Here is a 57671-nt window from a genome sequence, read left to right as displayed (position 1 = left end):
CGCGGTGCTTCGGTGACTTCCGGAATGATCACGTCATCGGCGGAAGCGGCGTCTCCCTGACGCGGCTGGTTGCCCACGGCAATGGGCTCGAAGGAGCGCTGGGGCACATTGAACACACCGGTCAGGGTCTCGGAGAGTACCTTGTACTTGCCTTCGTTCACCGACGATACCGAATACATCACCACAAAAAACGCGAACAACAGGGTGATGAAATCGGCGTAAGAGATCAGCCAACGCTCTTTGTTGTGGAGATCTTCCTCGGTCTGCCTGCGTCGCCGCATACGGTTACCCCACCCTCACTGCAGGAAACCCCGCAAACGCAGCTCTATGGATTTGGGGTTTTCACCCTCGGCGATGGCAATGATGCCGTCGATCATCATGTCTTCGTAACGAGTGCGCTCACGGACTATGCCACGCATCTTGTTCGCCACCGGAAAGAACAGCAGGTTGGCCAGCGCCACCCCGTAAATGGTCGCCACAAAGGCGGTCGCGATACCGCTGCCCAGGGACTGGGGATCCTCAAGGTTGGTCATGACCTGAATCAGGCCCATCACCGCGCCAATGATGCCAATGGTGGGCGAGTAGCCGCCCATGGCCTCAAACACTTTGGCAGACTCCAGATCCCGCTGCTCGCGGCAATCCAGATCCACTTCCATGATGCTGCGGATGGTTTCGGTTTCAGCACCATCCACCAGTAACTGCAACCCCTTGCGGGCGAAGCGTTCCGGCTCTTTTTCCGCCAGCCCTTCAAGACCCAGAAGGCCCTGTTTACGGGCCTTCACGCTCCAGTCGATCACCTTGCCAATGCCATCTTCGAGACTGACGTAGGGCGGCACAAACACCCAGCGCACCTGAACAAAGGCGCGTTTCAGCAGGGGCCAGGACGTTTGCAGGATGGTGGCCGCCAGGGTGCCGCCGATAACGATCAGCGCCGCCGGGCCGTTGAACAGGGAACTGATGGCTCCGCCCTCGAGCAGATTGCCGCCCAGAATGGCCGCGAAAGCCAGAATGATGCCGAGCAGGCTGAGAATATCCATCAGCTCACCCCCTCTATCAGCCGCGGGCCGATGTCGTTGAGCGGAAGCACCTCGTCGCTCAGGCCGGCCTTGGCGACGGCCATGGGCATGCCGTAGATTACCGAGGTTTTTTCATCCTGGGACCAGATCAGCGAGCCGCTCTGCTTCATCAACCGACAACCTTCCTTGCCATCGGCTCCCATGCCGGTGAGGATGACCCCGAGGGTCTTGCCGGGGAAGCTCCGGGCCAGGGATCCGAAGGTCACATCCACGCAGGGCTTGTAATTAAGGCGGTCGTCTCCGGGCAGGATACGCACCCGCGCCTGGCCGTTGCGGTTCTCGATCATCATCTGTTTACCGCCGGGGGCAAGCAGCGCCAGCCCCGGGCGCAGGATGTCGCCGTCTTCCGCCTGGCGGACCTCGATCTGACACAGTTTATTGAGACGTTCGGCAAACGCCGGCGTGAAACTGGCGGGCATGTGTTGCACCAGCACGATGGGGGCAGGGAAATTCCCGGGCAACGCCGTCAGCACCCGCTGCAGCGCCACCGGGCCACCCGTGGAGGTACCGATCGCCACGACCGCGAAGTGCCGCGCTGGCCCGCGCCGGGGCGGCCGTTGCGCAGTCTGCGGCTGCGGCGCCGGAGGAGGCACCCGGGTTGTCGACGCAGAGCGCTCAGTGCGGGCACGGTTAGCCGGAGTTTCTCGCGTAGCGGGAGCGGGAGCGGGAGCCGGCGCCGGCCTGGGCAAGGGCGAGGCTTTGCCGCCGGGCCGGCTGCCGGCCACATCCAGCACCCGGTCAATGAGGATTCTCTGCAACTGGCTGGAATCCCGGGCGATGTCCTCAAAATTCTTGGGCAGGAAATCAACCGCCCCGGCCTCAAGGGCGTCCAGTGTGACCCGGGCACCCTCATGAGTCAGTGAGGAGAACATCAGCACCGGCGCCGGGTGCTTTTTCATGATCTCCCGCACCGCCGAAATGCCGTCCAGAATCGGCATCTCATAGTCCATGGTGATGACGTCAGGGCGCAGCTTCTCTGCCAGTTCCACACCTTCGCGGCCGTTGGTGGCTACCCCCACCACCTTGATCTGACCGGATGCGGTCAGGATTTCCGTCAGGCGCTTGCGGAAAAATCCTGAGTCATCAACAACCAGGACAGAAACTGTCATCCATTTCTCCTAAACCTTGTCCACTCCCTGCGCCTCAACCGTAGTGCTGCAGCAGGCTGGGAACATCAATAATCAGGGCAATGCGACCATCGCCGGTAATGGTGGCACCAGACATGCCCGGCGTGCCCTGCAGGGCCCGGCCCAGAGGTTTGATCACCACCTCTTCCTGACCCACCAGCTGGTCCACCACGAACCCGACCTGCCGTGTTCCCATGGCTACAATCACCACATGGGCGTTTTCTGGCTCCTGTTGTGCCCGCGCGCCTTTCACCAGCCAGCGCTTGATATGAAACAGCGGGAACACCTTGTCACGGACCACAATACACTCACGGCCGTCCACCACGTTGGTCTTACTCAGATTCAGGTGGAAAATCTCCACCACATTCACCAGCGGCAGGGCAAAAGACTGATCCCCCAGGTTGATCATCAACGTGGGCATGATCGCAAGCGTCAGGGGCACCTTGATCACGATGCGTGAGCCTTTGCCAAGTTCCGACTCCACGCCGAGCTGGCCGTTCAGCTGGCTGATCTTGGTCTTGACCACGTCCATGCCGACACCGCGGCCGGACACATCCGAAATCTGATCCTTGGTGGAAAAGCCGGCGGCAAAAATCAGGTTATAGCATTCGGTGTTGGTCAGCCGATCTGCCGCATCCTGATCGTAAAGCCCCTTTTCCACGGCCTTTCGACGCAGCACATCCGGGTTCATGCCAGCACCGTCGTCCTCAATGGACAACAGAATATGGTCACCCTCCTGCTCCGCGTTCAGCGTGACAGTGCCGACCCGGGGCTTGCCGGCCTTCTCGCGGACGTCGGGCGCTTCAATGCCGTGGTCCACGGAGTTGCGGACCAGGTGAACCAGCGGGTCCGACAGGGCCTCAACCAGGTTCTTGTCGAGATCGGTCTCCTCGCCGTGCATCACCAGGTTCACTTCTTTTTTGAGGCTGCGGGCCAGATCCCGCACCACCCGTGGGAAACGACCGAAGACTTTCTTGATGGGCTGCATGCGGGTCTGCATCACGGCCGCTTGCAGGTCGGTGGTGACCACATCGAGATTGGAGACCGCCTTGTGCATATGCTCGTCTTCGCTCTCGGCACCGAGGCGCTGAAGGCGATTACGCACCAGCACCAGCTCGCCCACCATATTCATGATGTCGTCGAGACGCTTGGTGTCGACCCGCACGGTGGTTTCAGCCACCGGTGCGTTATCCTTGGCGGGCGTGGCAGCCGGAGCCTTGACCTCGGCCCGGGCGGGCGCAGGCGGCGGTTTGCTGGCCTCGGCGGGCGCCGCGGCAGCAGCGCCGGCAGATTTGTCCGCTGCATCCGCGGTCGGACTTCCACCCTTGCCGTGAAGCTGATCCAGCAGGTTCTCGAACTCGTCGTCGGAAATCAGATCATCGCCACTGGCCGCCGCTGCCGGCGCAGGTACTTCTTCATCCGCCGGCGCGCCGGCGAACTGCCCTTTGCCGTGGAGCTGGTCCAGTAAAGCCTCGAATTCGTCGTCGGTGATGTCGTCGCCACCGTTGCTGCCGTGGTCACCGCCATCCGAAGCCGGTCCGGCCTCGGCGGCGGCTGCCTGATCCGGCGAGGCCTGGGCAGGATCATCGCTCAACGCGTCCAGCAGCTGTTCGAACTCGTCATCGGTGATGTCGCCGTGGTCGTCGCCTGCCGGCTCAGCAGCGGCTGGCGCGGCGGCAGCGGTGGTCGCCGGTTCAGCAAAGGCGTCCAGTCGGGCTATCAGAGCCGTCGGGGCCGGGGTCAGCTCCTCATGATTGCGGACCTGCTCGAACATAGCGTTAACGTTGTCCAGCGCTTCCAGCACTACGTCCATCAGTTCCGAATCCACTTTACGCTTGTGGTTGCGGAGAATATCGAACACGTTTTCTGCGGAGTGGCAGCAATTGACCAGGGCGTCCAGCTGGAGGAACCCGGCACCGCCCTTTACGGTGTGGAAACCGCGGAAGATGGCGTTGAGGAGATCGCTGTCGTCGGGATTCTGCTCCAGATCGACCAACTGCTCGGACAGTTTCTCGAGTATCTCGCCAGCTTCAACCAGGAAGTCCTGCAGGATCTCTTCATCGGCATCAAACGCCATGGGTTACCCTCTTGATTCAGAATCCGAGACTGGACAGTAGGTCATCAACATCATCCTGACCCGATACCACATCTTCGCGTTCCTCGGCTTTCATCTGCGGGCCAACGCCCTGCTCTGCCGATACTTCCTTTGACTCGATCTCGTGCACCGTGCCCGTCAGCTGGTCCACATGGCTGGCCATGACCACCAGGCTCAACAGGTGTTCTTCCACTTCCTTGACCAGGGCAGTGACTTTCTGGATCACCTGTCCGGTGAGATCCTGGAAATCTTGGGCCAGCAGAATTTCGGACAGATTGCCGTAAATCGTGTCGGCATCCCGGTTCAGGGTGATGAAAAAGGTGTCTATCCGGCCATACAGATCGCGGAACTCCGCCGGCTGCATCTCCCGCCGCCGCAAGCGTTGCCATTCATCCCGCAGACGGGCCGCTTCATCTCGCATGGCGTGCGCCTTTGGCATAGCGTCTTCCACCAGGTCCATGGTGCGGTTGGCGGCCTGGCCGGTCATTTTGACCACGTATTCCAGGCGGTCGGATGCGTCGGTCATTTTCGACAGCGCTTCCTGCTGCTCGGCGTTACGAGGGTCAATCTGGAAATTACGAATGGCCTCGTGGAGGCTGCGCGTCAGTCGCCCCACCTCCCGATACAGACTCTGATCCCGAACCTCGCTGAGGTCATTGATCAGGGTCATGGCACCGGCATAATTACCGGCGTTCACCTGTTCCGCCAGGGCGTTGGCCTGCTCGCGGAGCTTTTCAGTTACCTCCGGGTCGAGGTCCTGCGGATTCTTTTTGCTATCGCTCATGAGAGCCCATCCGACCTCTGGTTACTGGATTCGTTCGAAGATTTTCTCAATCTTCTCCTTGAGAACCGCAGCCGTGAACGGTTTGACCACATAGCCGTTTACCCCGGCCTGCGCCGCCGCCACGATCTGATCCCGCTTCGCTTCGGCGGTTACCATCAACACCGGCAGGGTCTTGAGGTTGTCGTCCGCCCTGACCGCTTTGAGCAGATCAAACCCGGACATACCCGGCATATTCCAGTCGGTGACCAAAAAATCGTATTTACCGCTGCGCAGCATGGGCAACGCGGTGTTGCCGTCGTCCGCTTCGTCGGTGTTGGTAAAGCCAAGATCGCGCAGGAGATTCTTGATGATCCGTCGCATTGTAGAAAAATCATCCACAATGAGGATTTTCATGTTCTTGTCCAAAGGGACCTCCAGTTTGTGACACCCGGAATGCATTTTATCGTTCTGCCGGTGTTTCGGCAGGCCAGCGGATTAGCCGCTTATTGTGTGGTGTTTGGCCCGGTTGTAAAGCAGCCGGTTACCAAAAGCTACAGAGCGCCACTCTCCTGCTGCCAGCCTGACAGACGCCCTTTCAGTCGCAGGGCAGCCTGGCTGTGAATCTGGCTGACCCGACTTTCACTGACCCCGAGAACCGCACCGATTTCCTTGAGGTTCAACTCCTCCTGGTAATACAGGCTGAGTACCAGTTTTTCGCGTTCCGGCAATTCCTCAATGGCCTCTGCCAGACTCCTCCGGAAGGCATCGGAGGTGATGCCGTCCAGCGGGTTATCACTGGCGTCTACTTCTTCTATCGGCAGCTCGCCGGATTCATTGAGCTCATCGAGACTAAAAAGACGACCACTGTTGGCATCGCTCAGGCTGGAATGGTACTCCTGCAGGCTGACGCCCAGCTCTTCCGCCACTTCCTGATCCTGGGCTTCCCGACCACGACGGTCCTCCACGGCCTTGATGGCCTGGGAAATCCGGCGGGCATTACGGTGAACAGAACGGGGAACCCAGTCGCCTTTGCGGATCTCATCCACCATGGCCCCGCGAATGCGGATGCCGGCGTAGGTTTCGAAGGTAGCGCCCTTGGTGGAACTGTATCGTTGGGCCGCTTCCAGCAGGCCGATCATGCCGGCCTGCATGAGGTCGTCGAGTTGAACCGATGCCGGCAAACGAGCCATCAGGTGCAACGCGATCTTCTTGACCAGTGGGGCGTGTTCCTCCACCAGTCGGGAGCCGCTGCTTTCAACGGCTTTTTGGTACATTCCCAGGTTTTTCGCCAATGCCATGTATCCAGCTTCTTGGTGACAGGATCAATTTCAGACTTCGACGAGCCGCTCCACGAAAAACTCCAGATGGCCACGGGGAGACGACGGCAATGGCCAGCTGTCGACTTTTTCAGCCAGCGCCTTGATGGCCAGCGATGCCTTCGCTCGCGGGTAGGCTTCCAGCACGGCTTTCTGCCTCTGCACCGCTTTCTTGACGGCCTCGTCGTAAGGCACCATCCCTACATATTGTAGTGCCACATCGAGAAACCGCTCGGTCACACGGGTGAGTTTTTCAAAAAGATGCCGACCTTCCTGCTCGTTGCGCACCTGATTGGCCAGAATCCGGAACCGGTTGGTTCCGTAATCACGGTTCATCAGTTTGATCAGCGCGTAGCAGTCGGTAATGGAAGTGGGCTCGTCACACACCACCAGCAGGAGCTCCTGGGAGGCGCGCAGAAAACTGACCACGGATTCGGAAATGCCGGCTGCGGTATCGACGATGAGCACGTCAATCTGGTCGCCCAGTTCGCTGAACGCGTTGATCAGGCCGGCGTGCTCCATGGCGCTGAGCTGCGTCATGCGCTGGGTGCCCGACGAGGCGGGCACGATGCGGATGCCACCGGGGCCGTTTACCAGAATATCCCGCAGGTCGCAGTCGCCGGCGAGCACATCCGCCATGTTGCGGTTAGCGGTGATGCCCAGCAGCACATCAATGTTCGCCAGGCCGAGATCTGCATCCAGCAGCACGACCCGACGGCCCTTCTGCGCCAGGGCAATACCGAGGTTAACCGAAACGTTGCTCTTGCCAACGCCGCCTTTGCCGCCGGACACCGCAATCACCTGTACCGGATGTGGTTTGCTCATACTTGGTTCGTCTCTCGCCACGTTTGACCGAAGGCTCTGTTGTTGTTCAACGGCGCGGTCTGCGCGCCGGATCGTTCGTCATCCGGTACGGCAGGGTTTTGTTCAGGCCCCCTCTGCCACCGCCTGCTGTTGCTGGAGTGCTCTCAGCCGCTCCACCGCCAGGCGGACCAGTGGAACCGCCTCGGCGTGATGCAGGTCTTCCGGAATCTTCTGGCCATCGGTGTAATAGGCCACTGGCAAACCGGACTCCATGACAAACCCCAATGACTCACCCAGTGTAAGGGCTTCGTCAATTTTGGTCATGACGCAACCTGCAAGATTTGCCATCTTATAGCAATGCAACACGGATTTCATAATGCGCGGCTGGCTGGTGGCTGAAACCACCAGATGGGTACGGATGCGGTGGTGGCTGCGGGCGAGTTCAGACAGCTGCTGCTGGTACCCTTTATCGGAGCTGGTCAGGCCGGCAGTGTCGATCAACACCAGGTGGCGATCTGAAAGCTCGTCGAGAATATCGTCCAGGGAATGGCTTTCATCCACCACCCGCACCGGCACGTTGAGAATACGACCGAACACGAACAGTTGCTCGTGGGCCGCAACACGGTAACGGTCAGTGGTCACCAGCGCCAGGGAATCGGCGCCGTGCCGCAGCACATGCCGGGCCGCCAGTTTACCGATGGTGGTGGTTTTGCCAGAGCCGGTCGGTCCGACCAGCGCGTACACACCGCCCTCGTCCAACCATTCCTGACGGGCAGTTTTAACACCGGTGGCCAGCATCTTCAGCGACTGCTTCCAGCCATCCTCGAGGCGGCCACCCTTATGACGACGTGACAGTGAGTTGGCAAGCTCCAGTCCGAGACCAAATTCCTGCAAGCGCTCGGACAACCGTTGCTGCACCGCGTTGGAGGCGGGGCTCGCGGGCTCCACCTTCGGATTCTGGGCGCCCATCAGGTCACGCAGGGAGCTGATCTCGGCGCGCATCTGTGCCAGTTCATCGGAATAGCGGCCACTGGCCTGTGCCGCCGCAGTGGCAGGCGCGGCAGATGCAGCGGCTTCGGGCTCGAGTTCCAGAGTGGCCTCATCAAGAAGACCGGCGGCGCCGGCGTAGCCTGACCCGAGACTTGCACGTTTTTCCCGCACCTCGCGAATGCGATCTCGGGAACGACCCAGCTCCTGTTCCAGCCGGCGATGTTGTTCCGCCTGCATCTCCGCCAGTTTCGATCCGTTGGTGGCTTCGCGGGCCCGATCACCGAGACGCTGACGCGCCATGTTTTCGTCGTAATCCAACGCCGTCACAATCTCGACGCCACCGTCCACCCGGCGATTGGAGAGAATCACGGCGTCCGGGCCCATCTGTTCCCGCACCTGCTTTAAAGCTTCGGCCATGCTCTGAGCAAAAAAACGTTTTACTTTCATGATGCCTCATCCTCCACCGGCAACGCCGTGCCTGCGTTGTCCGCTTTGCCGTCCGCGGCCGTTACTGGCCGACGGAAGCCACAATGGTGATCTGTTTGTTGTCCGGAATTTCCTGGTAGGAAAGCACGTGCAGCCTTTCCACCCCGTAACTGGCGAACTTCGCCAGCACCGGCCTGAGCGGGCCCGACACCAGCAGGATTGCCGGTTTGCCAAGCATCTCCTGGCGCTGAACACTCTCCTGCAATGAACGCTGCAGCTTCTCGACCATGTTCGGCTCCAGTACCAGCCCGATGTCTTCCTGACCGCCGGATTGTTGACTCTGTTGCATAGACTTCAGCAATAACTGTTCCAAGTCCGGATCAAGGGTGATCACCGGTATTTCCTGCTCGTTACCGCAGATGCTTTGCACAATCATCCGGCGCAGCGACTGACGGGCTACCGTCGTGAGCAGCTTGGGGTCCTGACTTCTGGGGTGAACATTGACAATGGCCTCGGCGATGGAGCGCATGTCGCGAATCGGCACCTCTTCCTTGAGCAGATTCTGCAGCACCTTCAGCAACAGGCTGATGGACACGGTGGTGGGTACCAGCTCTTCCGCCAGTTTGGGAGACACTTTTTCCAGCTGGTCCAGCCACTTCTGGGTTTCTTCGTGACCGAGCAGCTCGTGGGCGTGTTTCTGCAGCACCTGGTTCAAGTGTGTGGCTACCACTGTACTGGCATCCACCACGGTGTACCCCAGCGTCTGGGCCTGGTCTTTCTTTTCCGGTTCAATCCAGCAGGCATCCAGACCAAAGGCCGGGTCTTTGCCCTCAATACCTTCAATTTTGCCAAAAACCTGGCCCGGGTCGATCGCCAGCTCCCGATCCGGATGAATGTCCGCCTCGGCCAGCGTGACCCCCATCAGGGTGATGCGATACACGTTGGGCATCAGGTCGAGGTTGTCGCGAATGTGCACCGAGGGCATCAGAAAACCCAGATCCTGGGACAGCTTTTTGCGCACGCCCTTGATGCGACTCAGCAGTTGCCCGCCCTGGGACTTGTCCACCAACGGAATCAGCCGGTAGCCCACTTCCAGCCCTACAATGTCGACGGTTGCCACATCATCCCAGCCCAGTTCCCGGGTTTCCCCGGGTGCCGGCAGAGCCTGCCCGTGATCGCCGCCATCGGCACCCGGAACCAGATCGCGGCCTGCAGGCCGGGCACCGCCACCCCGCACCGGAAAGGCTTGCTCTTCCTCGATGGTCTGCTGCTCCCGCTTCCAAATAAAGTAGGCAGCAGCCGCGGCGATACTGCCGAGACCCAGGAACGCCACGTGGGGCATACCGGGGATCAGACCAAGGATGATCAGGATCGCGGCAGCAATGCCCAGCGCTTTGGGGGCGTTGAACATCTGATGAAGAATCTGCCCGCCCATGTCCTGACTGGAGGTCACACGGGTGACCATGATGGCGGCGGACGTGGACAGCAGCAGCGACGGAATCTGGGCCACCAGACCATCACCGATGGTCAGCAGTGCGTAATTCTGCATCGCCGTGCCGAAATCCAGACCATGCTGCACCATACCAATGGCGACACCACCGATGATGTTGATCGCCAGAATCAGCAGGCCGGCAACGGCATCGCCTTTGACGAATTTGCTGGCACCGTCCATGGAGCCGTAGAAATCCGCCTCCTGGGCGATTTCTGCGCGCCGGAATTTCGCTTCGTCCTGATTGATCAGGCCGGCGTTGAGGTCAGCGTCAATGGCCATCTGCTTGCCCGGCATGGCGTCCAGGGTAAAACGCGCACTGACCTCGGACACCCGGCCGGCGCCCTTGGTGACCACCAGGAAGTTGATGATCATCAGAATGGCAAACACCACCAGGCCGACGGCGTAATTGCCGCCAATCAGCACCGCGCCGAAGGATTCGATGACCTTACCGGCGGCATCCCCGCCTTCGTGCCCCTCGAGCAGAACAATGCGGGTAGACGCCACGTTCAGCGCCAGACGCAACAATGTGGCCACCAGCAGCACGGTGGGAAAAGACGCAAACTCCATCGGCCGCAGCGCATAGACACACACCAGCAGGATCACGATGGAAAGAGTGATGTTGAACGTGAAGAACACGTCCAGCATGAACGCCGGCATGGGCAGAATCATCATGCCCAGCAAACCCATCAGCATGAGGGGCACGCCCAGGTTTCCCCGCGTCAGGGATTTGACGTTATTCAGGACTAAAGCTCTGTCCATACCTGGAAACTCTCCGCGTGGCCGTGCCTGCCGGCATTCAAGGGGTCGGATTTCTGACGCTGATGCGCCGTTTGAAAAGGTGATCGCAAGATCCGTACCAGCCCTTGCGGGTTTTCCTTTTTCAGTGCCTGACGCGACCTGTCAGATACGGTATCCTTGCGCCATTTACTCCGACACAGCCGGCTTATACCCGGTCTCAGACCCAGAGGTGACGACATGCCAATCCACGAGGTTAAACACCCACTGATCCGCCACAAACTCGGCCTGATGCGCCGCGCGGACATCAGCACCAAGAATTTTCGTGAACTGGCACAAGAAGTGGGTGCGCTACTGACCTACGAAGCCACCAAGGACTTCTCCCTACAGGAAAAAACCATCCAGGGCTGGGCCGGGCCGGTTAAGATCGAGCAGATCCAGGGCAAGAAAGTCACCATCGTTCCCATCCTGCGCGCCGGCATGGGCATGCTGGATGGCGTATTGAGTCTGATCCCGGGCGCACGGGTCAGCGTGGTTGGCCAGATCCGTAACGAGGAAACGCTGGAAGCCAGCACCTACCTGGAAAAGCTGGTGGGCGAGCTTGATCAGCGCATGGCGATGATCATCGACCCCATGCTCGCCACCGGCGGCTCACTGATTTCCACCATCGATCTCCTCAAAAAGGCCGGCAGCACCGAAATCCGCGCGCTGATTCTGGTGGCGGCCCCGGAAGGCGTAGAGAAGGTGCTGGAGAAACACCCGGACGTGTCGATTTATACGGCCTCAATTGACGAGCGCCTGAACGAAAAAGGCTATATCCTTCCCGGACTTGGTGACGCCGGCGACAAAATTTTCGGCACCAAGCAGAAGGACGTCTGATCATGCAGGACCACACCAACGACCCGACCTGGAAGCAGGCCGTCGCAGGCTCACAAATGCTGCTGGTGGCGTTTGGCGCACTGGTGCTTATGCCGCTGATAACCGGCCTCGATCCCAATGTGGCCCTGTTCACCGCTGGCCTGGGCACGCTGATTTTCCACATTGTGACCGGTGGTCAGATTCCGATTTTCCTGGCGTCTTCCTTTGCCTTCATCGCTCCGGTTATTGCTGCCAAGAGCAAGTTCGGCCTGGAAGAGACCCTCGGCGGCCTGATGGCCGCGGGCGTGCTGTACATCATTCTCAGTGGCGCCGTGAAACTGCGCGGCACAGGATTCATTACCCGCCTGCTGCCACCGGTCGTGATCGGCCCGGTGATCATGGTGATTGGTCTGGGGCTGGCGCCGGTGGCCGTGCACATGGCCTCGGGCCGCGCCGGTGACGGATCCGCGCAGCTGGTGCCTTACGACACCGCGATCTGGATTGCGATGACCTCCCTGCTGGTGACGGTGATCATGGCGGTGTGGGCGAAAGGCATTTTTCGCCTGATTCCGATCATGTTCGGGGTGATCGTCGGCTACCTCCTCTCGGCCTTTGCCGGCATTGTGGATCTGACGCCGATCCGCGAGGCCGCCTGGCTGGCAATTCCTGATTTCGTCGCCCCGGCCTTCAGCTGGAGTGCCATCCTGTTCATGATCCCAGTCGCCATTGCGCCCGCCATCGAGCATATCGGCGACATCCTGGCCATCGGCAACGTCACCCGCAAGAATTACCTCGAAAAACCCGGCCTGCACCGCACCCTGCTGGGTGACGGTCTGGCCACCAGCGCCGCCTCGCTGCTTGGCGGGCCGCCCAACACAACCTACTCCGAGGTAACCGGCGCGGTGGTACTGACCCGCAACTTCAATCCGAAAGTGATGTGGTGGGCGGCGATCATTGCCATCGTGCTGGCGTTCGTCGGCAAGTTTGGTGCAGCGTTGCAGACCATCCCGGTTCCGGTTATGGGCGGCATCCTGTGCCTGCTGTTCGGCTCCATTGCCGTGGTCGGCCTGAACACCCTGATCCGCCATCAGGTGGACCTGTCCCAGGCCCGCAATCTGGTGATCGTCGCGATCACGCTGGTATTCGGCATCGGCGGCATGGCCATCGGTCAGTTCGAGGGCATTGCCCTGTGTGCCGTGGTGGCGATTGCCCTCAACCTGATACTGCCCGGCACGCGCGAAGCCTGGGGAAAGGCCATCTATGAGCAAAAAGCAGACTGACAGTTCCGGCATCAGCTTCACCGCCCTTTACACCGGTGCCGTCTGGCACCGGAACGGGTTGTCCGATGACGTTCTGAGTACCGAACAGGGCCGCTGGCTTTATCATTTGATGAGCCCTTTCGAGACCGCCAGCAAAGCTGCCATCGGCGGGAATCTCCGCACCTTTCTGCTGCAACGACACCTGATTATCGACCATCTGATCGACCGGGCTATCGTTGAAAACGGCGTTGACCAGGTGCTGGAAATTGCCTGTGGCATGTCCCCACGGGGCATCCGCCTGCGGGAAAAGCACCCCACCCTGACCATGGTGGAGGCAGACCTGCCGGACATGGCCTCCCGCAAGGCCGCCAGACTCCTGGCGGCGGGCCGTCTTGGCGAGCATCATAAGGTGACCCCCATTGATATCCTCGCGGATTCCGGCGACCACACCCTGGAAGCGGTCATTGCCCGCGCCTTCGACAACACCAAACCCATTGTGGTGATCACCGAGGGCCTGACCAGCTATTTTTCCCTTGAGGTGATCACCGGCTTCTGGCAACGACTGGCCCGCACTCTGGCCATCCGCCCCGGCTCGCTGTATCTCTCCGAAAGCTACCTGATGCCGCGGCAACCGCTCCTGCGCTCATCCCTGAAAGCCCTGGGCGGCATGCTGGGCACCATGACCCGCAGCCAGGTCAGCTTCCATTTCGACAATGACCAGCAGGCCCACCGCCACTTCCGCGATTGCGGGTTTCCCTCGGTGCGGGTGGTTAACCCGACGGAGTTTTACGGGCTGCTGCCGATTCCTGAAAGCCGGCATGATCCGATGGTTCGGGTTGTTGGGGCTTCGGTCTGAGCTATCGAAAATAACCAGGCTCAAACGTCGCGCCGCATATCCGGCGGAATAGGAAAGTCCGGCATGCCAGGCCGATCACCCCGTCCCTTACGGAACTGGCGTAGCTGGAACACGTAGGCCAGAACCTGGGCAATGGCCATGTAAAGGCCATCCGGAATCTCGCCGCCGATGTCGGTATTGTGATACACCGCCCTTGTCAGCGGCGGTGTCCGCAGGATTTCCACCTTGTTCTCGCGGGCAATCTCCATGATCTTGAAGGCCACCTGATCGGCGCCTTTTGCCACTACAATGGGCGCCGCCATGGATTTCTGGTCGTACTTCAGCGCCACGGCGTAATGGGTCGGGTTGGTGATAACCACATCTGCGCCCGGTACATCCTGCATCATCCGGCGCTGAGCCATTTCCCGCTGCAACTGGCGAATGCGGCCTTTGACCTCCGGTTTACCTTCGGTGTCCTTGTACTCGTCCTTGACCTCCTGCTTCGTCATCCGCAGCTTCTTCTGGTGATCAAAGATCTGGAAAGGCACGTCGACGGCCGCGATGATGATGGTGGCGGTCGACAGCACAAAGAAACTCCAACCCAGAGTCCACAGTACGTGCTCCATAGCCGGGACCGTCGGTTCCTCGGCAATGCTCAACAGGTCGTCGGTGCGCAGGTTGAGTATCAGGATCGCGACCGCCAGCACCAGGCCTACTTTCAGGATGGCCTTGACCAGCTCGATCAGGGAGCGCAGGGAAAACATCCGCTTCAAACCTTTGATCGGGTCCATGCGGTTGAGTTTGGGGGCAATGGCTTTGCCACTGAACAGCAGCCCGCCGATGCCGATGGAGCCGGCAATGGCGGCAATCAGCAGCACAAGCAAAATGGGAGACAGCGCAAGGGCCGCCTCTTTGGCCGAGCCGATCAGCTGCACGCTCATATGGCGGGTGTCGAAGATGGCGGAGCGTTCCAGCACAAAGCTGTCCCGCATGATGCCTTCCAGCGACGCGCCCAGGCTGCTGCCAAACATCAGCAGACCACCGGCGCCAGCCATCAGCACGGCCATGGTGGCCAGCTCCTTGGAGCGCGCTGTCTGGCCATCCTCCCGGGCTTTTTCAAGCCTTCGGGGCGTGGCCTCTTCGGTTTTCTCCTGACTGTTGTCGTTTTCTTCAGCCATCAGGGCTGCCCCTGCAGGTTTCTCATGAACTCAAACGTTTCCCGGGTGTACTGGTCGAAGTGCGGCAGAAAGTTGGCGTGCAGCACCCAGATGGAGAAGAGTCCAAAAATCAGGCCAATCGGGAAACCAAGCGCAAAAATATTCATCTGCGGTGCCGCCCGGGTCATAACGCCGAAGGCGATGCTAACGATCAGCACCGCGGACACTGCCGGCAGGGCCAGCAACATGGCGGAGACAAACATCCAGCTGATCCGGTGCGCCAGCTCCCAGACGCCCTCCTGCCCCAAGCCACCAAAACCAATGGGCAGAGTGCGGAAACTTTCAATAAAGACCTCGAACATCACCAGGTGGCCGTTCATCGCCAGAAACAACAACGTGATAGTGATGGTGTAGATCTGCGAGAGCACCGGCACGTTGACGCCGTTGGCGGGATCCACCATCGAGGCGAAGCCCAGGCCCATCTGCATCGCGATCATCTGCCCGGCCACCACGAAGAGTTGCCAGAGTGCGGTCATGGCAAAGCCCATACCGATGCCGATCAGAATTTGCTGCAGGGTGATCACCACGGCATCCGCGCTCAGGGCGTCAACCTGCGGCACGGGGGGAATCATGGGCACGATCAGTATGGTCATCAGAATGGCCAGCCCGAGACGGACCCGGGTGGGCACCAGCTGGGTGCCGAAGATGGGAATTACCATCATGAAGCTGGCCAGCCGGAACAGCGGCCACAGATGCTGGCCAGCCCACTGGCCGATCAGATCAGCACTGAGTTCAGTCGGCATCATGGGTTAGCCAATGATGTAGGGAATACTGGATATCAGGCGTTGTGCATGATCAAGCAGCTTGGTCAGCATCCACGGCCCGGCCACGATGATGACAATCAGGGTCACCAGCAGCCGCGGCAGAAAGCTCAGGGTCTGTTCGTTGATCTGCGTGGCGGCCTGGAAGGTGCTGACTACAAGACCGATCACCAGGCCCGGGCCGATAATCACCGAAGACAACAGCACAATCATCCACAGCGCTTCGCGCAGAATGTCAATAACGGTTCCCGGTGTCATAAGCGACTCCCTAGAGGCCGTAACTGGCGGCCAGCGTACCCATGATCAGCGCCCAGCCATCCACCAGTACAAACAGCATGATCTTGAACGGCAGCGAGATAATAATGGGCGAGAGCATCATCATACCCATCGCCATCAGCACGCTGGCCACCACCATGTCGATGATCAGAAAGGGTATAAACAGAATAAACCCGATCTGGAATGCTGTCTTCAGCTCACTGGTGACAAACGCCGGCAGCAGCACCCAGAATGAAACATCCTCCGGTGAATCGTACTGTTCATCAGCCAAGCGCATGAACAACCCGAGATCGCTCTCCCGGGTCTGTGCCAGCATGAACTCCCGGAACGGCAGGCTGGCCCGTTCCACCGCCTCCAGCGAAGTGACCTCTTCCGCAAGGTACGGTTGCAGGCCCACTCGATTGGCTTCTTCCAGCACCGGCTTCATAATGAAAATACTGAGAAACAACGCCAGGCCCAGCAGGATCTGGTTGGACGGTGTCGCCTGCAACCCCAATGCCTGACGCAGGATGGAAAACACGATGATGATGCGGGTGAATGAGGTCATCATCATCAGCATCGCCGGCAGGAACGTCAGCGCCGTCATCAATGCCAGGATCTGCAGGGTGACCGAATACTCCTCGACCCCCTGCTCTTCTCCCGGGGTCATGGTGAAGGCGGGGATGCCAGGCAGGTCGGCCAGGACCGCCGGGCTCCAGCCACACAACAGGATCAGCGGCAGCAGCGCCAGGGCGCGTTTCAGGAGAAGCGGGCTCATCGGTCAGTCTCCCTTTGTGGACCGGGATGTCCACGACTTGCCGATCATGCCCTGAAGCCGGCGGGCAAACTCGGTGGACCCGGTCTGATCGGGCGTCACCACCGGCTCATCGAATACCTGCAGGGTGCGGATCGTTGAGGGCGTAATACCGACCAGAATCTGCTGGCCGCCCACCTCAATCAGGGCGATCCGTTCCCGTGCGCCCAACGCCATCACCGAGACCACCTTGATGGCCTGATTGTTCATGCCGGTCATGCCGTTCATGCGGCGGATGATCCAGGCGCACCCGTAAATAATGGCGATGACAGCCAGCAGGCCGCCGCCGAGACTCAACATGGTGGCCAGGGTGTCTGGCGCGCTGGCGGTCTCTTCCCGGGCCGGGGCTTCTTCCGCTATGGCCAGCACGGGAAGCAGGCTGACACTCAGAGCCGAGACCGTGCGCAGTAACCGGGACCTGAGGACGCGTGGCTGCCAGCCCATCTTACTTCTGCAACCGTTTGATGCGTTCGCCCGGGCTGATCACGTCGGTGAGACGGATACCGAACTTCTCGTTCACCATCACCACCTCGCCATGGGCGATCAGAGTACCGTTGACCAGGACATCCAGCGGCTCACCGGCCAGGCGGTCCAGTTCGATCACCGAGCCCTGGTTCAGTTGCAGCAGGTTGCGGATGGGAATCTGGGTGTTGCCCACTTCCATGGAGATGGTGACCGGAATATCGAGAATGACATCCAGATCCGGTGCCGGGCCGCTGCCCTGGGAAATTTTGGACGATTCCTCGAACTCCTCCATGGGTGCGGCACGAACGCTGGAACCACTGCCCTTGCCGTCGCCATCGCCATCGCCCGCATCAGCCGATTCGGCTTCCGCCATTGCCGCGGCCCATTCGTCCTCGCTGGAGTCCTCGTCGTCACCGGTCTCCTCCATGGCGGCCTCCCACTCGGCGGCGAGCTTTTCGTCTTCGCTGAGTTCCTGGTCGTCTTTCTTGTTGTCGTCAGCCATTGCGTCCCACCTTCAGTTGTTTCTTGACCTTGGGCCCCGTGGCCCGCTCGTGAATTCTCAGCGCCAGTTTCCCGTCACGGGTACCCATGGTGGCTTTGTACACCGGTATCCCGTTAGCGGTCACCGTCAGAAAATCGGGAATCTCCACCGGGATGATGTCACCGGTCTTCAATTTTGCGATGTCACGAAGCGAGATCCTTCGCCGGCAGACCATCGAATTGACCGGGACACTCACGTCCTTGATGTCTTCCTGCAAAGCATTCACCCAGCGTTCGTCGACGTCGTCTATGTCACTCTGAACCCCGGCGTCCAGCACTTCGCGGATGGGCTCGATCATGGAGTAAGGCAGTGCCATGTGCAGCTCACCACCGCCGCCATCAAGCTCGATGTGGAAGGTGCTGACCACCACCACTTCACTGGGACTGACGATGTTGGCCATGGCCGGGTTCACTTCCGAGCTGAGGTACTCGAAATCGACTTTCAGCACGGCGTGCCAGGCTTCTTTCATGTCGTGAAAGACCTGGTTAAGCACCATCTGCACAATCCGGGTTTCGGTGGGGGTGAACTCACGCCCTTCAATCTTGGCGTGACGGCCCTCGCCGCCGAAGAAGTTGTCGACCAACTTGAAAACCAGTTTGGCATCCAGCACGAACAGCGATGTGCCGCGCAGCGGCCGGATCTTGCAGAGATTGAGACTGGTGGGCACGTACAGAGTATGAATGTATTCGCCGAATTTCATGATCTGCACCCCGCCGGTGGACACATCGGCGTTGCGGCGAAGCAGATTGAACAGGCTGATTCGGGTGTAACGGGCAAACCGCTCGTTGATCATCTCCAGGGTGGGCATGCGGCCACGAACGATCCGGTCCTGGCTGGCCAGATCGTAGGACTTTATACCGGCCTCGTCGGTTTCCTCATAGGTATCGATGTCCCCGTCATCCACACCGTGGAGAAGGGCATCGATTTCATCCTGTGACAGTAAGTCCTGCATACGTTTTCCTGCCCTGACAAGCCGCCCGTTACCGGGGCCTCATAATACTTTTCATTGAACAACAAAATTCCGGAACAATACCCGTTTCAGGGGGGATTCACCCTCCTGCTCAAGCACCCGGTTGATGGTGGTCAGCATGCTGTCGGCCAGTGCCGCCCTGCCCTCCGGGGTCTGCAATTCCAGGAATTGACTGCTACCCAGCAGACTGACCAACTGACTGCGAATCAACGGCATATGCAGCTCAGCCGCAGACAGGGTCTGAGGGTTGTCGGCCTCGAGCGAGACGAACACCTGGGCGTACCGCTGACGTCCGCCACCCTCGGACTGAACGGTAGTAACCAGCGCTTTCTCGATATCGATGTAGACGCTCGGTGCGAACACCTCCGCGGCTTCCTGCGGGGCCTCCTCACCCTCGGACATGCCCGGCAATCCGCCGCCGAGAAACCACAGAGTGCCAACAACAGACAGCGCCACCGCAAGCACGATCACCAGTGCCAACAGGATGATCTGTTTGAGCTTGCCTTTTTTTGCGGGCGGAGCCGCGGGGGTCGTGTTTTCAGCCATAAACTGCGATTCGCCAGAAATCCGTCATCCGGATGGTGTATTGGGTCCTTTCAGAGTCATCAAGCAAAGGATGGGCCAAAAGACCAAATTGCCCGATTCAGAACAGCAGTTTAGCGTTGTGGGGAGGGATGGGCAAAGGAGAATAAAGCACGGGGCCCGAGGGCCCCGTCAGACAGGTCAGGCAGGTCAGGCAAAAATATCGATTTCACCTTTCCAGGTAAGATCCAGGCCGCCGGACGCAACGCCCAGTTCATCCTGAGCGGATCCCGCCAGGTCGGAATCCGGGGTGTTGCCGGCGTTACCGGATTCACCACCCGCATCCTGGCCATCCGCCTGTTGCTGCGGCGAATCGGCCACATCAAACTGCTCGAGAGACAATCCGTGCTCACTGAGCATGTCCCTTAACCGGTGGCTGTGCAGTTCAAGCTGGTCTCGCACCGCGGGGTTAGCTGAGTGAACGGTGATGTTAGCCTGCTCATGCTGGACCTGCACCCGAACCTCCATGGGCCCCATATCCGGCGGTGTGAGATGAATCTCTGCCACCGACAGTTTGTTGGCCGTCAGCCAGGCCAGCTTCCCGATCAACTTGTCGCCCCATTCGGCGTGTCCGACCGGCACGTCCACCGACGTGGCATAGCCCCTGAGACCGGCGCCCTCAGCAGGCAGCCTGGCGGTCGCGCTGGCCAACTGCTGGCCAGACACGTCCGCCAGGGACTGTACCCGCCCGGAAGCCAGCAGCGAAGTGTTGTCCTGGGCGCGTCCGGATTCCGCACCAAGCGCGGTCAGCGCTTCAGAAAACTGAAAGCCTGCAGACTGGCTGGCGCCCTTGCCGCCGCTGTCCGCCTGATTACCCGGAATCATGCCTTTCATACCAGGTAGCCCGGCCAGCACGCCGGCAAGACCCTGCATACCCGGAGGCTGCCCCATGCTACCGGGCATACCCCCTGAATTGGCACTCATAGCGTTGGTACCGCTCATCCCCGGGTTCGCGGCGCCTGTTGCTGGCACCACCAGTGCCTGCAGTTCGGCAAAGGTCAGCGCTACCGCATCGGTCTGGGGCTCAAGGTCGGCAGTGGCTGCCCCGTTTTGCGCGACCTCTTCCTCCGTGGCGGAGGCCTGGCCGGCTTCGGTCGGCGTGTCATCGGTGGCGGTTGTTGACGCTTTGCGGGCAGACTCGCTGGTGTCCGCGCGCCTGTCGCTCTCGGCCGGGGGCTCGGTGCGCTCGTCCGGTTTCTGACGGGCCTTTTCAAGGGCCCTGGCATCGTCCCGGCGATCCGCCTGTTTCTGGTCAAGCCGCTTCTGCTCCGCGCGGGACACGGAATCGAAACGACTGTCTGCGGATTTTTCAGAACCGGTTGGCGGCTTCTTGCCGCCAGTGTCGGCCTGTGCCCCGGGGGCCGGGGTTTGTGGAAGAACCATCTGGGACATGGCAACCTCTTGCCGCTTTTACAGGTTAGGAGTAAGAAACATCCTCGTTTCCTGAGTTACAGCAAAAGCAATGCCACTCTCGTTTGAGCCCGGGTTCAATCGACCATGAAACTTTCCAGCATCTCCTGAACCTGGCGGAATTCTGACTCGACCCTGTCCAGCATCGGCCCGGCGTCAGCCAGACGTCCTGCCCGACCGGCGTCCTCCACGTCCATGCACAGCGCCCCCAAACGTGGCGCACCGATATTGATGGAACTGCCCTTGAAGCTGTGGGCGGTTTTGGCGAGCGCGTCGGCGTCTCCGGCTTCCAACGCCGTCCGCAACGCAGACACACGCTCGGCCGAATCACTGATGTAGGTTTGGATCAACACATCGAACTCGTTTTCCATCACATCCTGAAGCTCAGCCAGAGCCTCTTCATCCAGGTGCGGTCTGTCATTCATGACTAACCCCCGATTTGGTGACGGCCGGATTTTCTGACTTTCCGGCCTCTGAAAAGTGCCAATCATATACGATTTCAACATGATTTCCGCGCTCTCTGAAGGTCAGCGGCCCTGCCAGACGGTGCAGCAACATCAAACCGCGCCCGGCATAACCCCGCCCGGCCTCCGGTGGCTGACCGTGTTTGTGGAAGTCGAAACCCCGGCCGCTATCCTCACAGACCACCACCAGCCGACCACCATAATCGGTCATGGAATGGGTGAGGCTGAATTTGATGAAGTGCTCCTCAATTTCATTAAGCCGCTTTTCTCGCTCTTCATAGTAACGCCCGAAGCCTTCTGCGGTTGATTTCCACTCCGACGGTAACCCCAGGATGCCATGCTCGAGGGCATTGGTGTAAAGCTCCGACAGCAGAATGTAGATTTCCCCACTGCGACGCCTCAGCCCCGGGACTTCCATGCAGATATGCAGCAACAGCGGCAGCGGGCTGAACTGGCCCAACGTGCGGTCGCGGATCTGATAGGTGCAACGCCATTCTGCCGGCCCTTCCAGCGCAGACAGCTGCAAACGGTCAGAGAGCCCCTCCAGCGCGGCACCGTCGGCCATTTCAAGGGTCACCAGGGTCAGGTCGTCCTGCTCAAGCAGGCCACCGGAGAACTCGTGTAACCGGCCCATTACTGCATCAAACGGCGTTTCGCCATCCTTGATACCGCGCAGGGCGGCGGCCACGCCGTTGTCGCCGAACATGTCGCCCCCGGCGTTTCTGGTTTCCATAACACCATCGGTCATGAACAGCAGGGTATCGCCGGGGCAGGTCTTCAGGATGGTCATTGCCGCATTGAAGCGGGTCGCATCCAGCACCCCCAGCGGCAAATGCGCGGAGGGCAGCTGGACGGGCTCTGCGGCCGTGCGAATAACCCATCCATCAGGAAGCCCACCGTTCCACACCTGAATCTGATTCAGGGCAAAATCCGCCTGAATCAGCGCGGCGCAGCAGAACATGCCCGACGGCAGAATACGCTTGAGTTTCTGATTGATCTCCCTCAGCACGTCACTGGCGCTGAACCCCTTGCTGGTCATCCCGTAGAAAATCTCGGCAACCGGCATAGCGCCAATGGCCGCCGGCAAGCCATGCCCGGTGAAATCGCCGATGAGGAGCTGTATACCACCGTCGGGCCGTGGGCAGGCAAACAGGATATCGCCGTTGAAGATCGACATGGGCGAGGCATGGTGGCGAATGCTGGCGGCATCCAGGCATCCGGTGTGGGCCACGTTCTCGAACACCCGCTTGGCGATTTCCTGTTCTTCGGTGAGTTTGCGATTCTGTTCGTGGATCAGATCCCGCTGATGGCTCAGCGTTTCATGCATCAGGCGCATGCGGTTAAACGCGTTGATCTTGGCCTCGATAATGACCCGGTTATAGGGCTTGGTCAGAAAATCGTCACCGCCGGCCTCCAGGCATCGGGCGAGCGCATCGGCGTCGGACAGGGAGGTGAGGAAGATCAGCGGCACCAGGCGCTCGCCGGCCAACGTCTTGATCTGCCTCGCCGCTTCCATTCCGTCCATGCGGGGCATCAGCGCGTCCAGCAAAACAATCTGTGGCGAGGCCTGACGGAACAGTTCCACCGCCTCGGCGCCGTTAGCGGCGTCGAGCACCTTATGGCCGAGGCGACGTAACAGAGTCTTCAGAATGAGGCGATCGCTGTCGCTGTCGTCGGCAATCAGGATTCTAAGTGGCTGATTATCGGATGGTGCATCCTCCACAACGGGCCTCCCCAGGTGTCTGTCGAGGGTTTTACTGCCGGTCAGTGGATGGCAAACAACTGCTCGAAATTGGATATGGCCAGAATACGACGAACGTCACTGTTGCAGTTTTCAATACGGATGCTGGCGTTGTCGCCGCCGGCGTAATCGCGCAACAGCAACAACATGCCCAGGGCTGAGCTGTCCAGATAGGTGGTGTCAGTGAGGTCCACCACAAACGCCTTCACCTCCTGATCACCATGTTCGTAGGCGTCACGGAAGGCCTGGTGGGTGCTGAAATCGAACCGCCCCTCAATTTTGATGGTCAGGGTGCGACCGTCTTCGCTGCGACGCGTCTGAATAGGCATTCCTGATCCTCCGTGGGAATTGACCGAAAAGGCTTTACACCGATAAGAATAGCTCAGTGCCGATGATTTGCACCCGGCTCAAGCCGGCAATTCACGGGAAATTAGCGGCGGCGACGGGCGAACGCGCGCCCGGCGGCTTCATCGGACAGTTTCTGCTCTTTCAGGTCCTGCTCGCGCTGCTCCTGCTGGCGACAGGTCTCGATGTACTTTTCCATGCCGCGGCGGCGCTCCCAGGCCATCTGCCACTGCCGGCGCGCTTCATCAAACTTTTGCTGGAGCATGTCCAGCTGTTTGTGCTGTTGCCGCAGCACCTGATCCAATTGCGAGATAAACGCCTGCCAGGCCTGCAGACGGGTCACCGATACCACGCCCTGCTGGTTGCTGCGGATCTGGTCGCGATACTCCTGTTGGTAACGGTTCAGGTCGTCGATCTGCTGCTGCTGGGCTTCAACCTGCTGGCGGGCTTCCCCGAGTTTTTCCAGGGCTTCCTGCTCCTTGCGCTCCTCAAGCGTTAACACCACGGCAAGCCGCCGGGAACGCAGCATTACTCAGATTCTCCGGTAACTTTTGGCACACCGGCTTTCAGGCGCTCAAGAGAGCGGCGCTCTGGCACCGCCGCCAGCAACTGTTCAATGCTCTCCGCCAGTGGCGAACTCTCATTGAGCCCCTGCTGGAGGAACTGCCGCATGTTGCTGATGTGGGTCATGGCGAAATCGGTTTCCGAATCCGACCCTTTTACATAGGCGCCCACGCTGATCAGATCCCGGGCCTGCTGATAACGGGAGTAAACCTGTTTGAACCGCTGTGCCCGCGAGAAATGCTCCAGCTCGGTCACCTGGGGCATGACCCGGCTGATGGACGCTTCCACATCGATGGCCGGATAATGCCCCTCCTCGGCCAGTCGGCGGGACAACACAATGTGCCCATCGAGGATGGCTCGGGCAGCATCGGCAATGGGGTCCTGCTGGTCATCGCCTTCGGTCAACACGGTGTAGAATGCCGTGATCGAGCCACCCCCGGGGCGGCCGTTCCCCGTGCGCTCGACCAACTGCGGCAGTTTGGCAAACACCGAGGGTGGGTAACCCTTGGTGGCCGGCGGTTCGCCCACCGCCAGCGCAATCTCCCGCTGAGCCTGGGCATAGCGGGTCAGGGAATCCATCAACAGCAGCACGCGTTTGCCCTGATCGCGGTAATATTCCGCGATACGGGTGGTCAGCATCGCCGCACGCAGGCGCATCAGCGGCGAGTCGTCCGCGGGCGCTGCCACCACCACGGAACGGGCCAGCCCCTCGTCGCCCAGAATATCCTCGATAAATTCTTTGACCTCACGGCCCCGCTCACCAATCAACCCGACCACGGTGACATCGGCGTCGGTAAACCGGGTCATCATGCCCAGCAGCATACTTTTACCCACACCACTGCCGGCAAACAGGCCGAGGCGCTGGCCCTGACCCACGGTCATCAGTGCATTAATAGCGCGAATGCCCACGTCCATGGACTGCCGCACCGGCGCCCGGTCCAACGGGTTGATAATATCACCGTGAATGGAGACCCGAGCCTCGGTTTGCAGCGGGCCCTTGCCGTCCAGCGGCTCGCCACTGCCGTCGACCACACGGCCCAGCATCTGCGGCCCCACCGGCACGCGGCTGGCGGCGGAAAGGGGCACCACCCTCGCACCCGGACGCAAGCCTTCGATGGCTGTCAAAGGCATGAGGTAGACCCGATCGTCCTCGAAGCCGACCACTTCGGCTTCCACGCTGCCGGTGCCCTGGCCCTGTATCACACAGCGATCGCCCACCACCATGGGGCAACCCACACATTCCAGGGTCAGACCCACCATGCGGGTCAGCCGTCCGGACAGCTCTGGCTCGGGTTCCTTGTTCAGGGAACCCTGCAACCGATCGAGGCGATCAGCCAGGTTGCCGATCATCGTCCTCGCCCTCGTCCTTGGTACTGGAATCGCTAACGCTGTTGCCGAGCACATCCCGATGGAAATCCGTAAGGTCATCCATCATGACGTTGAGGCTCTCTCCGTCAGAAATCTCTTCGGTGTTCAACTGCTGATCCAGCATGCTTTGCACGGCTTTCTGGAAGCGTTTTTCCACGGTGAAATCCACCAGGCTATGGCGGGTTTCCAGCTTACAGCCACCGGGAAGAAGGGTGTCGTCCTCGACCACCGCGCTGTCGGCTTCGAATCGCTCCGCCACCTGCCTGACCCACTGGGCATCATCCGGGTGAACGTGGATGCGCACATTGTCACTGGTGGATGGCAGTGCGGCCATGGCCTTGCGCACCACCTGCTGAATCTGGGAGGAATCGATGGAAAGCTCACGGTAAACCACGGTGCGCGCCAGCACTGTGGTGAGGTTGATCAACGCCGTTTCCAGTTCGTCCTCGTGGCGGCGGATCGGTATCAACAGCTCGCCCATCAGGTGCTCAAGGCGGTCCATGCGGGATTCGGTTTCCTTGCGGGTTTCTTCCAAGCCGGCCGCCTCGCCTACCGCGCGGCCCTCGGCAAAACCGGCCTCATGGCCGTCCTTGTGGCCCTGCTCCCGACCTTCATTGAACCCGGCCTGATAACCGGCATCACGACCCTCGGCGTGGCCATCTTCCCGGGCGGCCTGGCGGATATCCTCAATATCCTGCGCGGTCAGTGGTTTGACGTCCCGCTCCTCCTCCCGTGCCACTTCGTTGCCACGGGCATCCAGCAGCGGCAACTCCCAACGCTCGTAAGCGGTGAGCTGCTCTTTAGGGATGCGGTTGAGGCTTTTCTCGCTGTCTTTCATCACATCATTTCTTCGCCAGCGCCACCGAGGGTGATTTCACCGGCTTCGGCCATACGGCGGGCAATGGTAATAATGTCTTTCTGGGCAGACTCCACTTCACTGACCCGGACCGGCCCCTTGGCTTCCAGGTCGTCCTGCAGCAGTTCGGCCGCCCGTTTCGACATGTTCTTGAAGATCTTGTCCTGTACACCTTCGTCGGCGCCTTTCAACGCGACAACCAGCACTTCCGAAGACACTTCGCGCAGCAGCGCCTGGATACCCCGATCGTCGATATCCCTCAGGTTATCGAAGACGAACATCAGATCCTCGATGGTGGACGCCAGATCCGGATCCATGTCCTTGATGGAGTCCATCAGCCCGCCTTCAACACTGCGATCCATGAAGTTCATGATATCCGCTGCTCGTTTGACACCACCAATCCGGCTGGTCTGGGCGGCCGAGCCGCCGGAGAACTGCTTCTCGAGGATGTTGTTGAGTTCCTGCAGCGCTTGGGGCTGGATACTCTCCAGAGACGCCACACGCATCATGACATCCAGACGCACCTTGTCATCCAGAGTGGCGAGGATCTCCGCCGCCTGATCCGGATCCAGATAGGAGATGACAATGGCCTGAATCTGCGGGTGTTCGTACCGAATGATATCGCCGACCGCGCGGGGCTCCATCCATTTCAGAGTATCGAGACCGGTGGTGTTGCCGCCAATCAGAATACGGTCGATGAGGCTGGACGCCTTGTCGTCGCCCAGCGCCTGGGTCAGCATGCTGCGTATGTAGTCGTCGTTGCCGACGCCGAGGCCGGTCTGGCCACCGACGGCTTCCACAAACTGGTTGAGCACGAAGTTGACGTCGTCTTTGCTGACGTCACGCATCTGGGCCATGGCCACGCCGACGCGCTGCACCTCTTTGGGACCCATGTGCTTGAGCACTTCCGCCGCATCGGTTTCACCCAGCGACATCAGCAGTATGGCTGCCTGCTCCACCCGGGGAATCTTGCGTTGCGGTTTTTGCGGTGCCGTCTGGGCAACCTCCGCCGGACGATTGGTTTCTTCAGTCATCGACATTCACCCACTGGCGCATGACCTGAGCCACCCGGGCCGGGTCCTCGGCAATCAGGCCTTTCAGAGCATTCAACTGTCTATCATAGCTGTCCGTTGCCCCCGGCAACAGCAGTTCGTCCTGGGAGGACATGGCCTGGCGCAGTGCGTCGCCGCCTTCGATCTGGTTCAGGCCTCCATAGTTTTCCTCGTCACGGCTGTCGCGACGCTCGTTACGGCCACCACCGGACAGGCTCTTGAGCGTCGGGCGCAGCAGGCCCAGCACCAGCACCAGAATGACCAGCCCCGCCAGCACCTGCTTCATCAGGTCCCAGAACCAGGGCTGCGTCCAGAAACCCGGACTCTCGAATTCAATCTGCTCCTGGGCAGCAAAAGCCGTGTTCATCACTGTCACGCTGTCGCCCCGGGCGGCAGAATAGCCCACGGCATCCCGCACCAGCATATTGAGGCGCTGCAGCTCCTGCTCGGGCCAGGGCTCATAGCTGACTGCGCCGGTTTGCGGGTCAACCACCTTCATGTCATCGACCGCCAGTGCCACGGTCAGGCGTTTCACCCGGCCCAGCTCCTGGCGGATGTAACTGACCGTGCGATCCATTTCGTAATTACGGGTGGATTCACGGCGCACATTGACCGGTTGTGGCGCTGGCTGGCCATCCTCGCCTTCGACGTTTTCCGGCACCTGAGCCGCAGCCGGCGGCTGATTCGCCAAAGCGCCAGGAATGCCCCCTACCCCGCCCCCGGTGTGCTCTTCGCTCATTTCACGCTCACTGCGGATAGCCTGTTGTTCTGGGTTGAACAGCTCTTCCGCCTGTTCAACCGACGAGAAGTCCAGATCGGCTGTCACTTCCGCACGATAGCGACCGTCACCGACAATCGGACCGACCAGCGACGCGACTCGTCCGGTCAGGCGCTCTTCAACGCGGCTGGTATAGTCGTACTGATCTTTGATCTGCTGGCTGTTACTGTTGCCCTCGCGGCCGGTCAGCAGGCTGCCATTCTGGTCCACTACCGTCACGTTGTCTTTACTCATGCCGGGAATGCTGCCGGCCACCAGATTCACGATGGCGGCAATGTGTTCTTTCTCAGGCTTGCGCCCGGCGAAAACATCAAGAAACACAGATGCGGTGGGTGTGCGGGCATCGCGGACAAACACCGAACGCTCCGGAATGGCCAGGTGAACGCGCGCCGATCTGACACCACGCATAGCCGCAATGGTTCGCGCCAGTTCGCCCTCGAGACCACGGCGGAAACTGATCGTTTCCATGAATTGGGACGTGCCCAGCCCGCGATCCTGGTCCAGCAGCTCGTAGCCCATGGTCTTCTCATCGGTGACGCCCTCAGCAGCCAGTTTCAGACGGGCGTTGTAGACTTCATCTGATGGGACGAGCAGGGCCCCGGAGCGAGGGTCCATGCGGTAGGTGATACCGTTCTGATCGAGGATCGAGGTAATGTCTTGCGGGTTGTAACCGGACATGTCCCCCACCACGGGCTGATAGTTCGGTTCCTGCGCCCAGAGCACGACCGCCACACCCAGTGCAACGCTGGCCGCCAGGCCCACCATCAGACCAACCTGGCGCAGCAGATTAAGCCGATTGAAACCGAACAGCAGATCGCTGCGGCTTTCCGTGTTGTCGTTATCGGCGGTTGCCGGCATTTTGGCGGTTTCTGCAGGTACGCTGGCCATGGGGTTACTCCGCTATTACACCGGCATGTTCATGATGTCTTCGTAGGCCTGAACCACCCGGTTACGAACCTGGGTCAGGGCTTCGAAGGAGACTGACGCCTTTTGCGCGGCGATCATCACCCGAGTGATATCGACATTGGGATCGCCCATGTCGTAGGCCGTTCTCAGATCGCCAGAGGTCTGCTGAAGTTCGTTCACATTGCCCACTGCGCGGCTGAGCATATCCCCAAAGCTCGGGGTTTCGGGGCTCTTGTCGACTCGCTGGGGGCCGTCGATCCGACCACGGATGTTGTTATCCTGCTCAACACGCTGATTCTGCATCATCTGCGAACGCATGTTGCGGATTTCCGACAAAACACTGTTGATATCTGCACGCTCGACCATAACTGACTCCCCGGAGTGGTCTGACTGACAACCATCCATTGAACTCTGATTCTGTTAGTGGCTATAAAGCAAACACCAGGCCAACGAGGGAATAGTCTTTTCTTTCATTGCATTACGAGGGATTCAGGAAGGGAGGGGTCCGCTGGTGACGGGGATTTGACAGAAAAAAAGGGCACCTTGGGGTGCCCTGAATCGTGCCTTTGCATTCTGTGTGAAGCAGTGGGGTCAAGCCATGGCCAGTTCGGAATCCAGGTCAATACCGGCATCCCGCATCTGGGCAAGCTTGTAACGAAGGGTCCGGGGACTGATACCGAGTTGCTCGGCTGCCCGGTTACGGCGGCCGCGCTCCTTCCTGAGCGTACTGATAATAATACGGAACTCCTGTTGCCTAAGATCATCCCCCAGTGACGCGGCACTGTCGGCGACGAGCGGGGATTGCCCGGTGGCATCCGGCTCCGGCATGCCCGCCCGGGACTCCGGCATCTCGGAAAGCGCGTTGCGATCAGGCACCGGCGCGGCCGGGAACGAGGCAGGGCCGCGATCCACCCGCCCGGTAATCCCGAGCTCGAGGCACAGGTCGGCGTCATGTATCACGTTGCCCTGGTGCAGCACCAATGCCCGCTGAATGGCGTTATCCAATTCGCGCACGTTGCCCGGCCAGCCGTGACTCATCAACGCGGTGCGAGCGTCTGGCGCAAAGCTGATGCCGGTCAGCTTCATCTTGCGACAGTGCTTTTTCAGCAAATAGCTGGCCAACGGCATGATGTCCAGCACCCGCTCCCGCAATGGCTGCCAGTGCATGGGAAACACCGTCAGCCGATAGTAGAGATCCTCGCGGAACTTGCCTTCGCGGACATAATCCCCGAGATCCCGGTTGGTGGTGGCCACCACGCGCACATCCAGGGAAATGGTTTTGCGCCCACCGACGCGCTCCACCTCACGTTCCTGCAACACCCGCAGCAACTTCGACTGCAGACCCAGGTCCATCTCGGAGATTTCATCCAGCAAAATGGTCCCGCCATTGGCCTGCTCGAACTTGCCCGGCGATGACGCCACCGCACCGGTGAAGGCGCCTTTTTCATGACCGAAGAGAATCGCTTCCAGCATGTTTTCGGGAATCGCGGCGCAGTTGATGGCCACAAAAGGTTGGTCGGCCCGTGGCGACTGCTGATGAATGTAGCGGGCGAGCACTTCCTTCCCGGTGCCACTTTCCCCCGAGATCATCACAGTGGAATCACTCCCCGCCACTTTCGCGGCCAGCTGGAACATACGTTTGCTGATGGGGTCTTCCGCCACCGGCTCATCGCTCAGTTTTGTGCGGACACCGCCCACCACTTTGGTGACCGCCTCCACCAAAACCTGGGGCTCGAACGGCTTGACCAGATAATCAATGGCACCGGATTGCATGGCAGACACCGCGTGGCTGATCTGGCCATAAGCGGTAATCAGCATCATTGGTAGCCCAGGGTACAGGCGCTGAACTTCCGCCAGCAGCTCGTGACCCGACAGGCCCGGCATATTGACATCGCTGACCACCATATCCACGGAAGACTCCGCCAGGCGGGCCAGGGCCTGCTGCGCGTTCGCCGCTTCACACACCCGGAACTTTGCCAGTTCCAGCGTTGTCACCAGCGCTTCGCGCAGATCATGATCATCCTCAACTATCAGAATCCGGGCTTTGGCCATGGTTGCCTCCAATGACTGTTCATTATTTTCCAACCAGCGGCAGGGTCAGTGTCGCCACTGCCCCCCCCTGCTGCGAAGATTCAATGGCAAACCGCCCCTGATGGGCTTTCACCACAGCCTGCACCACGGCGAGCCCCAGCCCGGTACCGTGAGACTTGGTGGTGTAAAACGCTTCCATCAGCTGACCGGACTGCGCTGCGTCGAACCCCGGGCCGTTGTCCACGACACGGATCACCAACTCGTTGCCGGCGGGGAATAGCTGGACCACCACCCGGGTGGCGCCGGCTTCAAGGCTGTTGTTCACCAGATTGGTACAGGCGCCCACGAGGGCGTCCCGATTGCACATCAGCCGACTGTCACTGACATGGCTGTCCAGCCGGACCTCAACCTCCGGCGCCAGTTTGAGGCCGTCCAGAGCGGAACCCACGGCGCTGGCCAGGGTCTCCGCGGAAAGCTCCTCCGCCAGGCGGGTTTCCCCGCGGGCGAAAATCAGCATGTCTCGCACCTGCTGCTCAAGATGGGTCAGCCGTGACATCAGCCGTGATACGCAGCGCTGGCGCATTTCTTCATCCAGATCGTCCTGGCTGAGGTGGCCACCGTAGAGAATCGCCGCAGACAACGGTGTGCGAATCTGATGGGCCAGTGATGCCACCATCTTGCCCATGGCGGACAGACGCTGGGCATGGGCCAGCTGCGCCTGAAGGTGACGGGTTTCTGTCAAATCGGTGAGCAGGATCAACTGGCCCGGCTGGTTTTCCATGGTGCGGATTTCAATGCTGACCCGGCGCCCGTCTTTCAGGGACACCTCGTGACCGTCGTCCCGACGTGGCGCGAAACAGCGACGAATGACGTCCACCCAGCGCTCGTTGTCGAGGGGCTCGCCGAGCAGACCGATCGCGGCGGGGTTGGTCTGAGTCACCACGCCCTGTTTGTCCAGTACGACAACGCCGGCCGGCAGCGCGTTCAGCAGTGTTGAGAGTCGGTCCGCCAGCTGCTCTTTTTCTTCCAGCTCCTGCTGGCGCTGCAGCGATTCTGCCGTCAGTTCACCGGAAAGCTGATTCACGCGGGATTCAAGGGTGCGGTAGGAGTCGGTGATCTGCCGCGACATCTGGTTGAAGAGCTCCAGTGCCGTATCCACGGCTTCGTCGTCCTGCTGTGGAAACAGAGCGGTAACCTTGTCGTTCACATCCGCCGCCGCATTGGCCTGGGCCTGCTTGGCGGATGACTGCACAACAAAATGTAGCTGACTCATAAACGCGTCCCCTGACTCACCCGACCAACGGGTCAAACTCTTCGGATGGTTTGTTTGCAGGGACTTAAGCCAGCATCATGCCAACTCGGGTTTTTCTATATTTTTCAGAGGTCAGGAAAACATGGCGCTGGGGAAACGACGGTTTTATGTCGGTTTCCCCGGTCGGAAGCGGAGGTGGTTACGAAGGTTTGACGTAGGCGATGGGTCGTTATGTTACGGGAACAGGGTCAGGAGTCTTCGGACTCCTCTTCCTCCCGAAGCCCATACTTGCGCACCTTCTCCACCAGCGTGGTGCGGCGGATCCGCAATTTCTCGGCGGCACGGGCAACGACGCCACCGGCCTCATCAAGGGCCTGTTGAATCAACTGCTTTTCGAGGTTGGACAGATAATCCTTGAGATCCAGACCGTTCACCGGCAACAACGCCGGTGCATCCAACCCGACAAGACCGGGCACGCCGGATGGCATGCCGGAATCTTCGACCGGACGGTTTTCGTCGTAATCATCCACGTAGCGGAATTTTTTCGGAAGCTCCTGAACCCCGATCACACCATAGGGATGCATGATCGCCAGGCGCTCCACCAGATTTGCCAGCTCACGGACGTTTCCGGGCCAGTCATGGCGGCACAGACTCATGATCGCAGCGGAATTCATTCGCAGGGAGCCGCGCTTCTCTTTTTCCATACGGGAGATCAGTTCGTTGATCAGCAGGGGAATGTCTTCCACCCGCTCCCGCAAAGCCGGCATTTCGATGGGGAACACGTTCAGGCGGTAGTAGAGATCCTCGCGGAAATCACCACTGCCGATCATGTCTTCCAGATGTTTGTGAGTGGCCGCGATGATGCGCACGTCGGCGGACAGGGTCCGGTTGCTGCCGACTCGCTCGAACGTGCGCTCCTGCAGGACCCGCAGTATTTTGACCTGCATGTTTAGGGGCATGTCCCCGATTTCGTCGAGAAACAGGGTGCCGCCCTCTGCCATCTCGAAACGACCCACCCGGGCGGTAATGGCCCCGGTGAAGGCGCCTTTTTCGTGGCCGAACAGCTCGCTTTCCAGCAGCTCCCCCGGGATGGCGCCACAGTTCACCGGAACGAAAGGTTTGTCCCGACGGGTGGAGTGGTAATGCAGGTTTCTGGCCACCACCTCCTTGCCGGTGCCCGATTCGCCGGTGATCAACACACTCACTTCCTTGTCAGCCACCTGCTGCATCAGTTGGCGAACCGACTGTACCCGACGGCTGGTGCCGACAAGGCTGCGGAATAGCTGCAGACCCCGTTGCTGGCCTCGCTCTTTGGAATGGATGAACTGATCCCGGAAAATCTGCGCCCGGTAGAGTGAATCCACGAACTTGGTGTAACTCAATGGCCAGGTCATGCGGGCGATGATACGGGCCAGAACATCATCGGCAACGCCTTTCAGCGAAGGGTCGCCCACCATCAGCACCGGCACGCCCTGCAGTTTGCTGCAAACCTCGGAGACGGTTTGCTGGACACTCGCGTCCTCGCCGTCCAGCATCGCGACCGATACCGATGCCAACGCGGTCTCATCACCCGTGGCGAGCAGCGCTCTGGCTTCATCACCGGCAATAACCTGCTCTTCTCCGATGAACTCCAGAATGGTGACCATGTCGCGGCGGCGAGTGTCGTCCTCGCTCAGCACCAGCATTTTGTTATTCTTCGGCATCCCGTTACATCTCTGAGAGGATTTGAGCGATATTTAAGACTTTAAAAGCGTGAGAGTCAATTTTATGACGCTATTTGGTGCGGTTCGTTGAAACGTTTTGATACGCGCGTGCTGCGGTACGGTTACGGTTGACGCCCTTCAGCGCCTGACGGGCTTCATCACGGGCTTCCGAGGCTCCCGCACTGGCAGCGTCGCAAAAAGTTTGCAGCCTGGCCAGACGTTCGCGGACCGGCTCGGCTTCCAGCTCGCCGGCCTCCAGTTGTGCCATAACCGGCTCAACGGTCACGCGCACGCGGCTGTTCAGCTCGGTGAGACGATCCCATTCCTGATCCTCAAGCGATTGCTCCAGGCCCTCGATCAACCGGTCCAGTGCTTGCATGTGCGTCGAAGTCTCAGCCATGGGGTGTATCTCCTGCGCCTGACGTAGGGCCAGATGAGCCGGGCAGGCGCCTCGCCCCTGCCCTTCTTGCCTGTTAACGACGCGCCGCCCGGCGGGCTGCGGAGGCCGTAAACTGGTTGCCACGGAAACCCGGCGCGAAATTGTATGCCGAGAATCCGTCATCAAGACCGTCGATGTAATAACGACCCGATTTCAGATCGTATGTCATTTCCATGGTAGTCCAGAACACCGGTTCGCTGTAGAAACTGATGTTATGGGCTTCCGATACGCGCCACAGGTTACCCTCTGCGTCGTATGCCTCTGACGCGAGAATCTGCCAGCTGTCCTCATCGACATAGAAGACCCGGCGGGAGTAGATGTGGCTGATGCCTGTACGCAGCCTTGCCTCCACAACCCACGCGCGATGCAGTTCGTAACGGGCCAGCTCCTGGTTGATGTGACCCGGGCGGATCACATCATCAGGACGAACCTCTTTCTCGTGCAGGCGGTACGCATTATAGGGCACAAACACTTCGCGCTTGCCCTTGAGCACCCAGTCGTACTGGTTCGGCGCGCCATTGTACATATCCTTCTGATCCACCGACCGCAGAGAAGAAGAATTCGGCAGGTCGGTTTCGTAAGCCAGATTCGGCGAGCGACGCAGACGGCGTGAGCCGGCATCGTAACGCCAGGCCAACCGGGGGGAACGGATCTGATCGAGGGTTTCGTGGACCAGGGTAATGGTACCGGCCAGATTTGATGGCGCAATGGTGTCGGTCTTCAGGTAAAAGATCTTGTTATCAATATCGTCCAGATCAGCCCCACGGCGGCTGTACGCGAAGAAATAATTGTACTCGTTAACCACCGGGTTGTAGGAGCCATTTACCTGCGGAGTGGCAGATGCGCTGCGAAACGACAGCTCCTCGCCACGATAACGAAGAATGTGGTTCCAGATCACCTCCAGACCGCTTCCGGGAATCGGGAACGGGCTGGTCATGATGGTGTCGCGGACACCGTTGCCGTTATCCAGCAGCTCAGCGGACACTGCATTTTCCCGAAACTTGTCGTACACATGCTCAGGAAAGGCCGCGGTACGACGTGTCTCGTAAACCGGCATGAAGAAGTCAGGGCCGTACTGCTCAAGCATCTTGATATGCCCGGCCGTCAGCCTGTCGCGATAAAGATCAAGGTTCTCTGCAGTGATGATGAACAGCGGCGAGTCTTCGGGGAACGGGTCGGTTTCCACCTGCCCCGACTTCCAGTCAGCAGGCGGCGTTGTCAGCCCTCCGGTCCACTCGGGGATACTACCGGATGCATTTCCTGCTCTCTCGGCACCGACCGGAGTGAGTTCGTTGCCCAACCTCTGAGCTTCCGACTGCGTGACGGCGGCCGTCGCAGTGCCGGACATTCCCAACCATGCTAACGCTACACCTGTGACCACATGCTTACGCATATTTAACGTACCTCCCTTATGCCGTTGACCGCCCTGCCGCAAAAAAACAGTGCTCTCCGCTCGCGATTGCGAACCGCTGAAATCGCTCAAATCTCGTTCAGCGGGCGGCCTTTTTGCCAAATTCAAACGGGCGTTTCAAGTGAATGTTTGTAGTTTCTTGTTAAACCCGTGACGACCAACACAGGGGAGGAAATGCAACTGTAAAAATGATAGACTGGTGAATTAATTTAATGGGCGCTTATTTCCGACTCGGCCGTCCATCTTTTTTGGCAGGTAATCATGGCGTCACAGTGGTATTCACTGGTTTCCCAAAAGCTGTTCATGGCCCGGGTGCTGTTACGGCAGGCTGACACCCCCTCCAGCGGGGAGGACGCCGGTGACGCCTTGCAGCGGGAAGCAGGTCTACAGGGCAGCATTGAGCTGGCGCTGCGGGCAAGGCGCCTGTTGCTGATCATGGTTGCGAAGCTGTACCAACAGAAGCAAAGCGATCCCGAAACGCTGGAGGCACTGGTCGCTTTGCTTGGAGAGGACAACCCGGAAACCGCTGAGTTGCTGACTCTGGCGCGCAAAGGCGGCAGTTGGTGGAACCACCTGGATCAACTGGAGGCCGCGCAGGCCAAGCCACCGGCAACTCGAAAAACGGTCAGTGCGGAGAATATCATTGCGATATCCGCGGATTCCGGTCCTGACCGCTCTGCGGCTGCTCTGGGTAAAGTGCTCGACGCGTTGAAACAATTCGCCGATACCCTGGAAGAACGCCACAGCGAGTGGTAAATCGCGAGGCACCACAGGGTCGAATACAACTGAAAGGTTATGTGAATGTCACCATCTTTTTTCGAAATTGTACAACTGAGCGATGGCGATTATGCGTTGCGTCGCATTGACGACGATGCCGCACCACTGGTCCGCATTTCGTTTTCGTCAGAGGCCCGCGACATGATGGAAGATCGCGAAATGGCAGTTGCCAAAGCCATGATTGCGGCTGGCATTGAAGCGGTAGGCAATGTTGCGCACGATATTGACTGGGAAGACGACGACGCGGAAGCACAGGACGCGCAACCGTCCTACACCCTCCACTGAGTGAGATCCGCCAGCGCTCTCAGCGCTGGCGCAAAACCACCCCATGACTGTTGCCCTGAGCGGACGCCTTCTGTAGCGCTTCCAGACCTTCCCGGCCCAGCTTGCGGGTCCACATCACGACCGCATGACAGGTTCCGGCGCTGAGCGCCCGTTCCGCCAGATCCCGCGCCGGGTAATCCGGCGTTGAGCGCAACACCAGCAGCTCACCTGCTACGATGCCATGCATCTTCTGCCACTTGCTGACCAGCGCCTGAGGCGGATCGATCCATGCCAGCCAGCGCTTCTCCTGGTTCAACTGGGTCAGCATGGGCAACAGCAGCTGAAAATTCTCTACCTGACCCTCCGGCAGAATAATCTCAGTGACGTTACCAGTGACCGGCGCAGCAGGGTCGGCTCGCTTCGCTCTGGCGGAACCGGCCCGAACAACGGCTGACTTTCCCGACAGATGGCTGGCCGGCGCCTGAAAGCCGAATGCTGAGCCGGAATACGCCATATTCTGATTAAAGCTGAGTTGTTCCATGATGCGCCTCGTCTTCTGGTTGACCGTTGGAGATCAGTGCATATCCGAACGACGGATAACACCTACGCCAAGCCCTTCGATAAAGATCTCCTGCTCCCGCAGATCGACTTCAATCGGGACGAATTCTTCGTTTTCCGCAATCAGGAACACCTTGTTGCCCTCTTTCCTGAAGCGTTTCACCGTGACCTCTTCGCCAACACGAGCCACCACCACCTGACCGTTGTGAACGTCCTGCGTGCGATGAACCGCGAGCAGATCGCCATCCAGAATGCCGATGTCTTTCATGCTCATGCCTCTTACCCGCAACAGATAGTCCGCTGAGGGCGAGAAAAAGTCCGGCTTCAGGGTGCAATGGTCTTCGATGTGCTCCTGAGCCAGGATCGGGCTACCGGCCGCCACCTGACCAATCACCGGCAGGCCCAGGTCGGCTTCCGCCTCAGGCAACCGGATACCGCGGCTTGCGCCCGGAACCATCTCAATCGCGCCTTTGCGCGCCAGCGCCCTCAGATGCTCCTCGGCGGCGTTGGCTGAGCGGAACCCAAGTTCCGCGGCGATTTCCGCGCGGGTCGGCGGGTATCCGGTTTCATCCACGTAGCGCCGGATAATATCCAGTACCTGGCTTTGCCTTGCTGTCAGCTTCATGAGGTTGCCCCCTTTTATCCTGTTTTTATATACAGTGAATTGACTATATACAGTGTTTTATCCAGTGTAAAGACTGCTTCCTGTATTTTTTGTCAGCAAGCCCCGGGCTCACCCTGTTGGGGTCTGTGTTAAGGTAACGGCAACCTATTGTGGAGGCACAGGAATGAGCGAATCACAGGCGTGCAGGATGCCGGACATACTGCGAACCGCATCCGGCGAAGAGCGGCGTGTCGGCGTCGAAATCGAACTGTCCGGACTGAGTTACGAGGATCTGGTCAGACTCTCGGAGAAACTGCTGTCCGGCGACGCACATGCTGCATCCCGGTATGTCGCCGAGCTGGAAACCGACTTGGGCAAGTTCACCATCGAACTGGACTCCGATCCGATCAAGGATCTGGATCTCCAGGATGAGCGCCTGCCGGAGTCCGTGCGCGAACTCGGTGGCCAGGCCATGGACGTGATCGATGCGGCCGCGGAGAAGATCGTGCCCCTTGAGATCGTCAGCCCACCGCTGCCGTTCTCGACGCTCGAGCGCATCGAGACCCTGTGTGACGAACTGAGAAAAGCCGGCGCCCTGGGCAGCCGCGAAGCGCTGTACTATGCCTTCGGGCTGCAACTGAACCCGGAGCTGCCGGACCTGGAGGCGCCCACTCTGGTGCGTTACCTGCAGGCATTTGCCGTGCTCTACGAGTGGCTCAAAGGTCGTCATCAGGTGGACATCAGCCGCAAATTCACCAGCTACATTGAACCCTGGAGCAGCACCTACACTGACAAACTGCTTGAGGACGATTACGCTCCGGACGTTGAACAGCTGATGCGGGATTACCTGAAATACAACCCGACCCGCAACAAGGCTCTGGATCTGCTGCCATTGTTCGCGCACCTCGACAGCCGCTTGTTGGCGGAATTCGTTGAAGACGAACGCATCAAGAGCCGGCCGACCCTGCACTACCGCCTGCCCGATTGCGACATCGACAACCCGCAGTGGCATTTTTCTACGGTATGGAATGACTGGGTGGTGCTGGAGCAACTGGCTAACAATGCCGCAGAGCTGGCGGAACTCAGGGAAGCGTTTCGAAACAGCCGCAAACTGAGCCTGCGCAACCTGACCCAAAGCTGGCCAGACACCTGCAACCAGTGGCTGCACGACCGGGGCTATGTCCGATAACGCCGTCGACAGCCCGGATTTCCCGGGCCTGACCATAGGAATCAGCGGGCCGGCGAGGCGCAGTCTCGCCCACCGGCTGATTAACCTGGGGCTGAAACTGCATGGCGCGAGAACCCATTACATCCGCCCGGGCTCAACGGTGGATGTCTCGATGCTCGACGGCCTGGTGCTGTCTGGCGGCACCCATGTGGCCCCGGAACTGTTCGGCCAACAGTCAACGGTAACCGCCCGCTATGATACCCGCCGGGACCAGACCGACCAGCGGCTTCTGGCCGACGCCCGCCAGCTGAAACTGCCCGTGCTGGGGATTTGCCGGGGCGCCCAGCTGATCAACGTTTTCCATGGCGGCTCGCTGTGCCAGAACGTGACACCGCTGCGGGTTCACACCCGGCATCGGCCACTGCTACTGCCCATGCAAAGGGTCAGACTGGTCCGGAACAGCCGTCTCGGCCGGTTGATGCACAGCCCCGCAATTGGCGCCAATCGTATCCATAGCCAGGCCATCAAGCGGCTCGGCAAAGGCTTGCGGGTCGTGGCGGTAGACAACGACTGGTTTGTCCAGGCTATTGAAAATACCGGTGACCAGTGGCTGATGGGCGTTCAGTGGCACCCGGAATACCTGCTCTACCATGCCGGACACCGGCGCATTTTCAGCCACTTTGTTCACGCCGCCCGAGAGCGCAAGCTGATGAGGCTGAACGAGGCGGATGCCCGGACCCGGGCCTAATGCCCGGCCCCGGAACGCACGAACCAAGACCCAACACAGAACGGAGATCTGACGATGCTTGATGCCCTGAAGAAACACCTGGTGCCCGGCCTTGCGGTGGTTTTACTCCCCCTCGCCGCCCAGGCCGGCGAAGTGACCCTGACCGGAGAAGGCGCTGTCAAATACACCCCTGACAGTGCCCGAGTGCGGTTTACCGCCTCCGCGGAGGACAACCTGCCGGCCAACGCGTCTGACGAGGTCAACCGGATGATGGCCCAGTGGCGCAGTGCCATCGACGCCTATCGCGACCAGCTCGACGAGTACAACGATGCCGACCTGAATCTGTACACCCGGATGATCCCGATGCAGGAGCGGGACCAGGAGCCGGAGAAACGGGCGGTGGCATCGCAGACCGTCAGTTTCACCATTGACGATCTGGCGCTGCTGAACCCGTTGCTGGCCGAAGCCCAGAAGCTGGGCATGGATTACCACCTGGGTGCCGGCAACTTCTATCACTCGGATGAGAACGGCCTGCAGAAGCAGGCGCTGGCAAGGGCCATTGCCGATGCCCGATCTCGCTGCGACTTCGTGGCCGAAGAGCTGGACATGTCCTGTGGGGAGGTGGTCACCCTCAACATCAACGGCGGACATCACCCGGTTCCGATGATGCGGGCGGAAGCAATGTCCGCTGGCGATGCAGTATCCAGCATCAGCGACCGGGAACTTCGCGCCAGCGTCAACGCCACCTTCAAGCTCGATTAGAAGTCCCGGGTGTAGAAAATGTCCAGCGATGCGGCCAGGCCACTGGCCGCTTCCAGATAGAAGTAGCGGCCCAGATCATAGCGCAAGGCGACAGTGGTGATGGGTTCAAATATCCCCACGCCGTAGCGCAGGCTCAATTTATCGGTGATATAGCCGCTGGCCACTACTGAAGCCTCGTCGCCAGCCCCCTCTGTTTCGAGCATCAGGTTTCGGATGCCCAATTCGTCCCCGATACCCTGGGTGAGCTTGTTGGCCTGAGTCAGCCCCAACGAAATAGCCGCCTGACTCATCTGCCCCTCTTCGCCCTGGCTCTGCGGCGCTCTCCCCAGAATCACATAAGACAACGCGTCGCTCTGGGGCATGGATGGCTCGGAAAACACCTCGGTTTCCGGCTCGCTAACTGGCCCACTCAGGCGGATACCCGCCACGACCGAATCCACCCGACGAACGGCTTCGATGTCGAGGTAGGGTTCAGTCAGGGATCCGACGAAAACAACCCGCGCCCGGCGCAGGTCCAACTCTTGGCCATAGGCTTCGTATCGGCCATCGACCAGTTTCAGCGAGCCGCGGGTGTCCATGTCATTGCCAATTCGCAGCGTGCCTTTCAGGTCACCGGTCACACCGAAGGCATCGAACGTCACCTTGTCATCACCAACCACAACGGTGATGTCCATGTTCAGAGCCTCAATCGCCCGTTCCTCCGGTTCGACGCCCACGATCACTTCGTCTTCGGACACCGACACCGCCTGCGGCGGCAATGCCTGCACCTCAATCTCGCCGCGGGGGACATCCACCCGCCCCGTCACTGACAGCGCGCCTTCCCGGAAGGCGATGGTGATGTCGGGCGCCACCTCTACCTGTGCGTAAGGATCGTAAGTGATCGGCAGGCGGTCGCCGGTAACGGTGACTTCAGCCGAGGGCTGGTTCTCCCAGTCAAAGGCGCCGGTGAGCCTCCCCTTCGCCCGGTCACTGCTGTTCCAGCGTCCGCTGAGGTCGGCCGAGTAGCCGTTCAGCTGCAGGGCAATCACCACATCGTTCAGAGGGAGCGGAATGGACGGGTCAACGAAGCGCCCGCCAGTAAGCGCCACTTCGCCGTTAACCGCCGGCCTCAGCAGGGGCCCGGATAACCGGCCTTCACCATTGAGTTCCCCCTCGAATTCTTCCAGCCCGGCAATCACTCCGGCAAGGGCAATGTCGAGACCGGCGAGGGAAAAGCGGCCGGTCACCGGCCGCGCTTCGGTCGTCGGATCCACGGAAAGGTCCAGATCAAACTGGCCGAGTTCGGGGCCCGCGAGATTCACGGTGACATCCGCCACTTCAGGTTTCATGGCGACGTTTACGGTGAACGTGTCGTGCCGGAGCGTCTCCCACTCCTCCAGTACCCGAACCTCGAAATCACCGGCACCGGCATCCACGGAGAAAGTGCCGTCCGGCCCCTGATCAGTCATGGTGAGATCAAGGGTTGCGTTCAGGGCGGCATCCCAGCGCAGGGTGTCCGGCAGCAACGGCGCCAACGCCGATGTCGGGAAGTTATCAATGCGGTAGGCCAGCGCCGGCTCCGGAAGCAGAGTCTGATCCTCGGCACAGATGGAACTGTCCTGCCAACGCCAGCAATGGCTACCCAGGGTCAGGGTTCCGTTTTCCCGGTACGCCATCTCCGCCGGCTGATCCAGCGTCCAGGTCTGGGACGCGCCGGGCAAGTCAATCCTCCCCTGCTCGATCGCGCCCTGCCAGCTCTTCCACGCGTCCCCGGCAACGCCGGCCAGCGCCATGGTCAGCTCTGCTTCGTCATGCAATGCGGACAACGTTAACCGGTGGCTCTGTCGAGTTCCGTTCAATTCCAGCTCCAGCCCAGCGAGGCTCTGCTCACCAGAGCGAATCTCCTGCGCTCGCGCCGACGCCGCAATCCGGCGTCCACCCGGGAGACTGGCATCCACCGCCACCTGTGACACCGCCGCCGCATCCTGCCAGACCAGATCCGAGCCGCGCAGGCTCAGGGTTCCCTCGGGATCATCAGGGGTGCCGCCGGTCACCGTCAACGTGGCGGCCAGCTCCCCCGCCAGGCCCGGCACCAGAATACCCGGATCCGGCAGGTTGATCTGCAGATCCCCCGCCAGCGTTTCGCCCCAGCGCCCGCTGCCGTTGACGCGGTTGTCCCCCAGCTCGCCGACCAGCTCCGAGACAATCCAGGTGCCGGCGGCCACCTCCAGCTGCCCCCGGGTTTTCGCTGGCTCGTTCTGCCATTGCCCGACGATATCCCAGTCGGCGGTCATGTCCGGCTGACCCTCCGCGCTCAGACGCCCCTGGCTGCTGACTTTCCCGTCAAGTCGGGCCTCCAGTGCCGGCACCCAGTAGCCGGGATTGAACTCGTCGAGCGTGATGCCGGCGTCCCAACTCAACTGATCGGCGAAACCGATCTCCGCCTTGCCGCGAAGCTCGCCGGCCCCGGTACTGACCAGCAGCTCGGTCAGGGAGACCGATTCCAGGTCGCCGGCCAGCGCGGTATCCAGTTCTGCATCGCCATAGGGCCCGGTCACTGCGGCCTCAAGCTGCGCATTGTAACGACCGTCCCGGTATTCGAGATCGCCCTGCAGTTGGCGCAGAGTGACCGGAGGCTGCGCCATGTCGGGCAGCAGCGTGTGCCAGGGGAAAGCTGCCAGGGCGACCGACAGCTCAGCGTTCAGAGCCTCCTGCCAGCTCACATCGCCGGTCAGCGCCAGCGTGCCCGGTTGTGGGCCGTCCTGCGGGCCGGTCAGTTGCAGGCTGACATCCGATGCGCCAGCGGTGGTCACAAGCCCCTGCAGTGACACCGTGACCGGACCGGCGGTGCCCGGGAGTACCGCGTTTGAACGGGTTGCGAAGCCCTTTTCCAGGCTGCCGTCCAGCGCCAACCGCCAATCTTTCAGAGTGAGTGTCGGTGGCAAGGCGTCCAGCGCCAGGAACGACGGGGATTCCAGTTCAAGCTGCAGGGGCAAACGCTTGTCCAGCGGCGCAGCCCGGCCCCGCAACGACGCCTCCAGGTACCCACGGCTGCGAGCCGAAAGCCTGAGGTCCTCGGCACTGCCGGTGAGATTCAACGCAATCTGCCAGGCGTCGCCCCGGGGTGGCGGCAGAGACACGTCCACATCGAGGTCAAGTGGCCAGCCGCCCCGGGTTTCCAGACGCCCGGACGCACCCACCGCAATCTCGTCGAGGCGGTAACGGGCGTGCTCCAGAGTCCAGTCCGCCCCGGATCCTCCGGCTTTGAGTTCCAAACTGTCCCACACCTTGCTGCCATCCAGCGTGAAGCGGCCCAGCTGGACATCACCAATGCGCACGCCCACAGGCAGATTGACGACGGGCAGGCTGATATCCCCGCCCGGCTCCTCCGGCTCGCCAGAGGGCTGCAGTGTCAGATCGATGGTTTGCGCATGCAGCGTGTCGAGGCACAGCTCCTTACTCAGCAGACATCCGGGCGACCAGTCCACCACCACTGCTTGCAATCGCACCCCGGTGCCGTATCCCTGCCAGATCACCGACTCGGCCTGCCAGTAGCCGAACAATGAACCGCGGTCGCCCTCAACGGTCAGGCCAGGCACCTGGTCAATGGCCCAGGCGGTGCCGGTTTCCGAACGCAGCACCAACAATAGCGCAGCCACCAGTGCCAGCGGCAACAGCAGCGCCAGCAGCAGAATCACCAACAGCCAGAACCGCCAGCTCCGGCGTGGCGTGCCGGCGTGCGCGGTCGGCTCAGCGGGAGCGGCCGTTGCCTTGTCGCGGTTGTCGTCCGTCACAGCTCTGGCCCCATGGAAAAGTGAATTCGCCAGTCGCCACCTAACTCGTCATCCAGCCCATGGGCAATGTCGAAGCGGATTGGGCCGACCGGACTCACCCAGCGGATCCCGATACCCGCGCCGCTGGCACGGGGGTCCAGCAAGTCGTTCATGGCGTTGCCTTCATCATAAAATGCCGCCATGCGCCAATTCGTGACAAATTCATACTGGTACTCGACGCTGCCCACCAACAGATAGCGCCCACCAATCGCCGCACCATTTTCGTCCTTCGGCGACAGAGTTTCGTACCCGTAGCCACGCACGCTCTGGTCGCCGCCGGCGAAAAATCGCAGGGAGGGCGGCACATCGTCAAACTGGTTGGTCGCAACGCCACCGAACTGGAAACGCGTCAGAAACCGATGTCGGTCCGCGAGGGTATACAGCCCGCGCGCAAGAAAATTCACGTGCAGGATGTCCACATCGGAGAGCGCTGCTCGATGAGAGCCCCTGACGTCCGCCTGCACCCGATACCCCCGGGACGGATCGAGGGGCGAATTAGCGTGGAGTTTGGAATACCCCAGCCCTGGCAGCAAGAGACTGCTGGTTTTACGATCATCCTCACCGATGCGGAAGCGCTCACCTTCCCAACCCAGGGAGGCCACTTGAAGCCATCCGGAGTCGAGCTGATGCTTCCACTGCTGTCCCAGTGTCAATAATTCGGACTCCACATCCTCGATGTCTTCTCGCTGATATCCCGCACCGAAGCGAATAGAGTCCGTCATGGGTGGGTCGAGTGGCAACTCATAGTAGGTACTGAGGTTCTGGCGTGGTTCGGACAGCTCCATGTCCGCCCCACGACGGTGCCCCATCCGATTGATCCAGTGCTCCCGCCAGTTAGCACTGAAGCGAGGCCCCACATCGGTCGAGAAACCGACGCCGGTCGCGACCGACCTCGGTGGGCGCGTGGTCAGACCAACGTCAACGGGAATCACACCGTTGTCTGCATTGGTTGGGGACGCATCAATATCCACGCCGGAAAAATAGCCGCTGTCAGACAGGTCCCGGTTCAGCTTTGCGACCTCATCTGCATGGAACAGTTGCCCGGGCTCGATGGTGACAAACTGTTCAAGCAGGCTGTTTTCGAACCCGTGCCCCTCCTCGAAGGTCACTTTTCCGAAGCGGTATCGCTCCCCGCTGCGAAAGTTAATGATGATATCGGCGCTGCGCTGCTCGGGATTGACCTCGAGTGTACGACTGACAAACTCACCGTCAAAGTAGCCCAGCCGGCGGGCTCGGTTCTGAATGGACTGACGCAGGCTGCTGTACTGGCCGTGATCCAGCACATCGCCTTCCGTGGGGGTGTCTGGAATGGCGCTCAGGAAGCTGTCGTCCGCCGATGCTGGCCCTTCAATCCGTACGACCCTTGAACGGACGCGCACCGGCTCACCCGGAATCACCTTGAGCGTCAGTAACGCAGGCTCGTCGCTGTCACCTTCGGACACCGTCCAATCAACGACCGGGCTGTAATAGCCCAAAGCTTTGAGTGCCTGCTTTACCTGTTTCTCTGCCGTGCGTGCGTAGCGCCTCAGGTTATCCGCGCTGCGGTCTTCGACCACCCCCAGAAACACCTCGGCGTTTTCCTGGAGCTGCGGGTAATCACCCTCCACTTCCACGCTCACCTGATTGGCCCACAGCTGGCATGGCACCATCAAAAGCAGGGTGATCAACACATGAATGCCGGGAAGGAGGCGGTGTCTGGAGAGGAGTAGCATCCGAATATGAATCGTCTTTGTTATAGGGAGAATTCAAGGCTGCGCGGGAGTTTACCGGATTGACCAGACCGACCACTACCCACGCTCCTTATGCCAATGGCTGACAGACGCAACGCGCCCATGATCAACCCTGATCAATTTCAACAACAACCAGTCTGATAGTAACAGGCGCGCCGGGTTCCCGCCGCCTTCAAAGGAGACCCACAATGACCAGGGATCCCATCGGTATGGCACTGGCCATGATGAATCGCCTTGCCGCCAACCCCTTACTGGACCGTTTCGGGCTGCGCACAGCCACTGAAAAAACAGCCTACCACGGTACCCGCATCGGATTTCGCACTCTGGCGCTGGCCGGGCGGGAGTTCAAGCGGGTGTCGAACTGGCTGCCCCGCAAAAGATTACCCGGAAAACCCGCACCGATACTGTTTGACCTTACGCTGGATGAAGACCAACAGATGATCGTGGACAGCCTCCAGCGACTGGCGCGGGACACCCTGCGCCCGGCCGCCGCAGGGGCTGACGAAGCCGGCGCCATGCCGGCGGATGTGTTTGACACCACCACCGAGCTTGGCCTGGCCCTGTACGCCGTGCCCGCGGAGTTCGGGGGCGTGGCCGAAACACAATCACCGGTGACCAGCGTGCTGATCGCCGAACAACTGGCGTGGGGCGATATGGGCCTGGCCGTGGCGTTGCTGGCGCCGTTCAGCGTGGCCCAGGCCATCACCCGCTGGGGCACCGGTGAACAGCAGTCCCGGTACCTGCCCGCGTTCTGCGAACCCGAACCCCCGGTAGCCACCATTGCCATGGACGAGCCAAGGGCGCTGTTTGATCCCCTGACGCTGAGCACTCGCGCCGACACCACGCCCAACGGCTATCGACTCAATGGCCAGAAAAACGGCGTGATCCTGGGCGCCCAGAGCGATCTGATGCTGGTCTCCGCCAGCCTGAATGGCCGCCCACGACTGTTTATCATCGAAAGCGGCACCCCGGGACTGATCTGCGAGGCGGATCCCGCCATGGGCCTGCGGGCCGCGCAACCGGCCACCATTACCCTGAAAGATGTCAACGTGCTCACCGATGCCCTGCTGGGTGACGACAACTTCGATTACCAGGCCTTTCTGGACATGGGAGCCCTGCTGCGCTGCGGGCTGGCAATCGGCACCGCCCAGGCGGTAGTGGATTACGTCATCCCCTACTGCAATGAGCGGGAAGCCTTTGGAGAGCCCATCAGCCATCGACAATCCGTGGCGTTCATGATCAGCAATCTGGCCATCGAAACCGAGAGCATGCGCATGCTGACCTGGCGCGCGGCCAGCCGGGCAGAGACGAACCAGACCTTTCACCGGGAAGCCTGCCTCGCCAGGCTACTGTGCAATGAGAAGGCCATGGAAATTGGTACCAACGGAGTTCAGCTGCTGGGTGGCCATGGCTTTGTAAAAGAACATCCGGTTGAACGCTGGTACCGCGATCTGCGGTCTGTGGCCACTCACACCGGCGGCGCCCACGCCTGAGCCTGAGCAAATCTGGAGCACCCCATGTATCTGGAAATACCGAAAAAATTTTCCCCCATTGTGAATCAGGCACGCCAGGTGGCGCAGGAAGTCTTCCGCCCCATCTCCCGCAAATACGACCGCGCGGAACACGCCTATCCCAAAGAACTGGATATGTTTGCCTCCATCATGGACGGCATGAACGACGGTGCACCCGACGGCGGTGCCGGCGCCGGCAAGCTCGCCCGCTCCGGCGGCAATGGCGCCCCGGGCAATCGTAACGGCACCAACATGAAAACCGTGCTGGGGCTGACCGAACTGTGCTGGGGCGATGTCGGTCTCGCCCTGTCCATCCCCCGTCAGGGGCTCGGCAATTCCGCCATCGCGGCAGTGGCCAACGAAGAACAGCTGGCGCGCCTGGGAGACACCTGGGCCGCGATGGCCATTACCGAGCCAGGGGCCGGTTCCGACTCCGCGGCCATTCGCACCACCGCAAGAGAAGACGGCGACCATTACGTGATCAACGGCGAGAAGATCTACGTCACCGCCGGCGAGCGTGCCAACGCCGTGGTGGTGTGGGCCAGTCTGGACCGCAACAAGGGTAAGGCCGCCATCAAGTCCTTCGTGGTGGAGAAAGGCACACCGGGTATGACCCTGGAGCGACTCGAGAAAAAACTCGGCATCCGCGCCTCCGACACCGCCGCCATCCGCTTCGAGAACTGCCGGGTGCCCAAGGAGAATCTGCTGGGGGATCCGGAGATCAGCGTCAACAAGGGCTTCGCGGGGGCCATGCAAACGTTCGACAACACCCGCCCGGTGGTCGCTGGCATGGCCATCGGGGTGGCCCGCGCAGCGCTGGAACGCACCCGCCAGATCATCGCGGAGTCCGGAATTGATCTGGACTATCACACCCAGACCTGGACCCAGCCGGCGGTCAGCCGGGAGCTGCAACTGCTGGAGGCGGAGCTCGAGGCCGCCAGGCTGCTGACCCTGAAAGCCGCGTGGATGGCTGACAACGGCCTGCCCAACTCGAAAGAGGCCTCCATGGCCAAGGCCAAGGCCGGGCGGGTGGGTAACACCATTACCCTGCGCTGCGTGGAGCTGTGCGGCAGCCTGGGCTACGGCGAAACCGAGCTGATCGAGAAGTGGGCGCGGGATTCCAAAATTCTGGATATTTTCGAGGGCACCCAGCAGATTCAGTTGCTGATCATTGCCCGGCGCCTACTCGGGAAGTCGTCGGCCGAGCTCAAATGAGCTAACCTGTGAGAAAATTCACAGAAATTCAGGCACCTGAATGCTGAAGATCAACCGCGCAAATCTCAAGAAAAGCCATCAGACGATCTGGCTCACCATCGACTTCCTGATGCTGGGCCTGCTTATTCTCAACCTGTCCCTGATCATTTTCGATTCCATCTATGCCTTCAGCGCCATCGAAGGCTTTTTGGCCGACCATGTACCCGGTTTTCAGCCGTTCTACGACCCGATCCACGAGAATTTCCTGTTCTATGACCTGATCTTCGTGGGCATCTTTCTTACCGAGTTCTTCGTGCGCTGGGGCTATGCGGTAAAAGCCAGCGTGTACGACCGCTGGTATTTTTACCCGTTTATCCACTGGTACGACCTGGTGGGCTGTATCCCGGTGGGCAGCTTCCGCTTCCTGCGGATTCTTCGCGTTATCTCCATCATTTACCGGCTGCATCAGTACAAGATCATTGATGTCACCAGCATGCGCGTCTACAAGTTCGTGAACTTCTACTTTGAGGCGTTCATGGAGGAGTTGTCGGACCGCATCGTGCTCAAGGTGCTGTCGGGAGTACAGCAGGAAGTCAAACGGGGCTCGCCGCTGTTCGAGCGGATCCAGAACGACATTGTCTACCCACGCAGGAGCATGCTGACCGACTGGATTTCCGGGCGCGTGGCCCAGGCCGCGCAGGAAGGCTATGTCCCCAACCGGGGCGCCCTGCGCAGCTACCTGGAGGACCGGGTAGATCACGCCCTCAAGCAAAATCTGGAGCTGTCGCGGCTGAAATACCTGCCGGTGGTCGGCCCGCAGATACAGGAGACCCTGGAAGAAGCGGTGGGCGATATCGTTGCCAATGTCATCCATCAGATTCTGGAAGACCTGGCGTCGGCCTCCAACCATGCGTTCATCGAGGACATCGTCAACGTCTTCATCCCGACGCCGGACGACAGCGCGGAGGAGACCCCGGAGAATCAGGCCGTGATCAACCTGATCCTGGAAATCCTGGATGCCGTGAAAACCCAGGTGCAAGTCAAACACTGGCGCGAAGACCTGCCATAACAACCCAAAGAGTCAAGACTCATGCCTTCATCACAACCGGCACTGCACTACCGGCCCGCTCATGAGCTGGTTCGGGAGCTCAGTGACGGCACGCTCACCAGCGAAGCCGTCACCCAACACTTTCTGGACCAGATTCGCCGTCACAACGGCAGCATCAATGCCGTGGTTACGGTGGACGAGGAACAGGCACTGAAAAAAGCCCGCGCAGCGGATGAGAAACGGGCTGGCGGCGCCAACCTGGGACCGCTCCATGGGCTGCCGCTCACTCTGAAAGACACCTGGGAAGTGGCCGGCATGACCTGCACCGCCGGCGCCCGGGCCCTGAGGGATTACACACCCCGTCACCACGCCGATGTGGTGCAGCGCCTGGAAGACGCGGGGGCGATTGTCGTCGGTAAGACCAATGTGCCGATTTACGCCACCGATCTGCAGAGTTACAACAAGCTGTTCGGCGTCTCCAACAACCCGTTCAACACCGACCACACCCCCGGCGGATCATCCGGTGGCGCCGCCGCCGCGCTGGCCGCCGGCATGACGCCATTGGAGGTGGGCAGTGACCTGGCCGGCTCGATCCGCACCCCGGCCCATTTCTGCGGTGTGTTCGGGCACAAGCCGTCTCGCGCCCTGGTGTCGTTCCGCGGCCACATCCCCGGACCGCCCGGCACCCAGTCACGGCCGGATCTGGCCGAAGGGGGACCGCTGGCGCGCAACGCGAAAGACCTGCAACTGCTGCTGGACGTCATTGCCGGCCCCACGCCGCTGGACGCCCGTACCTGGACCATCAGCATGGCGCCTGCCACCGTTTCCTCCCTGGATCAGGCCCGCGTGGGCCTGTGGCTGGAAGATCCGCTGTGCCCGATAGAACAGGAACTGACCGACGGCTACCGCGCCCTGGGGCGGGAACTGGAGCAGCGCGGCGCCCTGGTGGCCAACGCACAACACCCGTTGCTGGATCTCGAACACATTCTGCCGCCCTACTTCAATCTGCTGGGCAGCCTGTTGAGCACTTCTCTCAAACCCGCCCAGCGGCGGCAGATGCTCTGGGTCGCGCGGCTGGAAAAGTGGCTGAAATTACTGGGCCCGCTAACCGCCTTTATCGGCGAATACGGACGCGGTGTGAACCAGCCGGTGCATCAGTGGATCGCAGTCAGCGAAACGCGGGAGAAGATGCGCGCAGAGATCGCCAGCCTTTTCGAGGAGTTCGATGTGCTGCTGACGCCGGTCACGCCCACCACCGCCATACGCCACGATCACAGCCAGCCGGTGTTCAAGCGCCGCATCGCCGTTGCCGGCCAGCCGCGGGCTTACATGGATCAGTTCTGCTGGATTGCCTTCGCCACCCTGCTGGGCTTGCCGGCCACGTCGGTGCCGGTGGGGCGGAGCAAAGACGGGCTGCCGTTCAACGTACAGGTGATCGGTGCCCCCGGCAAAGACCTGACCACCCTGCGCTTTGCGGAGCTGTTGGAGCAGGCGGGGCTTGCCGGGTTCACGCCACCCGCGGGTTTCTGAGCCCCAGGGGAACGGAGCCGGTTTCAGGAATTGGCCAGGCGTGCCAGTCGTTCACGGATTTCCCGTCGCCGGCCCTGATCTGCAACCTCGCGCCCACTGCGATCCGGCGCGGCGAGGGCACGTTCCAGGTACTGTCTGGCGCGGGCCTTTTCCCCCTGTTCGAGCAGGTAATCCCCGAAGAAAAAGTTCGGATCAATGCCGTCGGGGTTGATTGCCAGCGCCCTCTGCAAATACCGACGGGCCTTGTCATCGTCACCGAACCCCAGTGGCCATCCCGGTACCTGATAGTAAAGCGAGCCGAGTGAGGTATACGCCGAACCTTCCAGCGCCGTATCGTCAATCTCCAGCGCTTTTTCAAGCTGGCGGCGGGCATCCTTTACCAACCCGAGCGCACCCAAGCCCCCCTTCTCGCCTGCCCATGTGCTCAGCACAATGGCCTGCCAGATGCGAGGCTCGGCACGGTCCGGGTAAGTCGCTACGAACCCCTCGGCGTCTTCGGCCAGGGCCTCAAACGCCTTGGCTTTCTCCTTTCCGGGCAGCTGATACTGAATTTCGGCCCAGCGTTGCTGAACGCGGGCAAGGTCCGCTTCGACGCTGTCTGCCAAGGTCGGTACAGCCCACAATAACGTGAACAACACGCAAAGCATTTTCATGATGAGGCTCCTGATTGGAGAAATCGCCGGATGACCGGCAGTTGTTTGAACATCGCCCTGTCCACCAACCGCGGCAGCACACTGTTGATCACCACGAACAGCCGTTCTGGCCAGCCCATAAAACAGCGGCGCTGATCCCGGGTCATGGCCTGAACGATGTTGCGGGCGACCCGCTCGGGTGAGTCCACCGAATTGCCAAGTGCCTGGTTCAAGCGGTTAACCGCTTCCGGGTTCATTGCCGTTGCGGTAGCGCGGGGGGCGGCGTAGAGCACTTTGACCGGGGTGTCGGCCAGCTCCCTGCGCAGGGCTTCGGTGAACCCCCGCAGCCCGAACTTGGTGGCACAGTAGGCGGTATAGCCCGGGAAACCGATGCTGCCGAAGGTGGAGCCGACGAACACCAGTGCGCCCTCACCGGCCGCGCTGAATCGTGGGGCAAAATGACGGGCTACCAGCATGGGGCTGCGCAGATTGACCGCCAACTGGCTGTCGATGGCAGAGACCGGCGTCTGCGACAACGCGGAAAACTGGTTCTGGCCGGCACAGTGAATCACGCCGTAAATCTCCGGCCAGTTATCCGTGATGGCCTGAAGCTGCTCCCCCAGATCCCCCGCTGCCAGATCCAGCTGAACCGCGGCAGCGCCGGCAGGAAGCCGCAAACCCTCAGACTGCCGCGACGCCACCAGCACTCTCGCCCCCTCTGCCAGCAGCATGGTCATCAGCGCCTGACCAATACCGCCAGTGCCGCCCAGCAACAAAAAACGACGTTCACGCAGCTGCATGGTCCGTCTCCTTCTGCTGGGCTGTCTCGCTGGCCGGCAACGGAATGCGGTGCAGCATATCGCCGTACAGGCGATACACCACCCGGGCAGAGTCAATAATCGCCTGCTGGTCGTCGGGGTCGGTGATGCTGTTCATCAGGTCGCGAAAGAACTCGAAATGCCCCTGATCGAGCTCGCCGTGGGAGTACAGATAGCTGAACGCCTTGTCCGGCAGCTGCAACTGTTGCTGAATCTGTTGCGCCAGCGGGGTTGCCAGCTCAATGGACGTGCCTTCCAACACCTGCACCATGCCGAAGAAGGCCGCAGGGTTGCCGCGGTCAATCTGGTGGTACAGGTAGGCCACCATCAGTTCGATCGACAGATCCGGCTGGCTGGCGCGGCGTTCCTCGCGGTCCTCGCCGCAGGCTTGCAGGTCGTCAAGAATCCACTCGTGGTGGCCATACTCTTCTTCAATGTATTCCACCAGCGCCTTACGAACGCCTTCAAGACGCTCCGGCAAGCGGCCACCGCAGGCCATCATCAGTGGCACGGTGTGTTTGACGTGGTGAAAAGCCTGGGTCAGGAACCAGGTATAGCCTTGTAGCGTCATCCGCCCCTGCTGGACAGCCTGCACTACCGGTGCTCCGGTGACGTGGATGCGGGCCTGGGCGGTTTCGGTTTGGAGTCGGTCAAAAAATGCCATGGTCGTTCCTCTTGGCGTGATCGGGTTGATCGGAGTGATCGGGAGTATCAAGCTCATCGGGTCGCTGTTGGCGATCAGACGGGGCAGATCAGTGTGAATGCGGTGCCGCATCAGCCGGCCATTGGCGGTGAGATGGCCACCGGCGGCAGACAGCGGCGCCACCAGCCGGTAGATGTGTGACAACCGGGCGTAATCCGGCAGCCGGTCGTTAAGCTGATGACAGACGGCGGCCAATCGTTGCAGCGCCTCGGGTGAGTCGGTGTGGAGCCCATAGATCAGCGCACGCGGCCGGGCCTCACCGTCACCGAATACCAGCGCCTGCTGTGCGCCCAGAGTCTGAATCAGTTCGCTCTCCAGCCATTCCGGGCTGATGTTGCGACCAAAACTGGTGATCAGCAGGTTCTTGGAGCGGCCGTCCACCGTCAGGAAGCCATCGTCCGACAGACTCCCCAGATCCCCGGTATCGAGCCAGGAGCTCTGGGGCACGGCGGCACCCAGATACCCGAGGAAGGTATTACCGCGGATCAGAATGCGGCGCTGCTCATCGACACGAACCTCAACATGATCCAGAGAGCGTCCGGCGGTGCCCGGGCGATTGTCGGCCGGCGTGTTCAGTGCCACTACGGAGCCACACTCCGACAGTCCGTAGCCTTCGAACAGCGGAAGTCCCAGTGCGTGTGCCCTGGCCAGAAGTGCGCTGGCCACTTTGCCACCGCCGACCGCAAGAAACCGGAAGCGGTCGGTTTGCAGTGCCCCGCGCTCTGCCTGCTGCACCAGCAGCCTGGCGAGCTCCGGCACCAGTATCAGTGACTCCGGTCGCCAATGGTTCACGGCAGCCGCCAGCCGGCTTGCATCGACACCGCTGCTGCCACTCATACCGAGCGCAGCCAGCGGCTCCACACGCACCGTCGACCCCAGCAACAAGGGCAGATAGAGACCGGCGACATTTTCCAGAAGAGTCGCCAGGGGCAAGATGCAGAGGTGAGAGCGGCCGGCGTGGGCGCGAAGACGGTCTTTCAATGCGCAGGCGGTCGCGGCCAGATGCGCCTGCGAGAGGCACACGCCTCTGGGCAGGCCGGTACTGCCTGAGGTAAAGGTGATTTTCGCGGTGCCGGTGGGCAGGTCAACCACTTCGGTCGACGCATCCAGCCAGCTTAACGACACGCCATCACTCAACGCCTCCAGCCCGACCGTTGCATTCGACCAGAGCAAGGCCTGCAGGCCCGCCGCGCGGATCAGGTGCGCTTTCTGCTCGGCCGAGAAGAACGGCGGCACAGGCACACACACCACGTTGGCACTCAGGCAGGCCAGATCGGCGATCACCCAGCCGGGTGTGTTATCGCCGCATAACCCCAGGCGTTGGATACCGCGGGCCTGCAGTTGATCGGCCAGCGCCTTCACGGCCTGAAACAGTGACATGTAGGAATACGTCAGATCGCCGGACACCAGAGCGGTCGCGTTCGGCCGCGCATCGACCACGCTCCGGAACAGATCAGCCAGTGTGGCCATAACCACCTCCCGTTGCCCAAGCGGCGCTTGTGACCATCGTCGCGCTGGCATCAATACTCTGCACGTGCCGAAGCAGGCCGCGCGCTCGAAGGCTTTCCAGGCCCTGGCGGACATTGATTGCCAGCACCCGCGGCTGGCATTCATAGTACCGCCCCCAGGTCTGGCCGGCGCCCGCAAGGCGATCGGGGTCAGCGCCCCCCAGATCCACCACGTCAATGCCCAGGTGCTGAAAGCTGTTTCGCAGCTGGGCGGTACCGGTACACACGACCCACGTCAGCCCCCTCTGATTCAGCCGAACCGCCAGCGCAGCAAACAGGGGCCGGCTGATGCCGGTTTCGACACCGGCCAGGTGGGCGATTTCCACGACGGACGCCCGCTCAGCGCCTGCGCACGGGAGGCAGGCCTCAATGGGCCGGTCCAGGTAATCTTCCAGGAACAGTCGCTCCACGGCGGCGTTGCGCACGCCGACTGCAGCCAGCAAGGTGCCATGTTCGGACACCAACGCCATGAGTGGCGGCATGTGCAGGGTCGGGCGTGCCCCGTATGCCTGCTCGAAGCGCCGGCGAATGAACGCGGCGGCTCGCTGCTCACTGGCGGTGCGCGGGCGCAGCTCGCACAAATGGCGATGGCCACAACGCACCACCGGTTCGGCTTCCGCTGATGCAGGATCAATACTGGTGGGCATGGTCAAACATTCGGTCATAAGAATCCCCCTCGACTGGCCTCCAGACTAAGGGGAAAGACTTAAGGCTGGCTTAACGGAGCAGGATCGATTTCTTAAGCCGGTGTTAAGGTTTCTGTGCCAGAATCAGGTGATATCCACTCTGGTGACGGAACTGACCGAATGCGCATTCTGCTTGTGGAAGACGATCACATGCTGGCAAACACCATGCTCACTATGTTGCGAGATGATCAGCACACCGTAGACTGGCTCGACGACGGCCAGCAGGCGCTCAATGCACTGACGGGCGAGCACTTTGATCTGGCCGTCCTCGACCTGACGTTGCCCAGGCTGGACGGTCTGGAGGTGCTGGCCCGTGCCCGCAGTCGGGGAACGAACACGCCGGTTATTATCCTGACCGCACGCGCGGGACTGGAAGAAAAACTGCAGGGGCTGGACGCCGGTGCCGACGATTACCTCACCAAACCCTTTGCCATGGCGGAACTCAAGGCCCGCATCCGCGCGGTCACCCGCCGTGGCACTAACGGCAACCAGGCTGCCAGTATTGGCCTGAGCGTGGGCAACCTCAATCTGAATCCGGACTCCGGCCGGCTCACTATCGGCGAACAGACCGTCAGCCTGCCCCGCAGCGAAGTCCAGATACTGCACTATCTGATGCGCAACCCGGATCAGGTGGCCACCCGCCGGCGGCTGGAAGAGCAGCTTTATGGCTGGGACCATGGTGCCGAGAGCAATGCCCTGGAGGTTCATATCCACCACCTGCGCCGACGGGTTGGCAAAACGGTGATTCGCACCATCCGCGGCGTGGGCTACCTGCTCGACAGCCAGCAGGCGACCCGATGTGGAGCGCCGGCATGTCCCTGACCCGCACGCTGATTTTGCTGGTGGCCTCCATTGTCATGCTGATTGCTGTGGCGGCCGCCACCTGGAGCTACCTTGAAAGTAACCACGAACTGGAGGAACTGTTCGATGCGGAACTGGCCCAGAGCACACGCATAGTACAGGGGCTGGTGCAGCACCTCGCGGCAACGCAATCGTACGAGGAGCTGGCAGGTGCGCTCAAACAAACCCTGCAACTGCCGCAGGGTGCGCTGAACGAGGACGACTACGACGAGATTCTTCCCGATGGCACCGGTCACAAGTACGAGAAGAAACTGGCGTTCGAGGTCTGGACAGCGGCTGGTGAACCGGTGCTCGATACGCTCGCAGCGAATGATGATCAGCTCCTGAATTCCGGTTACGCCTGGTCAGAGGCAACCGGATTCCAGTGGCGCACCTTCACCCTGCAAGATCCCCAAACCGGCTACTGGATACGCACGGCCCAACGCGAGGACATTCGCCAGGAGCTCAGCCAGGAACTGGCGCTGAGCAACATCCTGCCATTGCTTGCCGCGTTGCCCCTGCTGGTTATTGCCGTCGCCTTTACCATTCAGATGGGATTCCGGCCGCTGCGCAAGCTGGAAAAACCCATCCGTCACATGGACCCCGAGCGCATTCACCCACTGGACACCCGCCACGCCCCCAAAGAAGTCAGTGGTCTGGTGGGCGCGGTCAACGGACTGCTGAAACGGCTGGATGTTGCCCTGGAACGTGAACGCCGGTTTTCCGCCGACGCAGCGCACGAACTGCGCACACCACTGACGGCGTTGCGGCTGAATCTGGAGCGAATCGATGAACAGTATCCGGGCGAATTCAGCGATCTGACCGCATCGGTGGATCGCATGGTGCACCTGGTGGAACAGATGCTGCTGCTGAGTCGGGTAGAATCCGGTGCCGGCTTCAGCCCCGAGCGCCAGAATCTGTCAGACATTATTGCCCAGAGCATTGCCGACGTGGCCCCACTGGCACTGCAGAAGCGGATCGAGCCATCTCTGGATGATCAGGCCGGGCAATCGATTATTCGTTGCCAGGCGCCGCTGGTGACTTCACTGATGCGATCGTTGCTGGCCAACGCTATCCAGTACAGCCCACCGGGCACGT

Annotated in this window: 55 protein-coding genes (2 of these 55 cut by a window edge); 14 read left to right on the top strand and 41 right to left on the bottom strand. The window is 60.7% G+C overall.

Annotation, left to right across the window (positions count from 1 at the left end; all coding sequences use genetic code 11):
* The 10 genes from motD to flhA all read right to left on the bottom strand — a co-directional run.
* A protein-coding gene (gene motD, locus MLC70_RS11775) for a flagellar motor protein MotD (RefSeq protein WP_248183968.1) crosses the window boundary here: on the bottom strand, positions 1-281 show its 5' end (the start). It extends 502 nt beyond the left edge of the window; the window shows 281 of its 783 coding nt (coding positions 1-281); it begins with the start codon at positions 279-281; the stop codon falls past the left edge of the window.
* 15 nt (positions 282-296) lie between these two features.
* A complete protein-coding gene (locus MLC70_RS11770) occupies positions 297-1037 on the bottom strand; it encodes a flagellar motor protein (RefSeq protein WP_248183966.1) in 741 nt (246 codons plus the stop codon).
* Positions 1037-2185 carry a protein-glutamate methylesterase/protein-glutamine glutaminase gene (locus MLC70_RS11765; RefSeq protein ID WP_248183964.1) on the bottom strand — a complete coding sequence of 383 codons (1149 nt, stop codon included), beginning with the start codon at positions 2183-2185 and terminating at the stop codon, positions 1037-1039. The genes MLC70_RS11770 and MLC70_RS11765 overlap by 1 nt, the downstream gene beginning before the upstream one ends.
* A 34-nt stretch (positions 2186-2219) precedes the next feature.
* A complete protein-coding gene (locus MLC70_RS11760; RefSeq protein ID WP_248183962.1) occupies positions 2220-4280 on the bottom strand; it encodes a chemotaxis protein CheA in 2061 nt (686 codons plus the stop codon).
* Positions 4281-4296: 16 nt separating this feature from the next.
* Complete coding sequence (locus tag MLC70_RS11755) at positions 4297-5082, bottom strand: protein phosphatase CheZ (RefSeq protein ID WP_248183960.1); 786 nt, start codon at positions 5080-5082, stop codon at positions 4297-4299.
* A 21-nt stretch (positions 5083-5103) separates the two neighbouring features.
* The gene (gene cheY / locus MLC70_RS11750; RefSeq protein ID WP_248183959.1) at positions 5104-5487 is read right to left on the bottom strand and encodes a chemotaxis response regulator CheY; all 384 of its coding nucleotides are present in this window, start codon (positions 5485-5487) and stop codon (positions 5104-5106) included.
* 125 nt (positions 5488-5612) lie between these two features.
* Positions 5613-6359 (bottom strand): RNA polymerase sigma factor FliA, encoded by a 747-nt coding sequence (locus MLC70_RS11745; protein ID WP_248183958.1) that lies wholly within the window; start codon positions 6357-6359, stop codon positions 5613-5615.
* 30 nt (positions 6360-6389) lie between these two features.
* Positions 6390-7202 (bottom strand): MinD/ParA family protein, encoded by an 813-nt coding sequence (locus tag MLC70_RS11740; protein ID WP_248183957.1) that lies wholly within the window; start codon positions 7200-7202, stop codon positions 6390-6392.
* Between the two features lie 102 nt (positions 7203-7304).
* On the bottom strand, positions 7305-8618 hold the full coding sequence (flhF, locus tag MLC70_RS11735) for a flagellar biosynthesis GTPase FlhF (RefSeq protein ID WP_248183956.1): 1314 nt from the start codon (positions 8616-8618) through the stop codon (positions 7305-7307).
* Between the two features lie 61 nt (positions 8619-8679).
* Positions 8680-10848, bottom strand: a complete 2169-nt coding sequence (gene flhA / locus MLC70_RS11730; protein ID WP_248183955.1) for a flagellar biosynthesis protein FlhA — start codon at positions 10846-10848, stop codon at positions 8680-8682.
* Between the two features lie 216 nt (positions 10849-11064).
* Between flhA and upp the strand changes: the two genes are divergently transcribed.
* From upp to MLC70_RS11715, 3 genes are read left to right on the top strand one after another with little or no spacing between them, the layout of a single operon-like run.
* Entirely contained in the window at positions 11065-11703 is a 639-nt protein-coding gene (upp, locus tag MLC70_RS11725) for a uracil phosphoribosyltransferase (RefSeq protein WP_248183953.1), read from the top strand.
* Positions 11704-11705: 2 nt separating this feature from the next.
* On the top strand, positions 11706-12962 hold the full coding sequence (locus MLC70_RS11720) for a uracil-xanthine permease family protein (protein ID WP_248183951.1): 1257 nt from the start codon (positions 11706-11708) through the stop codon (positions 12960-12962).
* Positions 12943-13797 (top strand): class I SAM-dependent methyltransferase, encoded by an 855-nt coding sequence (locus tag MLC70_RS11715; RefSeq protein WP_248183949.1) that lies wholly within the window; start codon positions 12943-12945, stop codon positions 13795-13797. The genes MLC70_RS11720 and MLC70_RS11715 overlap by 20 nt, the downstream gene beginning before the upstream one ends.
* A gap of 20 nt (positions 13798-13817) precedes the next feature.
* Here the strand turns inward: MLC70_RS11715 and flhB are convergent, their stop codons facing one another.
* The 23 genes from flhB to MLC70_RS11600 form a co-directional block, all read right to left on the bottom strand.
* Positions 13818-14954, bottom strand: coding sequence for a flagellar biosynthesis protein FlhB (flhB, locus tag MLC70_RS11710; protein WP_248183948.1), 1137 nt, complete (start codon positions 14952-14954; stop codon positions 13818-13820).
* A complete protein-coding gene (gene fliR / locus MLC70_RS11705; RefSeq protein WP_248183947.1) occupies positions 14954-15739 on the bottom strand; it encodes a flagellar biosynthetic protein FliR in 786 nt (261 codons plus the stop codon). Before fliR ends, flhB begins: the two co-directional genes overlap by 1 nt.
* 3 nt (positions 15740-15742) lie before the next feature.
* A complete protein-coding gene (gene fliQ / locus MLC70_RS11700; RefSeq protein WP_248183946.1) occupies positions 15743-16012 on the bottom strand; it encodes a flagellar biosynthesis protein FliQ in 270 nt (89 codons plus the stop codon).
* Between the two features lie 10 nt (positions 16013-16022).
* Positions 16023-16787 carry a flagellar type III secretion system pore protein FliP gene (gene fliP, locus MLC70_RS11695; RefSeq protein WP_248183945.1) on the bottom strand — a complete coding sequence of 255 codons (765 nt, stop codon included), beginning with the start codon at positions 16785-16787 and terminating at the stop codon, positions 16023-16025.
* A 3-nt stretch (positions 16788-16790) separates the two neighbouring features.
* Positions 16791-17267: a flagellar biosynthetic protein FliO gene (fliO, locus tag MLC70_RS11690; protein WP_248183944.1), complete on the bottom strand. Its 477-nt coding sequence runs from the start codon at positions 17265-17267 to the stop codon at positions 16791-16793.
* Position 17268: 1 nt separating this feature from the next.
* Positions 17269-17790 (bottom strand): flagellar motor switch protein FliN, encoded by a 522-nt coding sequence (gene fliN / locus MLC70_RS11685; protein WP_248183942.1) that lies wholly within the window; start codon positions 17788-17790, stop codon positions 17269-17271.
* Positions 17783-18781, bottom strand: coding sequence for a flagellar motor switch protein FliM (gene fliM / locus MLC70_RS11680; RefSeq protein WP_248183941.1), 999 nt, complete (start codon positions 18779-18781; stop codon positions 17783-17785). The genes fliN and fliM overlap by 8 nt, the downstream gene beginning before the upstream one ends.
* Positions 18782-18832: 51 nt before the next feature.
* Positions 18833-19345 (bottom strand): flagellar basal body-associated FliL family protein, encoded by a 513-nt coding sequence (locus MLC70_RS11675; RefSeq protein ID WP_248183940.1) that lies wholly within the window; start codon positions 19343-19345, stop codon positions 18833-18835.
* A gap of 186 nt (positions 19346-19531) precedes the next feature.
* A complete protein-coding gene (locus MLC70_RS11670) occupies positions 19532-20773 on the bottom strand; it encodes a flagellar hook-length control protein FliK (protein ID WP_248183939.1) in 1242 nt (413 codons plus the stop codon).
* 95 nt (positions 20774-20868) lie between these two features.
* Positions 20869-21216, bottom strand: coding sequence for an Hpt domain-containing protein (locus tag MLC70_RS11665; protein ID WP_248183938.1), 348 nt, complete (start codon positions 21214-21216; stop codon positions 20869-20871).
* Positions 21209-22978 carry a SpoIIE family protein phosphatase gene (locus MLC70_RS11660; RefSeq protein WP_248183937.1) on the bottom strand — a complete coding sequence of 590 codons (1770 nt, stop codon included), beginning with the start codon at positions 22976-22978 and terminating at the stop codon, positions 21209-21211. The genes MLC70_RS11665 and MLC70_RS11660 overlap by 8 nt, the downstream gene beginning before the upstream one ends.
* 41 nt (positions 22979-23019) lie before the next feature.
* Positions 23020-23325, bottom strand: a complete 306-nt coding sequence (locus MLC70_RS11655; protein WP_248183936.1) for an STAS domain-containing protein — start codon at positions 23323-23325, stop codon at positions 23020-23022.
* 101 nt (positions 23326-23426) lie between these two features.
* Positions 23427-23870 carry a flagellar export protein FliJ gene (gene fliJ, locus MLC70_RS11650; protein WP_248183934.1) on the bottom strand — a complete coding sequence of 148 codons (444 nt, stop codon included), beginning with the start codon at positions 23868-23870 and terminating at the stop codon, positions 23427-23429.
* Positions 23870-25255 (bottom strand): flagellar protein export ATPase FliI, encoded by a 1386-nt coding sequence (gene fliI, locus MLC70_RS11645; RefSeq protein WP_248183932.1) that lies wholly within the window; start codon positions 25253-25255, stop codon positions 23870-23872. Before fliI ends, fliJ begins: the two co-directional genes overlap by 1 nt.
* Positions 25236-26111 (bottom strand): flagellar assembly protein FliH, encoded by an 876-nt coding sequence (locus MLC70_RS11640; protein WP_248183930.1) that lies wholly within the window; start codon positions 26109-26111, stop codon positions 25236-25238. Before MLC70_RS11640 ends, fliI begins: the two co-directional genes overlap by 20 nt.
* Positions 26111-27163 carry a flagellar motor switch protein FliG gene (gene fliG / locus MLC70_RS11635; protein WP_282448436.1) on the bottom strand — a complete coding sequence of 351 codons (1053 nt, stop codon included), beginning with the start codon at positions 27161-27163 and terminating at the stop codon, positions 26111-26113. The genes MLC70_RS11640 and fliG overlap by 1 nt, the downstream gene beginning before the upstream one ends.
* Positions 27156-28847 carry a flagellar basal-body MS-ring/collar protein FliF gene (fliF, locus tag MLC70_RS11630; RefSeq protein ID WP_248183927.1) on the bottom strand — a complete coding sequence of 564 codons (1692 nt, stop codon included), beginning with the start codon at positions 28845-28847 and terminating at the stop codon, positions 27156-27158. The genes fliG and fliF overlap by 8 nt, the downstream gene beginning before the upstream one ends.
* A 15-nt stretch (positions 28848-28862) precedes the next feature.
* Positions 28863-29231 carry a flagellar hook-basal body complex protein FliE gene (fliE, locus tag MLC70_RS11625; protein WP_248183926.1) on the bottom strand — a complete coding sequence of 123 codons (369 nt, stop codon included), beginning with the start codon at positions 29229-29231 and terminating at the stop codon, positions 28863-28865.
* A gap of 225 nt (positions 29232-29456) precedes the next feature.
* Positions 29457-30917 (bottom strand): sigma-54-dependent transcriptional regulator, encoded by a 1461-nt coding sequence (locus tag MLC70_RS11620; protein ID WP_248183925.1) that lies wholly within the window; start codon positions 30915-30917, stop codon positions 29457-29459.
* 22 nt (positions 30918-30939) lie between these two features.
* Entirely contained in the window at positions 30940-32169 is a 1230-nt protein-coding gene (locus MLC70_RS11615; protein ID WP_248183923.1) for a sensor histidine kinase, read from the bottom strand.
* Positions 32170-32396: 227 nt separating this feature from the next.
* Positions 32397-33851: a sigma-54 dependent transcriptional regulator gene (locus MLC70_RS11610; protein WP_248183922.1), complete on the bottom strand. Its 1455-nt coding sequence runs from the start codon at positions 33849-33851 to the stop codon at positions 32397-32399.
* Positions 33852-33921: 70 nt separating this feature from the next.
* Complete coding sequence (locus MLC70_RS11605; protein WP_248183921.1) at positions 33922-34251, bottom strand: SOS cell division inhibitor; 330 nt, start codon at positions 34249-34251, stop codon at positions 33922-33924.
* 73 nt (positions 34252-34324) lie between these two features.
* Positions 34325-35683: a DUF1329 domain-containing protein gene (locus tag MLC70_RS11600; RefSeq protein ID WP_248183919.1), complete on the bottom strand. Its 1359-nt coding sequence runs from the start codon at positions 35681-35683 to the stop codon at positions 34325-34327.
* A 279-nt stretch (positions 35684-35962) separates the two neighbouring features.
* Here MLC70_RS11600 and MLC70_RS11595 point away from each other — a divergent pair, with 279 nt between their 5' ends.
* Positions 35963-36457: a DUF6586 family protein gene (locus MLC70_RS11595; RefSeq protein ID WP_248183917.1), complete on the top strand. Its 495-nt coding sequence runs from the start codon at positions 35963-35965 to the stop codon at positions 36455-36457.
* A 45-nt stretch (positions 36458-36502) separates the two neighbouring features.
* A complete protein-coding gene (locus MLC70_RS11590; RefSeq protein WP_248183916.1) occupies positions 36503-36763 on the top strand; it encodes a hypothetical protein in 261 nt (86 codons plus the stop codon).
* A gap of 19 nt (positions 36764-36782) precedes the next feature.
* On the opposite strand, the gene MLC70_RS11585 is transcribed toward MLC70_RS11590, so the two are convergent.
* Positions 36783-37283 (bottom strand): cell division inhibitor SulA, encoded by a 501-nt coding sequence (locus tag MLC70_RS11585; RefSeq protein WP_248183915.1) that lies wholly within the window; start codon positions 37281-37283, stop codon positions 36783-36785.
* Positions 37284-37316: 33 nt separating this feature from the next.
* Positions 37317-37925 (bottom strand): transcriptional repressor LexA, encoded by a 609-nt coding sequence (gene lexA / locus MLC70_RS11580; protein ID WP_248183913.1) that lies wholly within the window; start codon positions 37923-37925, stop codon positions 37317-37319.
* Between the two features lie 163 nt (positions 37926-38088).
* Here lexA and MLC70_RS11575 point away from each other — a divergent pair, with 163 nt between their 5' ends.
* Genes MLC70_RS11575 through MLC70_RS11565 form a run of 3 tightly spaced genes read left to right on the top strand, consistent with a single transcriptional unit; the run spans position 38089 to position 40561 of the window.
* On the top strand, positions 38089-39093 hold the full coding sequence (locus tag MLC70_RS11575) for an amidoligase family protein (protein ID WP_248183912.1): 1005 nt from the start codon (positions 38089-38091) through the stop codon (positions 39091-39093).
* Positions 39083-39820, top strand: coding sequence for a gamma-glutamyl-gamma-aminobutyrate hydrolase family protein (locus tag MLC70_RS11570; RefSeq protein WP_248183911.1), 738 nt, complete (start codon positions 39083-39085; stop codon positions 39818-39820). Before MLC70_RS11575 ends, MLC70_RS11570 begins: the two co-directional genes overlap by 11 nt.
* 54 nt (positions 39821-39874) lie before the next feature.
* Positions 39875-40561 (top strand): SIMPL domain-containing protein, encoded by a 687-nt coding sequence (locus tag MLC70_RS11565; protein WP_248183910.1) that lies wholly within the window; start codon positions 39875-39877, stop codon positions 40559-40561.
* On the opposite strand, the gene MLC70_RS11560 is transcribed toward MLC70_RS11565, so the two are convergent.
* Together MLC70_RS11560 and MLC70_RS11555 are read right to left on the bottom strand one after the other, a co-directional pair.
* On the bottom strand, positions 40558-44334 hold the full coding sequence (locus MLC70_RS11560; protein ID WP_248183909.1) for a translocation/assembly module TamB domain-containing protein: 3777 nt from the start codon (positions 44332-44334) through the stop codon (positions 40558-40560). The genes MLC70_RS11565 and MLC70_RS11560 overlap by 4 nt on opposite strands.
* Entirely contained in the window at positions 44331-46043 is a 1713-nt protein-coding gene (locus MLC70_RS11555; protein ID WP_427902107.1) for an autotransporter assembly complex protein TamA, read from the bottom strand. Before MLC70_RS11555 ends, MLC70_RS11560 begins: the two co-directional genes overlap by 4 nt.
* A 248-nt stretch (positions 46044-46291) precedes the next feature.
* Here MLC70_RS11555 and MLC70_RS11550 point away from each other — a divergent pair, with 248 nt between their 5' ends.
* The 4 genes from MLC70_RS11550 to MLC70_RS11535 are packed head-to-tail and all read left to right on the top strand — an operon-like array spanning position 46292 to position 51386.
* Positions 46292-47596, top strand: a complete 1305-nt coding sequence (locus MLC70_RS11550) for an acyl-CoA dehydrogenase family protein (RefSeq protein ID WP_248183908.1) — start codon at positions 46292-46294, stop codon at positions 47594-47596.
* Between the two features lie 24 nt (positions 47597-47620).
* Positions 47621-48829: an acyl-CoA dehydrogenase family protein gene (locus MLC70_RS11545; RefSeq protein WP_248183907.1), complete on the top strand. Its 1209-nt coding sequence runs from the start codon at positions 47621-47623 to the stop codon at positions 48827-48829.
* 40 nt (positions 48830-48869) lie between these two features.
* Positions 48870-49877 (top strand): hypothetical protein, encoded by a 1008-nt coding sequence (locus MLC70_RS11540; protein ID WP_248183905.1) that lies wholly within the window; start codon positions 48870-48872, stop codon positions 49875-49877.
* 21 nt (positions 49878-49898) lie between these two features.
* Entirely contained in the window at positions 49899-51386 is a 1488-nt protein-coding gene (locus tag MLC70_RS11535; RefSeq protein WP_248183904.1) for an amidase, read from the top strand.
* 23 nt (positions 51387-51409) lie between these two features.
* On the opposite strand, the gene MLC70_RS11530 is transcribed toward MLC70_RS11535, so the two are convergent.
* The 4 genes from MLC70_RS11530 to MLC70_RS11515 are packed head-to-tail and all read right to left on the bottom strand — an operon-like array spanning position 51410 to position 55712.
* Positions 51410-52039, bottom strand: a complete 630-nt coding sequence (locus MLC70_RS11530) for a tetratricopeptide repeat protein (protein ID WP_248183902.1) — start codon at positions 52037-52039, stop codon at positions 51410-51412.
* Positions 52036-52818 carry an SDR family oxidoreductase gene (locus tag MLC70_RS11525; RefSeq protein WP_248183901.1) on the bottom strand — a complete coding sequence of 261 codons (783 nt, stop codon included), beginning with the start codon at positions 52816-52818 and terminating at the stop codon, positions 52036-52038. The genes MLC70_RS11530 and MLC70_RS11525 overlap by 4 nt, the downstream gene beginning before the upstream one ends.
* Positions 52805-55009, bottom strand: coding sequence for an AMP-binding protein (locus tag MLC70_RS11520; protein ID WP_248183899.1), 2205 nt, complete (start codon positions 55007-55009; stop codon positions 52805-52807). The genes MLC70_RS11525 and MLC70_RS11520 overlap by 14 nt, the downstream gene beginning before the upstream one ends.
* Entirely contained in the window at positions 54993-55712 is a 720-nt protein-coding gene (locus MLC70_RS11515) for a thermostable hemolysin (RefSeq protein WP_248183897.1), read from the bottom strand. Before MLC70_RS11515 ends, MLC70_RS11520 begins: the two co-directional genes overlap by 17 nt.
* A 141-nt stretch (positions 55713-55853) precedes the next feature.
* Between MLC70_RS11515 and MLC70_RS11510 the strand changes: the two genes are divergently transcribed.
* Entirely contained in the window at positions 55854-56555 is a 702-nt protein-coding gene (locus tag MLC70_RS11510; protein ID WP_248183896.1) for a response regulator transcription factor, read from the top strand.
* Positions 56546-57671: the 5' portion of an ATP-binding protein gene (locus tag MLC70_RS11505; protein ID WP_248183894.1), read on the top strand. Its footprint extends 263 nt past the window's final position; only the first 1126 of its 1389 coding nucleotides appear in the window; its start codon is at positions 56546-56548; its stop codon lies beyond the right edge, outside the window. The genes MLC70_RS11510 and MLC70_RS11505 overlap by 10 nt, the downstream gene beginning before the upstream one ends.

The sequence above is a fragment of the Marinobacter goseongensis genome, assembly GCF_023156235.1.
GTDB lineage: Bacteria > Pseudomonadota > Gammaproteobacteria > Pseudomonadales > Oleiphilaceae > Marinobacter > Marinobacter goseongensis.
The sequence above is the reverse complement of the archived record's forward strand: the minus strand, read 5'-3'. Positions and strand labels throughout refer to the sequence as shown.

Bases quoted from the DNA above. Each gene is read 5' to 3' on its own strand.
- fliJ (WP_248183934.1), bottom strand. From the start codon at position 23,870: ATGCTGCGTTCCCGGCGGCTTGCCGTGGTGTTAACGCTTGAGGAGCGC.
- MLC70_RS11535 (WP_248183904.1), top strand. From the start codon at position 49,899: ATGCCTTCATCACAACCGGCACTGCACTACCGGCCCGCTCATGAGCTG.
- MLC70_RS11600 (WP_248183919.1), bottom strand. From the start codon at position 35,683: ATGCGTAAGCATGTGGTCACAGGTGTAGCGTTAGCATGGTTGGGAATG.
- MLC70_RS11575 (WP_248183912.1), top strand. From the start codon at position 38,089: ATGAGCGAATCACAGGCGTGCAGGATGCCGGACATACTGCGAACCGCA.
- MLC70_RS11640 (WP_248183930.1), bottom strand. From the start codon at position 26,111: ATGAAAGACAGCGAGAAAAGCCTCAACCGCATCCCTAAAGAGCAGCTC.
- MLC70_RS11715 (WP_248183949.1), top strand. From the start codon at position 12,943: ATGAGCAAAAAGCAGACTGACAGTTCCGGCATCAGCTTCACCGCCCTT.
- MLC70_RS11605 (WP_248183921.1), bottom strand. From the start codon at position 34,251: ATGGCTGAGACTTCGACGCACATGCAAGCACTGGACCGGTTGATCGAG.
- fliR (WP_248183947.1), bottom strand. From the start codon at position 15,739: ATGATGCCGACTGAACTCAGTGCTGATCTGATCGGCCAGTGGGCTGGC.
- MLC70_RS11585 (WP_248183915.1), bottom strand. From the start codon at position 37,283: ATGGAACAACTCAGCTTTAATCAGAATATGGCGTATTCCGGCTCAGCA.
- MLC70_RS11515 (WP_248183897.1), bottom strand. From the start codon at position 55,712: ATGACCGAATGTTTGACCATGCCCACCAGTATTGATCCTGCATCAGCG.
- flhA (WP_248183955.1), bottom strand. From the start codon at position 10,848: ATGGACAGAGCTTTAGTCCTGAATAACGTCAAATCCCTGACGCGGGGA.
- fliF (WP_248183927.1), bottom strand. From the start codon at position 28,847: ATGGCCAGCGTACCTGCAGAAACCGCCAAAATGCCGGCAACCGCCGAT.
- flhB (WP_248183948.1), bottom strand. From the start codon at position 14,954: ATGGCTGAAGAAAACGACAACAGTCAGGAGAAAACCGAAGAGGCCACG.
- upp (WP_248183953.1), top strand. From the start codon at position 11,065: ATGCCAATCCACGAGGTTAAACACCCACTGATCCGCCACAAACTCGGC.
- MLC70_RS11565 (WP_248183910.1), top strand. From the start codon at position 39,875: ATGCTTGATGCCCTGAAGAAACACCTGGTGCCCGGCCTTGCGGTGGTT.
- fliM (WP_248183941.1), bottom strand. From the start codon at position 18,781: ATGCAGGACTTACTGTCACAGGATGAAATCGATGCCCTTCTCCACGGT.
- MLC70_RS11510 (WP_248183896.1), top strand. From the start codon at position 55,854: ATGCGCATTCTGCTTGTGGAAGACGATCACATGCTGGCAAACACCATG.
- MLC70_RS11545 (WP_248183907.1), top strand. From the start codon at position 47,621: ATGTATCTGGAAATACCGAAAAAATTTTCCCCCATTGTGAATCAGGCA.
- MLC70_RS11620 (WP_248183925.1), bottom strand. From the start codon at position 30,917: ATGGCCAAAGCCCGGATTCTGATAGTTGAGGATGATCATGATCTGCGC.
- MLC70_RS11665 (WP_248183938.1), bottom strand. From the start codon at position 21,216: ATGAATGACAGACCGCACCTGGATGAAGAGGCTCTGGCTGAGCTTCAG.
- MLC70_RS11615 (WP_248183923.1), bottom strand. From the start codon at position 32,169: ATGAGTCAGCTACATTTTGTTGTGCAGTCATCCGCCAAGCAGGCCCAG.
- MLC70_RS11720 (WP_248183951.1), top strand. From the start codon at position 11,706: ATGCAGGACCACACCAACGACCCGACCTGGAAGCAGGCCGTCGCAGGC.
- MLC70_RS11655 (WP_248183936.1), bottom strand. From the start codon at position 23,325: ATGCCTATTCAGACGCGTCGCAGCGAAGACGGTCGCACCCTGACCATC.
- MLC70_RS11540 (WP_248183905.1), top strand. From the start codon at position 48,870: ATGCTGAAGATCAACCGCGCAAATCTCAAGAAAAGCCATCAGACGATC.
- MLC70_RS11760 (WP_248183962.1), bottom strand. From the start codon at position 4,280: ATGGCGTTTGATGCCGATGAAGAGATCCTGCAGGACTTCCTGGTTGAA.
- MLC70_RS11590 (WP_248183916.1), top strand. From the start codon at position 36,503: ATGTCACCATCTTTTTTCGAAATTGTACAACTGAGCGATGGCGATTAT.
- flhF (WP_248183956.1), bottom strand. From the start codon at position 8,618: ATGAAAGTAAAACGTTTTTTTGCTCAGAGCATGGCCGAAGCTTTAAAG.
- MLC70_RS11520 (WP_248183899.1), bottom strand. From the start codon at position 55,009: ATGGCCACACTGGCTGATCTGTTCCGGAGCGTGGTCGATGCGCGGCCG.
- fliQ (WP_248183946.1), bottom strand. From the start codon at position 16,012: ATGACACCGGGAACCGTTATTGACATTCTGCGCGAAGCGCTGTGGATG.
- fliG (WP_282448436.1), bottom strand. From the start codon at position 27,163: ATGACTGAAGAAACCAATCGTCCGGCGGAGGTTGCCCAGACGGCACCG.
- fliP (WP_248183945.1), bottom strand. From the start codon at position 16,787: ATGAGCCCGCTTCTCCTGAAACGCGCCCTGGCGCTGCTGCCGCTGATC.
- MLC70_RS11530 (WP_248183902.1), bottom strand. From the start codon at position 52,039: ATGAAAATGCTTTGCGTGTTGTTCACGTTATTGTGGGCTGTACCGACC.
- MLC70_RS11610 (WP_248183922.1), bottom strand. From the start codon at position 33,851: ATGCCGAAGAATAACAAAATGCTGGTGCTGAGCGAGGACGACACTCGC.
- MLC70_RS11745 (WP_248183958.1), bottom strand. From the start codon at position 6,359: ATGGCATTGGCGAAAAACCTGGGAATGTACCAAAAAGCCGTTGAAAGC.
- MLC70_RS11765 (WP_248183964.1), bottom strand. From the start codon at position 2,185: ATGACAGTTTCTGTCCTGGTTGTTGATGACTCAGGATTTTTCCGCAAG.
- fliI (WP_248183932.1), bottom strand. From the start codon at position 25,255: ATGATCGGCAACCTGGCTGATCGCCTCGATCGGTTGCAGGGTTCCCTG.
- fliE (WP_248183926.1), bottom strand. From the start codon at position 29,231: ATGGTCGAGCGTGCAGATATCAACAGTGTTTTGTCGGAAATCCGCAAC.
- MLC70_RS11755 (WP_248183960.1), bottom strand. From the start codon at position 5,082: ATGAGCGATAGCAAAAAGAATCCGCAGGACCTCGACCCGGAGGTAACT.
- MLC70_RS11740 (WP_248183957.1), bottom strand. From the start codon at position 7,202: ATGAGCAAACCACATCCGGTACAGGTGATTGCGGTGTCCGGCGGCAAA.
- MLC70_RS11770 (WP_248183966.1), bottom strand. From the start codon at position 1,037: ATGGATATTCTCAGCCTGCTCGGCATCATTCTGGCTTTCGCGGCCATT.
- MLC70_RS11675 (WP_248183940.1), bottom strand. From the start codon at position 19,345: ATGGCTGAAAACACGACCCCCGCGGCTCCGCCCGCAAAAAAAGGCAAG.
- MLC70_RS11595 (WP_248183917.1), top strand. From the start codon at position 35,963: ATGGCGTCACAGTGGTATTCACTGGTTTCCCAAAAGCTGTTCATGGCC.
- MLC70_RS11570 (WP_248183911.1), top strand. From the start codon at position 39,083: ATGTCCGATAACGCCGTCGACAGCCCGGATTTCCCGGGCCTGACCATA.
- fliN (WP_248183942.1), bottom strand. From the start codon at position 17,790: ATGGCTGACGACAACAAGAAAGACGACCAGGAACTCAGCGAAGACGAA.
- lexA (WP_248183913.1), bottom strand. From the start codon at position 37,925: ATGAAGCTGACAGCAAGGCAAAGCCAGGTACTGGATATTATCCGGCGC.
- fliO (WP_248183944.1), bottom strand. From the start codon at position 17,267: ATGGGCTGGCAGCCACGCGTCCTCAGGTCCCGGTTACTGCGCACGGTC.
- MLC70_RS11670 (WP_248183939.1), bottom strand. From the start codon at position 20,773: ATGTCCCAGATGGTTCTTCCACAAACCCCGGCCCCCGGGGCACAGGCC.
- MLC70_RS11525 (WP_248183901.1), bottom strand. From the start codon at position 52,818: ATGCAGCTGCGTGAACGTCGTTTTTTGTTGCTGGGCGGCACTGGCGGT.
- MLC70_RS11550 (WP_248183908.1), top strand. From the start codon at position 46,292: ATGACCAGGGATCCCATCGGTATGGCACTGGCCATGATGAATCGCCTT.